A 55043-nucleotide genomic window follows, 5' to 3' on the forward strand; every position below is an offset into this window, starting at 1 on the left:
ACCTGGCCCAAGGCCGTCGAGGCCTGCCGGGCCATGGACGTCCTCGTCGGCGAGCTGGCACAGGAGTACGGGACGCGGCTGACCGCCGTGCGGACCGACATGACCCGCTGCCCGGGCCCGACCAGGCGTTACGGCGTGACGGGCGCGCCCACCGTGGTCCTCGTCAAGGAAGGCGAGGCCGTGGCGGCCCAGGACGGACCGATGACGCGCGAGGAGTTCCGGGCGTTCCTCGAAGCCCACCTCTGACCCCGCCGCACGGCCGCTGGGCCCTTTGGGGGACATGCGTCCGGTCTGGCCGAAAGTGGCATAGGTGAGATAGGTGCCTGGGGCATGTAATGGAGCCGGCAAGACGGACCATCGCTCGCGAGGTGCTGCATGTCAGAAACCGTTGCCTTTCCCCAGGACCGGACCTGTCCCTACCACCCGCCGGCGGCCTATGCGCCGCTGCGGGAGACCCGGCCGCTCTCCCGCGTCACCCTTTTCGACGGCCGCTCGGTCTGGGTGGTCACCGGGCACGCCGAGGCGCGCGCCCTGCTCTCCGACGGCCGGCTCTCCTCCGACCGCCAGAACGCCGCCTTCCCCGCCACCACCAAGCGCTTCAAGGGGCTGACGGCCCGCCGGACCGCCCTGCTCGGCGTCGACGACCCCGAGCACAACACGCAGCGCCGCATGCTGATCCCGAGTTTCTCCGTCAAGCGCATCGCCGCCCTGCGGCCGCAGATCCAGCAGACCGTGGACCGGCTGATCGACGGGATGACCGCCAAGGGTGCCCCGGCGGAACTGGTCAGCGCCTTCGCCCTGCCCGTGCCCTCCATGGTGATCTGCGCCCTGCTCGGAGTCCCCTACGAGGACCACGAGTTCTTCGAGGCGAAGTCGAGGCAGCTGCTGCGCGGACCCGAACTGTCCGACGTGGAGGAGGCCCGTCACAGCCTCGACGGCTACCTGAGGGATCTGATCGGGCGCAAGCGCACCGACCCGGGCGACGGGTTGCTGGACGAGCTCATCGCGCAGCGCCTCGAAACCGGCCAGACCGATGTCGAGGAGCTGGTCGCCCTGGCCGTGATCCTGCTCATCGCGGGGCACGAGACCACGGCGAACATGATCTCGCTCGGCACCTTCACCCTGCTCCGCCACCCGGAGCAGCTGGCCGAGCTGCGCGCGGACCCGTCGCTGATGTCGGAGGCGGTGGAGGAGCTGATGCGGTTCCTGTCGATCGCCGACGGCATGCTGAGGGTGGCGACCGAGGACATCGAGATCGGCGGTGTCACGATCGGCGCCGACGACGGGGTCGTGTTCTCCACTTCCGTCATCAACCGCGACGAGTCGGTCTTCCCGGATCCCGACTCGCTGGACTGGCACCGCCCGACCCGCCATCATCTGGCGTTCGGTTTCGGCATCCACCAGTGCCTGGGCCAGAACCTGGCCCGCGCCGAGATGGAGATCGCCCTCGGCTCCCTGTTCGCCCGGCTCCCCGGGCTGCGCCTGGCGGAGGAACCGGACCGGATCCCCTTCAAACCGGGCGACACCATCCAGGGCATGATCGAACTCCCCGTGGCATGGTGAGTGGTATGCGGATCTCCATCGACCAAGGCGTCTGCATCGGCGCCGGCCAGTGCGCGTTGACCGCGCCCGACGTGTTCACCCAGGACGACGACGGCTTCAGCGAACTGCTGCCGGGGCGCGAGGACGGCAACGGCAGCCCGCTGGTGCGCGAGGCCGCCCGGGCCTGCCCGGTCGCGGCGATCTCCGTGGAAGACGCCTGACGAAACGGCGGGGGCCGCACCCGGGTGATGGTTCCCGGGTGCGGCCCCGCGCGGTCCTACGCCAGGACCGCCACGGCCTCGCGTTCGAGTTCGGCGCAGCGGTCGACGAGTACCGCGCACGCGTCGAACAGGGCCCGGCGCTCCCCCGCGTCGGCCTCCGGCGCGGCCCCGCGCGCGAGGGCGGCGAGTTGCGACCAGTGCCGGCCGGACTCCCGGAAGAGGCCGGCCGCCTCGGACCGGCCGACCAGGTCCAGGAAGTCGGCGTACAGCGGCCGGGTGGCTCCGGGCGCCGTCCACTCCTCCTCCACGGAGGCGTACAGCCGCCGGGTGGCGGCACGGTAGGCCTCGGGCGAGGCGCCGAACCGCTTCTCCCAGCCCGCGCCGGTGTCGGTGTCACGCAGGTCCGCGGAGAGCCCGGCCATGCCGGAGAAGCCGAAGTTGACGTCGAACCGGTTGCCGAGCACCGGCCCGGTCAGGTGCGCGACCGTGGCGGCGACGGCCCCGTCGACGTCCGGGTCGGCCTCGGCCGGTCCGGTCGGTACGACCAGCTGGTGGCGGCCCGTGGGGTGGGCGCTCCAGGCGGCTCCGAACTCCTCGCGGTCGATCCGGTAGGGCGCCGCGGCCCCGTCCTCGATGAAGAGGTCGTCGCCCTCGTACCCGGCGATGACGACGGTGTACGCGTCGGCGCCCGGCATGGGGACGGCCGCTTCGTGCCAAGGCAGCGAGGAGCGGTCGACGACGCAGAACACGGGCTGCCCCTCGTCGAGCGCGGCGCGGACCCGGCCCCAGCGGGGTTTGGTGCTGCGCGTGGCGTCATAGGGGACGTGCAGCCGGCCGAGGGCGACCTGTACCCACGGCTCGGGGTGGGCCTGGGCGACGATCGTGGCGATCGGCGGGCGCTCGGGGTACTCGAAGACGAAGTACATGAAGCCGATACCGCCCGCGAGCCCCGCGACCAGCGCCTCGTCGTGGGAGTTTCCCAGCGCGTGGCGGATCAGGGAGCTCTCGCGGTGGCGTCCGGTACCGAATTCTTCGTACAAGAGCACAGTCATGCGGTCAGCGTAGCCGCGCCGGAGGGGCCGGCCGCCTGCGGGACTTCCTGTACAGTTGTCCAGGAAGTCCCGTCACTCGTCCGGAGGTAGCCGTGCACACAGTCGCTCAGGTCCTGATAGGCGCCGTCGCCGCGTTGCACGCGTACTTCCTGGTGCTGGAGATGTTCCTGTGGGAGCGACCGCCGGGGCGGGCGCTGTCCGGGTTCGACGCCGACACGGCGAAGCTGACGGCGCCGCTCGCCGCCAACCAGGGGCTTTACAACGGCTTCCTCGCCGCCGGTCTGGTCTGGGCGCTGGTCATCGGCTCGCTCGCCACGCAGGTGTTCTTCCTCGTCTGCGTGATCGTCGCGGGGCTGTACGGGGCGGCGACCGCCAACCGGCGGATCCTGCTCGCGCAGGCCCTGCCGGGCGCCGCCGCCCTCGGTGCGGCGCTGCTCGCGGCATGAGCGGGGAGGACCCGCGCACGGCCCGCACGAAGGCGAGGCTGCGCGAGTGCCTGCTCGCCGAGTGCGCGGACCGGCCACTGGGCGAAGTCAGCGTCTCGGCCGTGGCACGCCGGGCGGGAGTCGGCCGCGCCACGTTCTACCTGCACTACGAGGACCTCACCGCGCTGGCCGTGGACGCCTGTGCCGATGTCGTACGGGCGGCGGTCGACGCCCTGCACGCCTGGCAGAGCGACCCGGCGGCGCTCCCTCCGGCCGATCCGCCGGCCGCCCTGGCCGGGTTCCTCTCCGGTGCGGCGGCGCAGGGGCCGCTGTACCGGACGCTGCTCCTGCCCGGCGGCCAGGGCCCCCTCGGCGAACGCCTGTACGGGGAACTGCGCGCCCGCGCCCGCGCCGAGCGTGCGGCGGTGGGCGCCCCGCACCCCGACCTGGTCGCCTCCGCCGTCGCCGCCACCTTCACCGGCGTCCTCGCGGAGTGGCTGCACGCCCGCATCCCGGCCACCGCGGCGGAGCTGGCGGACCGGCTCTGGCGACTGCTGCTCGCCCTGCACGGAGCGGGCCGCCCGTGAAGCGGCGTGGGCCCCGCCGGAGGGCTTCCGGCGGGGCCCACGGTCAGCTCGGCTCGTGAAGCGGGGTCACCGGAGGGGGACCACCTGCTCCGCCTGCGGGCCCTTGGGGCCCTGGGTCACGTCGTACTCCACCTTCGCGCCCTCCGCCAGCTCCTTGAAGCCGGTGGTCTGGATCGCGGAGAAGTGCACGAACACGTCGGGGCCGCCGTCGTCCTGCTGGATGAACCCGAACCCCTTCTCCGAGTTGAACCACTTCACGGTGCCAGTTGCCATGGGTACTGATCCTTCTCAACGTGCCTCTCGGGCCACATACGCGGCCGTCTCGATAGTGCCCAACCGCCCCTCGCGCCACACCCCAGGCGCGGCCAACCGGGGTCGTTCGAACTTCTGGCCGCCTTGTCCGTGGAAGGGGTGAGCACTGCCCGTGACGGGGCGCCGCTCGCGCCCGGGGGCTGTGGCCCCGGCTGGTAAAATGGGCGGGAAACTTGATGCGCGGGCCGCTGACGCCCGGTGCGGACGTGTACGACGAGCCGGGGCCCGTACCGAGGGGTACGGGCCCCGGCTCGTCGCCGTCCGGGGCCGTCGGCGCGCCGCGCTCGCTCTCCTCACGGAAGGTTCTGCATGAAGAACCCGTCAGCTCACGGGCGTTTCGGCGTCAAGACCGGAGCCAAGGCCGGCGGCAAGCCGGGGGCCAAGGGCCCCGGCAAGACCCCTCGGACCCTCGGGCCGCAGGGCGAGTTCGCCATGCCCAAGACCGTCACGCCCGCGCTGGCGCCGGTGGCGGCGTTCTCGGAGCTCGGTCTGCCCGTCGAGCTGGTGGAGACGATGGCGGAGCAGGGGGTGCGCGAGCCGTTCCCGATCCAGGCCGCCACACTGCCCAACTCCCTCGTCGGCCGGGACATCCTCGGCCGCGGCCGCACGGGCTCCGGCAAGACCCTCGCCTTCGGGCTCGCCGTGCTGGCCCGTACGGCAGGGCAGCAGGCGGATCCGAAGCGTCCGCTCGCCCTGGTCCTCGTACCGACCCGGGAGCTGGCGCAGCAGGTGACCGAGGCGCTGGACCCGTACGCGAAGGCCCTGAACCTGCGGATGGCGACGGTCGTCGGCGGGCTGTCGATCGGCCGGCAGTCCGGCGCCCTGCGCACCGGCGTGGAGGTCGTGGTGGCCACCCCCGGGCGCCTCAGCGACCTCGTCGGACGGCGTGACGTCCACCTGGAGCGGGTACGGATCACGGTCCTCGACGAGGCCGATCAGATGTGCGACCTGGGGTTCATGCCGCAGGTCACGGAGATCCTGGACCAGGTGCACCACGCCGGTCAGCGGATGCTGTTCTCCGCGACCTTGGACCGCAACGTGGACCAGCTGGTGCGCCGCTACCTGAAAGACCCGGTCTCGCACTCGGTGGACCCGCAGTCCGCCTCGGTGGGGACCATGGACCATCACGTGCTGCACATCCACGCGGCGGACAAGATCTCGGCCGCGACGGAGATCGCCGCGCGCGAGGGCCGGGTGCTGATGTTCCTGGACACCAAGCACGGCGTCGACCAGTTCGTGAAGCACCTGCGGGCGATGGGCGTGCGCGCGGAGGGCCTGCACAGCGGGAAGTCGCAGCCCCAGCGCACGCGGACCCTGGGGCAGTTCAAGGACGGGCTGGTCAACGTGCTGGTCGCGACGAACGTCGCGGCCCGTGGCATCCACATCGACGACCTCGACCTCGTCGTCAACGTGGACCCCCCGGCCGACAGCAAGGACTACCTGCACCGCGGCGGCCGTACCGCCCGGGCCGGCGAGTCCGGCAAGGTCGTCACGCTCGTCACCCCGAACCAGCGGCGCGACATCGTCCGGCTGATGGCCGATGCCAAGATCCGGCCCACCATCAGCCAGGTCCGCTCCGGCGAGGCGGCCCTCAGCCGGATCACCGGTGCCAAGGCCCCGTCCGGGGTTCCCCTCTCCGGCTCGGCGCCGACCGACGCCAAGGGCCGGCCGAGCGGATCCGACCTCGGTTTCCGGGGTATCGGTACGCGCCCGGGCCGGCCCGGCAAGGGCAAGGAGTCCCGCAAGACCATCGAGGCCCGGCAGGCGGCCGAAGCGCGCCGCGCGGCGCGGGTGCGCAAGGCCAACTGACACCCGCGCGGCGCGGCCGGGTTCAGCGGCGGCGGCGCCGCGCGGCCACGATCGCCCGGGTGACCAGCGGCGGGAGCAGGTCCTTGGCCAGCTTGCGCCAGGCGGCCGGGGGCTTGCGGACGGCAGCGGGGGCCTGCGGGGCGACGGGCTCCGCCTCCTCGGCCGGGTGCAGCGGCTCCGGGGGCGCGATCGGGACCACGCCTTCGTCGCCGATCCGCACGAGCGGCAGGCCCGCCACGACGTCGACGCCGTGCCACAGGTCGCTGCGGCCCTCCAGCCAGCTCAGCAGCGCCGCCTGGTGGGGCGCCGGGTCGCCCCAGGTGGCGTAGAGCTTCGAGGCCGAGACGGCGATGACCCGCAGCCCGCCCGTGACGACGGCGGCCCACACCGCCGCCGCCACACCGGGGCAGTGGGCGGAGCGGTAGTCGTCGAAGACGACGACCGCGTCAGGGGCGGCGACCAGTCGGGAGGACTCGATGTCCTGCACGACGTGCTCGTAGAGGTGCGAGGCGTCGATGTGGATGAAGCGGCAGCTCTTGGCGCGCACCCGGTCGGCCACCACGGATGTCGGGGCCTGGATGACGGTGGGCAGCGCCTCGTGGAAGGCGAGGTAGTTCACCTCGAAGCCGCGACGGGTGAGGGTGGGGTACGAGTCGCGGACCTCGCTGAGGTTCTCGTCGTCCGGCGGGGGCGAGTCGAAGAGGTCGCAGACCGTGAACTCCTCTCCGTCCCGGAGGTATCCGGCCAGGAAGATCGCGCTCTTCCCCATGAACGCGCCGAGCTCCAGGAGATCGCCCGAGGAGGCGGCGTCACTGTTCTGCCGGGTCAGGAACCAGTCGAAGAGCACCTGGTCGTACGCCGAGAACCAACCCTTGACCTCGCTGAAAGCACGCGGGGTGGGTGGAGTGGGCTCGGCCTCCGGGGTGGTGACGGGAGCCTGTGAAAGGTGCGACACGGAGAGTCATCCTCCAGCGGAATGGCATGGTCCAACGCTGATACCCGGCCAGGTGAGCCGACCTTAAGCCCCCGAACGCACGTGTGACGAGGCTTCGGTGAGAGAGCGTCCGCAATCCGTGCCATCAGAGCGCCGATACGTACCATTCATCACGTTACGCCCGGTTCGCTCCACCGCTGCCCGGACGGCCCCCGCTCAGGCCGTCATGCGTCTGCGCAGCCGCCGGGCGGCGGCGTCGCGGACCCGGTGGGTGCGGGCCGCCGCGGCGAGCACGCCGAGCGCCTCGTGCGAGGACACCGTCTGGGCGGCGGTCCGCTGACACCAGTCGGAGGCGGCGGTGAGCTCCGCCGCGGACCAGGGCTCGCCCGCGGCGATGACTTTCAGCAGGGTCCACTCGCGCAGCCGCTGGGACGGGAAGAGCCGCCCGTGGAGCACCGCCTCCATGGCCCGGGCCCAGCCGGGGAAGCGCCCGTCGGCCAGAAGTCGCACCGCGCGCCGGTCCAGGTGCGTGACGACGGCGCTCTCGGCCATCACCGGGTCCGGGTCTCGCAGGACGACGGTGACCGCCTCGGCCTCGACCGCCTCGGCGGACGCGACCGCTTCGCAGGAGGCGACCGCTTCGGCAGTCGCGGCCGCTTCGCCGGAGGCCGCCGCGAGCGCCGCGAGGTGGCGGGCGTAGCGCCACCGCTCGGGCGGCTGCTCCGGCCCGCTCCCCTGCGCCCGGCGTATCTCGTGCTCACTGCTCCCCATGCCCCCATTCCACACGACCCCCTCGGCCGCTCGCCGCCAGGGGTACGCAGGGGCGCGAGGAGGAGCGGGGTCAGGGCAGGGGGCGCCCGGGTCAGCGCTCGAAGTCCTCGTGACCGCCGTAGCCTTGTTCGTCCGCATGGCCGGGCCCGGGCAGCGGGGCGCCGGTCTCCAGCAGCGTCTTGAGACTGGAGGCGAGGAACGGCCACGTCCGCGAGCACATGCCGATGAGGGTGCCGCCGGGCTCGAACCCCTCGTGGACGACCGTCAGTCGGACGAGCGTGTCACCGACCGGCTCGATCTCGTACGTGACCTTCGTGCGCCGTTCGCGGGCCAGCTCGGCCCGCAGCTCCTCGCCGATGCCCACCGAGGCGGCCCACTGCGGCGTGAAGGTGTGCCAGGTGTAGGAGAGCCTGCGGTTCGGTACGCAGTCGAGTACCACCTGGGCCGGGTCGCTGGTGCGGGCACCGCGTTCGACCCAGTCCATCCGCGAGCCCACCGCCCAGTCGGTCTCGAAGCTCAGGCCCCAGTAGCGGCGCGTGAGGGCGGGCTCGGTCAGGGCCTGCCAGACGCGGTCGGGGTCGGCCTGGATGTAGAGGGTGTACGTGATCGCGCTGTCGCTCATGGCCCCCATGCTGCGGGACCGCGGTGCGCGGGGCCGGGATTGCGGACGGGACGACGCCGGGGCCGTCACCAGCGGGCGCCCTCGCGGGGCAGCTCGGTGGGCGGGATCCGGGGCGGGGCCGGGAGCGAGAGCTGCTGGCGGGCCGCGTGGACGGCCGCCAGCTCCTCAAGGCCGGCCGGGCCCCAGTCGCTGAGCTCGCGGACCTGTTCCGGGGTGGCCAGCAGCCGCGCGTACGCGGGGTCGCGGTGTGCGGACACCGCCGTGAGGCGGGCCGCGGTGCGGACGTGGGCGCCCTGGTCGGCGTACCGGTAGCCGAGCGGCGCGGCCCCGGTGGTGGGTTCGGCGTTCGGGGGCGGCAGGTGAGCGGCGCCCGTGGCGCGGGCGATCAGCAGCAGGACCCGGCCGTCGGGGGCGAACAGCCATCCGGAGCGGTCCCGCACGGGCAGCCCTGCGGGCACCGGGCAGGGGCGCCAGGCGCCGCGCCCGGGCGTGCGGCGGGTCCGCAGCACACCGAGCCGGTCGAGGGCGGTGGGGGCGACCGGCCGGCCGTCCTCCAGCAGCGCCGGACCGGCGCCGGCGATCCGGGCGCGCAGGGCGGACAGGGCCCGGCGGGCGTCGCCGGCGTCCATCAGGACCACCAGGTCGGCGGGCTCGGCGAAATCGATGCCGGTGATCTCCTGGGCCGGCAGGCGCACGGCCGCGATCCGGTCGGGGGTCCAGGTGCCGCCGTCGAAGACGTAGAGGATCTCGCCGGGGAAGCGCATCTCGGGCGGGAACCCGGGGGTGCCGGCGGGGATCCAGTCGACGGCGAGCCCGCGCGGGTAGTGGCCGTCGACCCCGAGTTCCTCGCGCATCTCACGGGCGGCCGCGGCGGCCGGCGCCTCGCCCGCGTCGACGGCGCCGCCGGGCAGCAGGCGGTCGGGCCGGTAGTCGACCGTCTGCACGAGCACCCGGCCGTCGGTGTCCGTGACGAGGACGACCGCCCCCGTCCAGAGCGCGGCGCGCGAGGCCCCGTACTCGGCCGGCGTCATCCAGGTACCGGCCTGCGCGGCGGCCTGCCCGGTGGCCTGGCCGGCGTCGTCGGTCAGCTGGGGCATGGGGACTCCGTTTCGCCGTTGGGGTGACCCGTCGGCGGTGCAACAGCGCCGACCGCCCTGCGGTTACGGCGCGTGTCCGGATGCGGAAGCCACTCCGCCGCTTTGCCGCGCCGATACCTCCTTATTGCCTGATTATGTCGATCTTGCTAACTTCCGTGATGCGGACAGGCGGCCTGAAAACCGCCCGTCCGACCACGTGACCGGCCGTGGGGGGCGAAGCCGGTATGAGGAACACCGTCGCCGGAACGACCGCCGGCGGCAGAGGCGGCGAGCGGAACGGCGGTCCCGGCTCAGACCCCGACCCTGAGCGTCCGGCCTGTTGCGGCATCGATCGCCTTCCGGTTGCCCAGGGGCGAGCGCAGCGTGAGGCTCACCGGCTCCAGCCTGATGTCCGCGGTGCAGACCGCACCGGGCTTCTCCCTCGTGCGGATCGACAGTCTCACGGTGATCGTGGTGCCCGATTCGCTGCCCGTGAGCTGCCCCGTCTGGCAACCGCCCACGCTCAGCGCCGTGGTGACGGCCCGTCCGTCCTGCCCGAGGTGAACGGCACGGGTGACGGGCTGGGCCCGAGGCGCCGACCCACAGGCCTCCCACACGACGCCTGCTCGACTGGTGAAACGCCCTCCGGTCGTGGGGCCGGCGCACCATCATGGGGCCATGACCACACCAGGCCCCGCCCAGCGGCTCGCCCTCCACATACGGACCACCCTCGGGGACGGGCCGTTCCGCCCGGCCCCCGGGTGGACCCACATGGGCGCCGTGATCTGTGACGCCGGGTTCCACGCCCGCCGCACGTACCGGTCGACCATATGGCCACGGCTTCTCCGGCTGGAAGCGGCCTGGCCCGACGCCGCCACCGTCCGCGGTTTCCGCGCACGGCTCGTCACGGAGGACCTCGCGGTCGCCATGGACTTCCGGAGCCCCGGCAAGGTCGCGACGGCCCACGGCATCGCCGATCTGCTGGCCGCCGCCGGAGTCGACACCCGCGACGATCTCCACCTCTGGCTCGGCCGCCAGGCCAACCGTGCGGCCCTGCGCACGGTGAAGGGCGTGGGGCCGAAGACGGTGGACTACATCGGCAATCTCGTCGGCCGGTCCCAGGTCGCGGTGGATGTGCACCTGCGGGCCTTCGCCGCGGACGCCGGTGTCCGCGGCCTCGGCTACCAGCAGCTGCAAGCGGTGTACGAGGAGGCCGCCGCCCTTCTCGGGCACGAGCCCGGCGGACTGGAGCACGCCGTCTGGCGGTTCAAGGCGGGTCCGGCGAGGAAGGCGGCGGCTGCCGGGGCAGGTGCCGGTCAGGCGTCGGGCTCGTAGAGCGCGGTGAGTTCGGCTCCGATGCGGGCCAGTGTGCGGCGGAGCTCCGGTGGGTCCAGGACTTCGATCAGGGCGCCGAAGCCCGCGAGCTGCGCCGCCAGCGCGCGATGGGCCGGTCCGTCGATGCGGACCTCCGTCCAGCCGTCGTCGAACGGCTCGCCGACCGTGACCCGGCCGCGGAGCAGCCGTTCGAGGCGGGGCAGCGCCTCGGGGGCGACGCGGGCGCGGGCCGTGACCGCGAACATACCGCCCTCGATCACCTGCGCCCGCTCCCGCCACACCGACGCGAGGTCGAAGTCCGGAGGCCGTTCGACCGGTTCGCCCGTAGGCTCGACGGACGTGACGCGGCTGAGCCGGAAGGTCCGCAGTCCCGACTCCGTACCGGCGACGAGGTAGTCGGCCCCCGCCTTGGCGACGAGCCCGAGGGGGTCCACCACCCGCACCCCCGGGGGCTTTGCGACCCCCGCGTAACCGAGCCGGACCCGCCGCCCCTCCACCACCGCGCCCTGGAGCAGTGAGCGGTGTCCCGCCTCCGCCGTGGCCGCATTGCGGAACCAGTCCGTGGCATCGGTGATTGCCGCGCGGGCGGCGGCCTCGGCATCGGAGCGCAGCGCAGGCGGCAGGGCACGTACCAACTTGCGCAATGTGGTGCGGAGTTCGGGGGTCGCGGCGAGCGGTCCCGTGAGCAGGAACAGCGCCCGGATCTCGGCGGCGGTCAGCCCGGTGAGGTTGGTGCGCGCCCCGCCGACCAGGGACCAGCCGCCGCCCCGACCGCGTTGCGAGTAGACGGGGATCCCGGACGCGGCCAGGGCCTCCAGGTCACGGCGGGCGGTGCGCTCGGACACCTCCAGTTCGGCGGCGACCTCGGACACGGTGACGCGGCCGCGCTCCTGGAGGAACAGCAGGGTCGCCACCAGCCGATCGGCCTTCATACGCGGCAAACCCCACTTCCTCCGGAGGAGCTCCGGGAAAACCGGCCAGAAGGTGGCCACTTTAGCCGCAACGATGAACCCATGAACGAGAACACCGCACAGCTCGCGGCCCCGCAGCCCCTGCCCGCCCCCGTCTTCGACCCGCGCCCCGGCCTCTCGGCGGCCATCGCGCTCGCCGGCCGCACCCTCGCCGCCGTCCGCCCCGACCAGTACGACTTGCCCACTCCCTGCGAGGAGTTCGACGTGCGGCGGCTGTCGAGCCACCTCGTCGCCGTCCTGCGCCGGATCGCCGTGATCGGGCGGGGCGAGGACCCGTTCGGCGTTCCGTCCTTCGCCGACGAACTGCCCGACGGCGCCTGGGCCGGGGCCTGGGCGCCGGCCGCGCTGGAGGCGGAGGCCGTGTGGTCGGACGACTCCGTCCTCAGCCGGGAGTTGCGGCTGCCGATCGGCCCGAAGCCGGGAGCGGTCGGCGCGGTGATCTACACCAGCGAACTCACCGTCCACACCTGGGATCTGGCGCGGGCGACCGGTCAGCAGCCCGCATGGGACCCGGCTCTCGTCGAGCGGGTACTGGACGTCATGCGCCGGTCCCTGCCGGCCGGCCGGCGCGGCGGCCCGGTGCCCTACGGGGCGGTCGTCGCCGTGGACGAAGACGCTCCCGCCATCGACCGGCTCGTGGCGTGGGCGGGCCGCCGGCCGTGAGCCTCCGGCCGGTCGGATATCGGGTGGATCCGCCCGCGCCACCTACATAGAGTGACGGTGGAAGGCATCGCCGGCAGGAGTCGAGCAGGAGCGGATCATGCGCACGCACTACCCCCGTACGGCGCACCTGCCATGGTCCCCCGGGGCGACTGCGGACGACGTGCGGATGTCCGGGCCCGTCGCGCTGGCCGGACGGGAGGTGGTCGTCACCGAGAAGCTCGACGGGGAGAACACCACCCTCTACCGCGACGGGCTGCACGCCCGCTCCCTGGATTCGGGGCACCACCCCTCCCGCGCCTGGGTGAAGGGCCTCCAGGGCCGCATCGGCCCGCAGATACCGGCGGGCCGGCGGGTGTGCGGTGAGAACCTGTACGCCCGGCACTCCCTCCCGTACGAGGAACTGGACAGCTGGTTCTACGGGTTCTCGGTGTGGGACGGCGACCGATGCCTGGACTGGGACCGGACCGTGCGCTTCCTGCGGCGTCTGGGCGTCCCCACCCCGCGCGTGCTGTGGCGGGGCGTCTACGACGAGCGCGCGCTGCGCAAGCTGCGGATCGACACCACGCGCCAGGAGGGGTACGTCGTACGGACCGTCGACGGCTTCGCGCGGGCCGACTTCGGGCGGTGCGTGGCCAAGTGGGTGCGCGGAGGTCACGTACGGACCGACACGCACTGGATGTACGCGCCGGTGGTGCCGAACGGGCTGGGGCCGACGGCCCCCCTGTGGGCGGTCCGGTCGGGCTCCGACCCGGACCCGGCGGGGCTGCTGGGGGCGCTCGGCATGGACCCCGTCCCCGCGCCCGGCGCCGCTGAGGCCGCCGCCGACGTGGCCGCCCGGCTGGACGGGCTGGGGCGGACCGGGGAGAGCCGGCTGACCGGGGTGCTCGCCGCCGCGCTGCACGGCGTACCGCGGGCCCGGCTGGGTGCGCGGCTGGCGGCGGGGCCGCTCGGGATGCCGTCCGCTCGGCGGGTCGCGGACCTGGTCGGGCTGTACCCGGCCCTGCGCCGGCCGTTCCCGGACGCGGAGCGGCGGGCCGGTCTGGTCCGGCTGGCCGCGGCCGCCGACCTGGGCGTACTGCACGCGCTGGCCGGGGCGCTGGGGGACCCCGCGGACGGGGCGGGACGCGACTGCGCCGAGTGGTCGGCGCTGTACGCCGAGGAAGCCGGGCTGCTCGGGCCCGACCCGCTGGGACCGTTGCGCAGCGGGCTGCGGGAGGCGCTCGCCGGGCTCGGACGGCACGCGGCCGACCGGTGCTGGGCCCGGGCGCGGGAGGCGTTCGGGCAGGGCGGGGTGCACACCGCCGAGGAGGCGGTCGCCGCGACCTGGCGCCTGCGCGACGGGGCCTTCCCGCACCTCGTGCAGTTGTGCGGGCCCTCGGGCAGCGGCAAGAGCACCTACGCCGGGCGGCTGGCCGGGGTGGAGACGTACATCAGTCTTGACGATCTGCGCACCGCCCGGGGTTCCCGCTCCGACCAGCGGGCCAACGCCGACGTCCTGCGCGAGGCACTCGACCGGCTGGACGCCGCTCTGTCGGCGGCCGCGCGCTCCGGCGGGACGGTGGTGTGGGACGCCACGTCCCTGACCAAGCAGCAGCGGGGGCTGGCCGGGGCGGTCGCACGCCGCCGCGACGCGCTGGTCACGCACGCCGTGGTGTGGGTGGGGGAGGACGAACTGGTGCAGCGCAACGCCTCGCGCGCACACCCCGTACCGAAGGGGGTGCTGGCTTCGCAGCTGCGCCGGTTCAGCCCGCCCTACCCGGGGGAGGCGCACCTGACCTGGTACGTCGGCGCCGACGGCACGCTTGCGGACACGGCCGGGTCGATCGGCGAGGCGGACACCGAGGATGCCCCGGCGCAGGCGGAGGGCACCCGGGCGGATACGACGCGACGGCCGGCGGTTGCCGGGACACCGGGCGAGGACGGCTGATGCGTACCAGCGAGGAGCTCTACCACCAGGTCCGCTGGGACCCCCGCTTCGACCCGGCGCGGTTCACGCTCGGGCTGCTCCAGCGCGGGGCCGCCCCCAAGCGGGTTCCGCTGCCGTCCTTCGTGCCGGGCGGCGACATCCCCTGGCACCGGGTGCTGTTCGTGGAGGCGGACGGGGAACTCGTGTGGGACCGGGCCACCGGAGTGGACCGGATCGACGTGACGCGGGCCGGGCGGGTGCGCGACCCCCGGCTGCTGCGGGCGCCGTTCTTCAACGCCCGCGCCCCGCACGCCTGGGACCCGGCCGGCGGCGGTGGCTGGCGGCCGGTGGAGGCGCCCGGCGCCGGGGCGATGCCCGGTCCCTCGCGGGTACGGCTGCTCACCTGGAACACGCTGTGGGACCGCTACGACGCCCCGCGCATCGCGACCGCCCGGCGCCGGCCGCTGCTCCTGGCCGACCTGGAGGCCGCCGACGCGGACGTGATCGCGCTCCAGGAAGTCGAACCCGCGCTGCTCTCTACGCTGTTGGCGCTGCCGTGGGTCCGGGCCGGCTACACCCTGGGCACCGACCCGGGTGGTCCCGACGTCCCGGAGAGCGGGTTGTTGCTGCTGAGCCGCCTGCCGGTGCGCGAGGCGGCCCTGAGCGTGCTGGGCCCCCACAAGGCGGTCACCGCCGTCACCGTCGACACGGCGGGCGGCCCGCTGGTGGTGGCCGCGACGCACCTGAGCAGTGACCACTCCGAGCGCGGGGCGGACCGGCGTGCGGCGGAACTGGCGCGGCTGGCCGAAGGGTTGGGCGGCGTCGAAGCCGCGCTGGCGCTGGTCGGCGACTTCAACGACTGGCGGTCCGGGGCCGAGGGGCCGGCGGCCGCGCTCGGGCTGCGGGACGCGTGGAGCGACGTGCACGGGCCGGCGGACGACACCCCGACCTTCGACCCGGTGGCCAATCCGCTGGCCGCGGTCGGCTCGCTGTCGGGGAGGGCGGCACGGCTGGACCGGATCCTGCTGCGGTCGGCGGACGCGCGGGTGCGGCAGGCCGCGCTGCGGGGCGACTCCCCCACCGCGGACGGGCTGTTCGTCTCCGACCACTACGGGGTTCAGGCGACGGTCGAGTTCGGGACGGACGGCGCGGGCGGCTCCCTCGACGTGCCGGCGACCGCGCGGACGGCGGTGGCCTGGCTGCCGCCGCCCGATCCGGCGGTGGACGCCCTGCGGCGGGAGCACGACCCGGGTGCGGACCGGTGGCCGCCGCACGTGAACCTGCTGTTCGGCTTCGTACCGGAGTCCTCCTTCGAGGAGGCGCTGCAGCTGGTGGCGGAAGTCGCGGCGAAGACCGCGCCGTTCGCCGTCCGGCTGGCCGGGGTGCACAGCTTCGGGCACCGCGAGGACGCCACCCTGTGGCTGGATCCGGCCGCCGACGGCGACGCGGCGTGGCAGGAGTTGCGGAGGGCGCTGGCGGGACGCTTCCCCGGCTGCCGCGGGCGGGGCGCGGACGCGCGGGGGTTCACCCCGCACCTGACGCTGGGGCGCAGCGGCGATCCGCAGCGGGCCGTCCGCGAGTTCGAGGACCGGCTCCCGGACGGGGGTTCGACGGCGCGGGTGGGATCGCTCGCGGTGCTGTCGCGGCGCGGGGACGAGCCGATGCGGGTCCGGGCGACCGTGGAACTCGGGACGGGGGCGGTGCGTTGGCTCCCCGAGAGGGCGTCTTCGCCGCGGGCCGGCGGTGCCTGGCCTACGGACGCGGACGACGCGGGGCCGGACATCGCCGGGTCCGTCGCCGCCCGGGTCGAGGCGGCGCTTCCCGACGGGGTGGTGCACCTGGCGGGTTCGCGGCGCATGGGCTGCGCCCTGCCGGAGGCGGACCTGGACCTGGTGGCGGCCCTGCCGGGCGAGGTGGAACCCGAGCGGCTGCGGGAGCGGGTCGCGCGGGCGCTGCCGCAGGCCCGGCGGCTCCGGCTGGTCAAGGGGGCGCGGGTGCCGGGGCTGCGGTTCCGGGTGGGCGGGCTCGACGTGGACCTCGTGGCCGTCGGCACGGGGACGGCGGCCCCGGCGGAAGCGGTGTCCCGGCGGGCCGGGTTGGGTGAGGCGGCGGCGGTGGCGCTGAGCGCGGTGAGCGACGCCGAGGCGGTACGGGGCTTCGTGGGCGCCGAGTCCGAGGCGTTCGCGGGGCTGGCCCGCGCGGTGAAGTCCTGGGCCCGGGCCCGGGGCCTGGACTGCGCACCGTTCGGCGGGCTGCCGGGGCTGGCCTGGGCCGTGCTGTCGGCGCGCACGGTCGCGGACGCCGAGGACCTGGCCCCGGGCGCGCTGCTCCGCGAGTTCTTCGCCACCTGGGCCGCCTGGGACTGGCGCGCCCCGGTCGCCCTGACCACACCGAGGGCCCCCGACGCGGACGCCGACTCCTCTGCGGGCCCCGGCCCCGATCCGGCTGCGGGCCCCACCGCCGATGCAGACGCGGACCCCGGCCCGGACGCGGGCTCCGGGCCCGCCACAGACCCCGGCCCGGACGCGGACGCGGGCCCCGGCCCGGACCCGGAGGCGGGCTCGGGCCCAGACGCCGGTGCGGGGCCCGGGACCGGGCCCGACGTGGCTGTCGTCGTGCTCACCCCCTCCCGCCCCGTCCGGAGTTGTACCGCCCAAGTGGGCCCCGGGATGCGGGACTTGCTGGTGCGGGAGCTGTACGCGGCGTGGGAGTGGCTGGACGCCGACCCCGACCGCCTCTCCCCCGCCGACCCCACGCCGCCCCACCGGCGGCACGCGGCGTGGGCGGTGGTCACCGTACGGGGCTCCGCGCCCGGGGAGTTCGAGGAGAACCTGGGCCGGATGCGGGGCCGTCTGCGCGCCCTGCTCGACGCCCTCGCGGACGCCGGTCTGCCCGACGCCCACGCCTGGCCCCGCCCGTTCGAGCGCGGCGACACCCTGGCCCGGTACGCGATCGGCCTCGGGACCGCCCCGCCGGACGCGGCCCGGCTGGCTGCTCTCACCGGCCCGTGGTCCTCGGGTCTGCCGGGTGTCGAGGTCACCTGGGCGGAGTGCGGGGCGGTCCCCTCGCTCGCCTGACCTGCGGGACGAGGGCGCTCAGACCTCGATGACGATCTTCCCGGCCGTGTGCCCGGCCTGGCTCAGCTCGAACGCCGCCGCCAGCTCGGCGAGGGGGAAGGTCTCGGCGACCGGCACCGTCAGCAGCCCGCTGTCGGCCAGCCGGCCCAGTTCGGCGAGGTCGCTCGCGACCGGCCTGACCCACATCCACTGACCGCCCGCGCCGAGCACCGTGTGGTCGGCGATCGACGCGTGGCGCCCGCCGTCGGCGAGGACCGCCCGCGTCACGTCGAGCACGCCGCCGACGAAGTCCGCGACGACGCTCACCCCGTCGGGGGCCAGCTCGCGGACCCGGTCGGCGAGGCCCTCCCCGTACGCGACGGGCTCGCAGCCCAGCTCGCGCAGCCGGTCGTGGTTGCGCGGCGAGGCGGTGCCGATGACGCGGGCGCCGAGCGCGCGGGCGATCTGCACGCCGAGGGAGCCGACACCGCCCGACGCGCCGTGCACGAGGACGGTGTCCTCCTTGCCGGTGCCGAGGCGGGTGAGCAGCTGGTACGCGGTGAGGCCGGCCAACGGCAGCCCCGCCGCCTGCTTCCAGTCGAGCGAAGCGGGCTTCGCGGCCAGCGCCCGTACGGGCACGTTGACGAACTCGGCGAAGGTGCCGCCGTGTACGTAGTCCTTGCGGGCGTACGCGATGACCTCGTCCCCGACCGCGTACTCGGGGACGTCGATGCCGACGCGCTCGACGGTGCCGGCGACGTCCCATCCCGGGACCACCGGGTACACGACGTCCATCAGCGCGTCGAGTCCGCCCGCCATGATCTTCCAGTCGACCGGGTTGACGGAGGCGTACTTGACGCGGACGAGCACCTCGCCGGGTGCGACCTTCGGGACCGGCAGCCTGCTTTCGGCGAGTACCTCCGTACCGCCGTACGTCTCGTATGCCATGGCCCGCATCGTTTCCTCGGACATGTACCCGGCCTCTCCGTGAGCTGGTGGCTGGTGAGCTGGTGGCTGGTGCGCTCGCCTGCGTGCCGCCATCCCATCACGGGCGGCCGGGTCCGCCCCGGCAAGCCGCGCCGCCGCCGGGCCGGCGAGGGGGGCCCGCTGTCCCGTGTCCGCCGGCGCTTGTCGGCCCGCCTCCCCCCGTCACCCGGGAGGCCCGCATGTCACGTCGCCCGGTGACCGGCGTCACCGGAGGCAGCCGGGGCACAGGCGCGGCGACCTGCGTCAGACTCGCCGCCGAGGGGCTCGACGTGGCGCTCGGCCACGTCAGCGACGACGCGGCCGCCCAGACCACCTCCGGTCCGGCCCGGGCGACCGGCGCCCGGTGCGTGACGGTACGGGGTGACACGTCCACGGAGTGCGGGGTGGAGCGGCTCTTCGACCTCGCGGGTGCCGAACTCGGCGCGGCGGCCAAGGGGGCCGGCGACGCGCTGACCGTCGCCTGGCCATGGAGCTAGGCGCGGACGGGATCCGGGTCAACGCCGAGGCGCCCGGCATCATTGAAACCGACATGCACGCGGCGATGGGCGACCCCGCCCCGGCCGCCCGGGCCGCCGGGACGATCCCGCTCGGGCGGCCGGGCCTGCCGCAGGAGGTGGCGGGGGCCATCGCGTGGCTGCCGTCGCCGGGCTCCTCGTACACGACGGGGGCCGTGCTGCGGGTGTCGGTCGGGCGCTGAGCCGGGCACCGAGAACGCCAGCGGCATCGGCACTGGCAACGTCACGGCACGGCACCGCCGCGCCTCAGCCGAAGGCGGCCCGCGTCGCCGGGCCGTAGACACCGGGCGGGTCGCCCTTGATGTCGCGGTCGCTCTGGAGCTGCGCGACACCGCGCCGGGTGCGCCCGTCGTAGACACCGGTGACGGCGACGTACGTGAACCCCTGCGCGTACAGCCGCTGCTGGAGGACGCGCACCTCGGGCCCCTTGTCCCCTTGGCGTAGGGTGCCGGAGTCCTCGGCGGGCGGCGCGGTGGTGCCGGGCGGGCCGCCCCGGGGCGTGCTCCCGGGGCGGGCGCCCGGGCTGGAGACGGGTCCCGACGGCGTGGCCGTGGCCGGCGCCGGGGCGGAGGTCTTCGGCCGGTCCGGGACGGCGGGAGAGGAACCCGTTTCGGCGTCGGGGCTGCGCGCCGGGAGCACCGGCACGCTCAGACCGGGCGGCGCCTCGGCCCGCGCGGGCTCCGGGTCGGGGCCGCTGAGCAGGAACACCAGCGCGCCGGCGCCGGTGAGCGCGAGCAGGCCGAGGACGGCTGCCACCCGTGCGCCGCGTCCGCGCCGGTCCGGTACGGGGGACCCCGCCGCGGCGGGAGCGGGCGGGGGAACGGGCCGCGCCGTGCCCTCGGGCCAGGTCGGGCCGTCCGTGGCGCAGGACGGCCGGCCCGGGGCTGCGACGTAGGGGCGCACCAACAGGCCGTCGTCAGGCATGGGCCCGCTTCCGGGTGGTGGTACGGGGAACCGCAGTGCAGGCGGGCAGGGGCATGGGTGCGTCTTTCGAAGTGCGGGTCGCGCCGTGGTGCTTGATCGGGGCGCACTCTTGCCGCCCGGGACGGGTCCGGTCAAGCCCGGTGTCCGATCCGCCCGTTCCCTCCGGTCGGGGGCGGGTTCCGGACTCCGGCGCGAATCGTGTCACCCGGACGCGTGAGCGGCGCGGCTGGGCCGTCCGGGGTGCGGCATGGTGGGGGGATGCAGTCACGCCGGGCCGCCCTGCCCCTTTCCCTCCTCGCGCTCTTGGCGAGCGCCGGCTGTGTGTCGGTCGGGCCGGGTGAGCCCGCCGCGGGTCCCGCGCGCGCCCTGCCGCCCGTCGGCGCGCCGGACGCGCCTGTCGCCGTGCCCTCGTCCCGGCCGCTGCCGCTGAGCCCGTTGCCCGAGCCCACTCCCGAACCGGATTCGGCCCCCGACCCCGGGCCGGCCGCGGACCGGCAGTCGAAGGAGAAGCCCCGCGCCCGTCCCGCCCGCAGGGGCGGCGAGCGTGCCGCGAAGCCCGCCGCCCCCCGCCGGGTCCGCCCGCCCGCCGCCGCGCGCAAGCCGCTCCCGCACGGCCCGGGCGGGGAGGAAGTGTGCGCGGCGGCGCAAGGCGTCGTCCCCCCGTCCGTCGTCGACCTGTGCGTGCGCCAGTACGGCCGCTGACCGGCCCGGATTCCGGACTGGCGCTCGGGGCTTGACCCTCACACCGTGTCAGGCCGTGCACTGGAAGGCATCATGTTCACCATCGGAGACTTCGCGAAGTACGGCCGGGTGTCGGTCCGCATGCTGCGTCACTACGACGCCCTCGGGCTGCTGCGCCCGGCACGAGTCGACCCCGTCAGCGGCTACCGCTCCTACGAGGCCGGGCAGCTCGCCCGCCTCAATCGCGTCATCGCGCTCAAGGAGCTCGGCTTCAGCCTCGAAGAGGTGGGGGCGATCCTCGACGAGCGGCCGGGCGTGGCGGAGCTGCGCGGCATGCTGCGGCTGCGGCAGGCGGAACTGGAGAGCGCCTTGGCCGCAGCCGCGGCGCGGCTGGCGGAGGTCGAGACGAGGCTCCGGACCATCGAGAGCGAGGGGACCATGCCCACCGACGAGATCGTCGTGAAGAACCTGCCGCCCGTCCGGCTCGCGGAGATGACCGGCGTCGCGGCCGGGTACGCTCCGCAGGAGATCGGGCCGGTCATCGGTCCTTTGTACGAGGAGCTGTGCAGCCGTGTCGAGGCCGCCGTGGTGGTTCCGACGGGCCCGGGTCTGGCCTACTACGAGGAGGCTGCGGACACCGCGCCCGGATCCGTCCTGGTGCACGCCGGACTCCCCGTCGCAGCGGCCGTCCACGCCGAGGACCTCGGTGGTGCGGTGAGGATCGTCGAGCTGCCCGGGGTCGAGCGGGCGGCGACCGTGGTGCACCGCGGGTCGATGGACGACGTGTTGCCCACGGCCCAGGCGCTGGCCCGGTGGATCGACGCCCACGGTCACCGCTCGGCGGGGTTCGCGCGCGAGCTGAGCCTGGCCTGCCCGGAGGACCGGGAGCAGTGGGTCACCGAACTCCAGGAGCCCCTGGCCCCCTGACGCCCGCGCCCGGTGCACGCCGCGCGCGACGTCCGCAGGCGGCCGCGCAGCGGCGGGCCGAGCGGGTCGTGTGCTCGCGGGTGGTTCGCAGGCGGCGCACGGCGGTGTGCCCGTATCGGCGCCACTCGGCGCGGGGCAGGCCGGCGCGCCGGCCGCCTCCGGCGATCAGGGCGTTGACCGGGGCGTGCGGGTCGGCGGCCATGCCCTTGGCGATCAGGACCCCGACCACCAGCGGGACCAGTGCCACGGCCAGCGCCGAACCGGCGGTGGCGACCTGCTGCATGCGCGGGCGGTGCGTGCCGGGCGCGGCTTCGTACGTCATGGCGCCATTCGACCAGCGGCAGCCTGGCGGGGAATCGGCCCGGATACTCAGGCCGTTGGACGTGGGGTACTCAGACGGGGTGGTGTGCGTGGCGGAGGAACCGGGCGGGCAGGGCTTCGAGGCGGCGACCGGGGACGGCCCGGCCCCGCCGGCTGGCCCCGGGCGGGCGGCCGAGGTCCGGACGGCGTACGAGGGGCTGATGCAGATCCGGCGTCTGGTGAACGGCCCGCGGGGCGCGGCGGTTCCCGCCCCGTGGGAGATGCGCAGGATGCCGCGCGCGGTGGCCCTCGTACTGGAGGCGGCGGGCATCGAGCCGTCGGCGGTGGACCCGGACGGGGGGCGTACGCACACCGGGTACCGGGTGGCGGCCGCGCCGGAGCCCGGGCGGGTCCAGGTGTCCTGGCTCGGGCCGCCCGGAGGTGGCGCGGCGGAGGAGGAGCAGGAGCGGCTGTCGCTGTGCGGGCGGGTGCTGGAGCGGCACGGCTGGGAATGTCTGCTGTACCGCGGTCCCCGCCGCCGCCGCTTCCTGGAGGTCGAACCACCCCGCTGAGGGCCGCCCCGAGGCGGTACGGTCCCGGGCCGGACCGTACCGCCCCCCGCTCAGCGGCAGGTCACGGCGTGCCGAAGGTCAGCGTGAGCCGTGGCGTGCCTTCGTTGGCTGCGGCTTCCGAGGACCACAGCCACAGGGCGTCGGTCCCGGTGCTGGTGAGCGCCAGGTTGTAGGCGCCGCCCAGTGCGGAGGCGACCTTGGCCGCATCCAGGCCTGCGGTGTGGACGGCCGAGCCGTCCGGGATGCCCGGGAAGCCGCCGAGCGCCGGGGCGCCCAGGCCCGGGCGGTTGTCGTACGTCGTTCCGCCCTCGGTCCACGCGCCGGTGACCGGGACCACCGAGACGGTGTCGGTCGTGCCCGCGCCGCTCATGGTGCTGGTCTTCACGCTGAGCGTCGCCGACTTGAGTACCGTGCCCGCCGGCGCGGCGGGCAGGTCGAAGCGCAGGTAGCTCGCGTACAGCGAGGTTCCGCGGACGGCGAGGGATCCCGAGGCGCCGTAGTTGGTGCCGGGGGCGCCGGCGTTGGCGTAGGTGTCCTCGGCCGCAGTGAGCTGGACGACCGAGTCGGCGGGTGCGGAGGCGAGGGCGTAGTGGTGCTGGACCTGCTCCGCGCTCAGCACGTTCGGGTAGACGGCCGTCTCGTCGAGCAGGCCCGCCCAGTAGTCGCTGGTCGGGCGGTCGGGCCAGGCGTTCAGGTTGTCGCCGCCCGCGTGCCAGTAGCCGGTGAAGTCCTCGTGGGTGGTGACGCCCAGGGTGCCCTTCCGGGCGCCGTCGACGTAGAGGGCCATGCCGCCGGGGCCCTGGGTGGCTACGACGTGGTGCCACTTGTCGTCGTTGTACCGGTCGGTGCCGGCGGTGGTGATGGTGCGGGTCGCTCCGGTGTAGACGCCGTAGACGAGCCGCCCGTCATTGGTCATGTAGATGTGCTTGTCGTACCGACTGCTGCCCCGGTCCTGGTTGTTGCCGAAGCCGACGAGCTTGCCGCCCCGGGTGGTGTTGGTCTTGAACCAGGTCTCGATGGAGTAGCTGCTGCCCACGGTCTGCCGTTCGTCCCCGTACACCTGGGTGTTGGTGCCGTTGAAGCCGATCGCCGTGCTCGCGCCGGTGACCGCGCCGGGCGACTGGCGCAGCGCCGGTCCGTTCAGGTGGACGCCGCTCTGGTTGCCCGCCGTCGAGGAGTCGGCGACGAACGGCAGGGCCGACTCGTCGTATCGCCAGTACTGCTGGGCGCCGTCGGTGCGGACCGCGTTCGGGTACGCGTCGATCGAGGTGGGGATGGTGACGGACGCGGCCCCGGACGGGGCGCTGGTGTTGCCGGCCGCGTCGGACGCCGTCACGCGGTAGGTGTAGGACTGTCCGGCGAGGGCGGTGGTGTCCGTCCAGGAGGCCTGGGGTCGCTTGAAGAACAGTGAGTCCGCCGTGACCGTGCCGATCGGGGTCGCCGATCCGTTGCGGTAGATCCGGTAGGTGAGGGCGCTGTCGTCCAGGTCGAGGCTGGTGCGCCAGCGCACCTGGACTTCGCCGGGCTTGAAGCTGACGGCGCTGGTGACGGGCACGGTCGGCGCCCCGGTGTCGCCGGTCGAGGCGAAGCGGGTCAGGCTCTGCTGGTCGGCCCCGTTGACGGTGGTGAACTCGCCCCCGACCCACAGGTAGGGGACTCCGGCCTTGGAGCCCACCGTCATCACGCGCGGGCCGATGCCCTCGCCGATGCCGTCGTTGGTGTCGGGGGCCCAGCCCAGTTTGCCGACGCTGGTGGTCGGCTGGGCCAGGAGGTGGTGGCGCCGGCCGTCGGGGTACTCGCCGACGCTGGAGCAGTCGTGCGCGTGCGAGGCGCTGTAGAGCACGTTCTGGTAGGGCAGCACGGCCTGGGTGGCGCCGAGGCAGGTGTCGCGCCAGCGCTGGTTGAAGTCGCTGAGGTCGAGGGCGATACGGCCGTCGAACACGCCGCCGCCGGTGCCCTCGTTGCCGGTGTAGATGCCGGTCGCGTCGGTGGCGATGTCCTTGACCACCGAGTTGGTCTCTATGAAGCCCGGGTAGGTCTTGGTGAGGGTGCCGCTCGTCGGGTTGACGACGGCCAGGGCGTGGGTGTTCGTACCGTTGACGGTGAAGAAGTCGCCGCCGAGTACGACGTTCTTCCCGTCGGGTGTGACTTCGACGGCGCGGCCCGGCTCGTCCGCGTCGGCGGTGAAGGGCCTCAGGGCGCCGTCGCCCGCGCCGACCGCGGCGAAGCGCCTGCGGGGCTGGCCGGAGACGGTCAGGAAGTCGCCGCCGGCGTAGACGGTGTCGGCGGTGACGGCAAGGGCCCGGACGGTGGCCGCGAAGGCCGGCCGGAAGGACGTCTTCACGGTGCAGCTCGCCACGTCGACGGCGGCGATGCTGGAGACGGGTGTGCCGTTGACGGCTCCGAAGTAGCCCCCCGCGTAGAGGGTCTTCTTGTCGGGTGAGAGCGTGAGCGCGCGGACGGTAGCGGTGCCGCCGGCGACGGTGAAGTCCAGGGAGCAGGAGGTCGGGGCGCCGGTCGCGGTGTCGAGCGCCACGAAGTTGACCGCCGGCCGCTCGCTGCCGCCACCGCCCGCCGGGGGGCGTACGGCGGAGAAGGTGCCGCCGACGAAGACCGTGCCGCCGGTCTCGGCGAGGGCCCATACGACGCCGTTGGGCTGCCAGGTGGGCAGCGCGTCGGCGGTGAAGGCGACGGGCGGGGTGATGGCCGCCGCCTGCGGGGCGAGGCCGAGGCCGATGACGGTGGCGGTGCCCGCCAGGGACAGGGCGAGGGCGGTGACCGTCCCTCTGGATCTACGCATGAACCCCCCAGTTCGGTGTGCGTTCCGCCGCGCGTGCGCCGCGCGGGCCACGGCCGTACGGCCGTCCGGCCCGGCGAGCAGGCCGATGGTCGTACGTACGGGCGCACACCCTAGGGCGAATCGGTCCGCCCGGCACGGCACTTGACCCATCGGATGCGAAACGTGCCCGGGGCGCCCGCGCCGGGCGCGTTCCGGTGCACCGCGGCCGCGCCCGGCGCGTTCGTTCACCCGGGCGCACCCCGGGGAAAACCGCCCCGCGGGGGCCCGCGCCGCTCTACCGTGCCCTGAGGGCGTTCGGCACGGCACCGGAGGTGGGCGGGATGGACGACGAAGAAGACATGCGGCTGGCGAGGATGACGCCGGAGATCTCCCGCCGGACGCTCGCGATGCTGCGGGGTCTGGCCGGGATGGAGCCGCCGGAGCAGGTACCCGAGGAAGCCATGATCGTGGCCGACGCCATCCTCGCCGAACACGGCACGGACGGGCTCCGCGTCCTGGTGATGACCCTCGCCGCCTGGGCGACGGCGCAGATCGAGAACGTCGCCGAGCTGAGCCGGCGCAGCCACGAGGCGGTGCTCGACGCGATGGAGCTGGCCTGTCTGGAGGCGAGCGCCGACGACTGAGCCCCTCACCGGCCGCATGTGCGAGGTCACGGGTGGCGACCGGCAGGTCCCGCGCGGGCCCCGGCGCGGGACGTCGGCCTGATCCGTGGCCGGGCCCAGGGCGGGAATCGAGGCGTCGCACTACCCCTTGCGCCGGAGTCGGCGACACTGAGGTGACAGCACCGTTGTGGGGGGTCGTGATCGGAGGCCGTCGTGAGCACACCTTCCCCCATCCGGCTCGCCGCCGTGTTGTCCACCGAACATCGCGGGCGGCTGATGGCCCTGGCCCGAGAGGTCAATTTCCGTGAGGGCTCCCGGATCTTCGACGAGGGCGGCCGGGCGGATTCCTTCTGGATCGTGCGTTCCGGCACCGTCACCCTGCAGCTTCCCGTCCCCGGCCGCCGGGCGGCGCCTATCGAGAGCCTCGGCCCGGGTGAACTGGTGGGCTGGTCATGGCTCTTCCCCCCGTACACCTGGCAGCTCAGCGCCGAGGCGATGACCCTGGTACGGGCGTACGAATTCGACGCGCCGACGGTGCGGATGCAGATGGACGCCGACCCCGCCTACGGTTCCGCCATCGGGCATTGGGTGGGGCGCGTGCTGGCGATGCGGCTCCAGCAGACCCGCACCCGGCTCCTCGATCTGTACGCGCCCCGTCTCGCAACGACCCGCTGAACCCCTCGGAAGCAGGCGTCTTCGGCCGTTTCGCCACTGCGTGTTCGCACAGGTCAACGGACCGTCACCGCTGCGGACTGCGCTCATTCGCTCACGAACGGTGACGTGAAATCGCGGCCCGAACGAGCGTTCTGGCGCCGCATGGGCAAGACTCCCGTCCGTTATCCGGCACAACGACCCCGAGGAGTGTTCGAAATGCGGTCCATCAGCAGGAGTCTGGGACTGGCTTCCGGAGCCATGGCGCTCACCGCTCTCACCGCGCTGGCCGGGTCCGGAGCCGCCGACGCGGCGCCGGCCGGAGCCCAAACCCTCTACGCCCCGTCGGCGCTCGTGGTCAGCGTCGCCAGCGGAGAGGACCCCGCCCAGGCGACGGTGATGCGCGCGGTGACACTGGTGTGCGCTCCGCGGCCGACGGGCACCCACCCGGACCCGGCCACGGCGTGTGCCCAGCTGCGGGCGAACGGGGGCTCACCGGACGCGCTGACCGCCCCCCGAGCGAACGTGCGGTGTACGAGGGAGTGGAACCCGGTGACGGTGACGACCGACGGCGTGTGGGAGGGCCGCCGGCTGAACTACGCGCACACCTTCGCCAACCCGTGCGAGCTGCGCAGCAGTGAGGGCGTCCTGTTCCACGTGTAGGACGGCGCGCCGGATCCTGCCGGGCGGCGCCGTGCGACCGCCGCCCGGTCCGCGTCACCCCAGTTCGAGGCTGGTGACCCCGTACATGCCGGACAGGTCGAGCTCCGGCGCCGGGCCCGTGTACATGCGGGCGGTCTCGAAGGTGGGCACCAGCCCCAGTCCCGCCACCAGCCCGGCGGCCGCCGGGTTCGCGTCCGGTACGTCCACGGCGACCTGCCCGCCGGGAGCGTGCCGCGCGAGCCCCCGCAGCAGGCCCGCGGCGATGTGGGGACCGGCGGCGTACAGCGGGCCGATCCTGGCGGAGTCGCTGCCCGGGCGGACCACGCCGAGGCCCTCGACCCGTCCGTCCCGGACGGCGGCGAGGGCCGTGCGCCCGGGCAGCCCCGTCCACGCCGCGAGGAAGGAGTCCCGGGCCTCCGGGAAGAACAGCCGGTCGTAGGAGGCGAGTGCCGCGAAGGGCAGCGAGGCGGCGTCCACCACCCGCACCCCGTGGTCGTCACCGGCCGCCGGGACCCCCTCGTAGCGGACGTTGTTCCAGGCCCGGCGGAACCCGGACTTGCGGTAGTTGCCCTGCTGCTCGACCACCCCGTCCAAGCCGACGAGGCGCCCGTCGAGCCGTTCCATCCCTGCGTTCCACAGCCGTATCCCGTACCCCTGGCCGCGCACGGCGGGCCGGGCGATGTAGAAGCCGATGAACCCGAAGCCGGCGCCGTAGCGGACCGCCGAGATGCAGGCCACCGGCTCCCCGTCGAGCCGGCCGACCAGGAACCCCCCGGGGTCCGCGACCGCGAAGGCGTGACGGTCGCCGACGCCCGGGTTCCAGCCCTCCTCCTCGGCCCAGGAGCGGATGAGTTCCATGTCGCAGGCGCTCGCGCCGGTGATCTCGAAGCCCGTCATGCCCGGTGTTCTACCAGACGCCACCGGGCCCGCACAGCCCCGCCCGGCCGCCCTGGACACCCGTCAAGCCTCTCCGCTCAGCCCGCGCAGATCACGTCGTCCAACCGGATCGGCCGGCTGTCGAGCCGTACGTAGGCCGTGAAGGTGTCCGTGGAACCGCCGTCCCAGTGGGTGGTGACGGTGGCCCAGCCGACGCCGGCGTTCTGGGCGACGGTGGCCGGGCCGACCGTGATGCGGTTGGGCTTGCTCTGGGCGCAGAGCAGCACGTCGCTGTCCGGGTTGTTCCTCTGCTTCTCCCTGAGCTGCTGGGAGACACGGTGCCGGCGGTCGTGGGCGGAGGGGCCGTGGTGCCCGTAGAAACCGGTCAGAAAGCCGCTGATCTGGGCGGCGGTGTGCCGGCGGGCGAGGACGGCGATGTCGCCGAACGGGGGCGCGTCGGCCAGGGCGGGGGCGGCGGCCGTGGGGACCAGGAGGGCGGTCAGGGTGAGCAGCAGGGCGCCGGAGAGGTGAGGCGTGAGCTTCATGTCCGGTTTGTAGCTGCCCACGCGGCCCGGCCGGGCGGGACGCGGCGGGGACCTCACCCCAGTGGGGGCGGGATTCACCACTGTGGGCCTTCGGGCCGGTCCCCCTCGTCCCGCCGGGGTCCGGCGCGGACCGGGCCCGCGGAAAACGGGTTCGCGGGGCGGGGGCGGTCTGCGTAGGGTCGGCTCATGGGGAAGCCGCTCGTCGCAGTGTTCAGTGGGGCAGGGATGTCCACCGATTCCGGGATTCCGGACTACCGGGGACCACAGGGGCTGTGGCGGCGTGAGCCCGACGCCGAGAAGCTCGTCACGTACGCCTACTACATGGCCGATCCGGACGTCCGGCGGCGTTCGTGGCTGATGCGGGCCGAGATCGGCGCCCTCGGGGCCCGGCCCAACGCCGCACACCTCGCGGTGGCGGAGCTGGAGCGCGGCGGTACGCCGGTGCGGGTGGTCACCCAGAACGTGGACGGCCTGCACCAGCTCGCCGGCATGCCCGCGCGCAAGGTGTTCGAACTGCACGGCACGGCCCGGTCGGTGGTGTGCACGTCCTGTCATGCCCGGTCGGAGATGGACGAGGCACTGGCCCGGGTCGCCGCCGGGGAGCCGGATCCCGCCTGCCGGGCCTGCGGCGGGATCCTCAAGGCGGCGACGGTGATGTTCGGCGAGCGGCTGGACCCGCAGGTGCTGGGGCATGCCATGGCTGTGGCCAAGGGGTGTCAGGTGTTCATCGCCGTCGGGTCGACCCTCCAGGTGCAGCCCGCCGCCTCGCTGGCCGGGATGGCCGCCGAGGCGGGGGCCCGTCTGATCATCGTGAACGCGGAGGAGACCCCGTACGACTCCCTCGCGGACGAGGTGATCCGCGAGCCGATCGGGACGGCGCTGCCGGCGCTGCTGGCCCGGATCGGCAGCTGACCAGGGTCCCGTCCGGGCTGTGGGCGGCGTTCCCGGTCAGCCCTCGGCGTCGGCCGCGCGGCGCATCTGTGCCACGTCCAGCTTCTTCATCGTCATCATGGCGGCGGTCGCGCGCGTGGCGCGTCCGGGGTCGGGGTCGGCGATCAGGTCGTGGAGGCCGGGCGGGATCACCTGCCAGGACACCCCGAACCGGTCCTTGACCCAGCCGCAGGCCGACTCCTGGCCGCCGTTGCCGCTCAGTTCGTCGTAGTAGTAGTCCGCCTCGGCCTCGTCGGCGCAGTCGATCATGAACGAGACGGCCTCGGTGAAGGGGAACTCCGGGCCGCCGTTGAGACCGACGAACTTCTGGCCGTTGATCTCGAACTCGACGAACAGCACTTCACCGCCCGGGGGCACCGCCTCGTTCCTGCGGACGGTGCGACCGCGCTTGCCGTCCTTGAAGACGGACAGGTAGTAGTCGGCGGCTGCCTCCGCGTCGCCGTCGAACCACAGGCACGTGGTGAAGCCGGTGCTGTCGCTCATGACTGCCTCCAGGTCGGGTGCGGGACGGACCCGGTGCCGGGTGCCGTCTCACACATACAGACCGGTCCCCGGCCCGGAACTCATCGGTGGGCCGGGGACCGGTCTGCGTCCCCTCGCGAATGCACTCGTACGGGTTACAGGGCGAGCATCCGATCGACGACGCGCTCGGCCGCGTGGCCGTCGTCCAGGTCGCAGAACTCGGCCCGGAACGCCGCCCGCGCCTCGGCGTGTTCGGCGGCGACCGCGTCCGCGTTGCGCACGGCCTCGATCAGGCTCGCGGAGTCGGCGAGGAGCGGCCCGGGAGCCTTCTTCTCCAGATCGAAGGTGAAGCCGCGCAGCGTGTCGCGGTAGTGCTCCAGGTCGTACGTGAAGAGCAGGATCGGCCGGTCGGTCAGCGCGAAGTCGAAGATCGCGGACGAGTAGTCCGAGATCAGGACGTCGGCGACGAGCAGCAGGTCCGTGGTGTCGGGCCAGCGGGACACGTCGACCACGAAGCCGTCACGGGCTCCCTCTCGGACCTGCTCGTTCACCTTGTGGTGACCGCGGACGAGCAGGACGTGGTCCTCGCCGAGCTCGCGCCGGGCGGCGTCCAGGTCGATCTGCAGGTCCAGCTTGTAGCCGTTCGACCAGCCCTCGCGGTTCTCCCGCCAGGTCGGCAGGTAGAGGACGACCTTCTTGCCCTCGGGCAGGCCGAGCCGCCTGCGGACCTCGGCGACGCGCTGCTCGTCCGGGCGGACGAGGGCGTCGGTGCGCGGGCTGCCGGACTCGATGATCTCGCCGTCGTAACCGAGGGCCCGCTTGAGGACCGGGGTCGCGTACGAGCTCGGGGAGGCGAGCAGCGACCACTGGGCGGCGTCGTGCCGCAGCGCGTCCAGTGCCTCGGGGCTCGTGTAGTAGTCGTGCAGGTAGTCGTGGCCGATCTGCTTCAACGGCGTTCCGTGCCACGTCTGTACGACGATCTGCCCGGGGCGGCGCCGGAAGTGTCCCGGCACGCTGTCGTTGACCACGTAGTAGCGGGCGCGGGCCAGTACGTCCCAGGCCTCCAGGCTGTCGTACTGGACGGCGCGGGCGGTCGAGGGGACCTCGGCGCGGCCGTCGCGGACCAGCCAGACGTGGTCCAGCTTCTCGCCGCGGCGCACGAGTTCCTCGTGGATGGCGCGCGGCGAGTCGCCGGCGCCGTTCCCCTGGAAGGTCTCGTACACGACCATGTCCTTGACCGGCAGGGCGGACTGGGCCGGGTACGTGATGTCGCGGGCCACGCGCTGCGCGTACCGCGAGCGGTCGTGCGGGCTGATCAGCGGGTCGCAGTTCAGCACCAGCCGGTCGTACAGACGGGCCTCGACGCGCATGCGGCGGCCCTCGGCGGTGATGTGGTGCGGTCCGGCGAAGAGGACCGGCGGCAGGAGCTGGAGCGGCGCTCCGCGGTCGACGCCGAGCAGGCCGGCGGTGGTGCCGCCCTGGCTCACCGGGCGCAGCGTGGGCCACCAGCGGCCGTGCGGCAAGGTGGTGCGTCCGGCGTACGCCTCGGGCAGGACCGGTTCGAAGGAGGCCTCGAAGCGGTCGCCGTCACGGGTCACGGGGTAGCTGAACTCGCTCCCGTGGTGGTTGTGCAGGACCAGCTCGTACGGCTCGTCGGCGGCGTCCGCGGGGGCGTGGAAGCTCCCTGCGAGGGTGAGGGTGCCGTTCTTGGCGCTGACGGTGTCCACGAGGGGCGGCGAGGCCTGGACGGAGAGGACCAGGTGGCCCGACGTCCCGCGCTTGGCGAAGACGGCGCGGCCGGTGGCGTCGCCGGGCACCGGCAGGACCAGTCCGGTGAAGCCGCCCCGCTCGTCCAGCGTCAGGAGGTGCTCGGTGCCGTCGGCGCGGACGACGGACAGGTTCCACGCCTGCGGGCCCCACTCGCCGGGTCCGGGCAGCGGCACCTCGGCCAGCTCGGCCAGGCGCAGGGAGGCGGTGAAGGGGACGCGGCCGTTCCCGGCCGCCTCCGCCGTGTCCAGCGCGGCGGTGAGGGTGTTGCCGCTGCCGACGTGCGTCGCGCGCAGGGTTGCGCCCGCGCCGACTTCGGTGGCGAGCTCGCCGGACACCTCGACGGCGTCCCCGCCGGACGGGCGCACGTCCAGCGCCCGGGCCCGGACGACCTCGACCTTGATGGTCAGGGGGCCGGCGACGGTCGGGACGATGCGGACGTCGGGGGTGGCCCAGTAGGAGGGCGGGTTGTGGCCGCTGTCGTGGTCGCCGCCGCGCAGACGGGCGCGGTGCAGGCCGCCGGCGCCGGTGACGGCGATGGAGGTGGTCCACGTACCGTCGTTCCAGGTGCCGCCGGTCTGGAAGACCGTGGGGTCGACGACCGCGGTGAACCCGGCCCAGTCCGCGTGCCGCAGTGCGAGGTGCGGCTCGTTGACGGTGGCCATCGGGGAGGCGACCGTACGGGCGGTGACGACGCTGCGGCGGCGCTTGCCCTGCTCGCGGAAGACCAGCATCTTGCGGGAGCCCAGGCGGCTCTCCGCGCCCAGGTGGCCGGGCAGGGCGTAGCCGCGCAGGAGCAGCTTGCCGTCGCTCCAGGCGGCCTGCTCCAGGCGGCTGACGACGCGGCGTTCGCGGGGGCCGAGGGTCAGGAGCTTGGGCGGGACGGGGGCGGTGAGGAAGGGGTAGTCGGCCTGCGGGCGGGCCAGGCCCTTGACCGGCACGCTGTAGGAGTAGTCGCTCTGGTGCTTGTTGAGGGCGATGAACTCCTCGACGCGGCCCTCGCGGGCGAGGAACGCCTTGAGCCGGTCGGCGACGGTGAGGTCGGACCAGGGGCCGGTGCCGATCTCCCGGATGAGGCCGCCGACCTCCTTGACGAACGCCGCCCGGAACTCGGGGCCGCCTTCGCCGACGTACTTGTAGATGAGCGGCAGCTCTTCGCTGAGCACGTTGTGGTCGTACTCGCGCAGGTAGCGGGCGTACTTCTCGCCCGGCTTGCCCTTGAGGGCTTCGCGGACCAGGCGGATGGACGTCACGCGGTCGATGACGGACACGGGGTCCGTGGAGCGCTGGGTGATGGAGCGCTCGCCGGTCTCGCGTACCCGCCAGTGGTAGACGACGTCGCTGATCACGTCGACGCTCTTGGCGAAGTAGTGGGCCGGGATGCTGACGGGCGCGTCCTCGTAGAGGATGCCTTCGGGGTACTGGAAGCCGTGCTCGTCCCAGAAGCTGCGCCGGTAGACCTTGTTCCACGCGGTGCGGTCGGTGACCAGCGGCGCGAACTTGGAGATGTGGGTCCCCAGCCGGGTGGTGGCGAAGGGGGCGCGGTGTCCCCAGGACTGCTGCATTCCGACGGAGCGGAAGCGCAGGACGTTGCCGCCGGCGAAGTCGGAGCCCGTCTCGTCGAGGGCTTCGATCAGCTTCTGGTAGGCGTCCGTCGGCATGGTGTCGTCACTGTCGACGAAGGCGAGGTACTCGCTGCCTTCGGATATGTGACGGGCACCCGCGTTGCGGGCGGCGCCGAGTCCGGCGTTCTTCTGCCGGACCAGTCGGAACCTGCCGTCCCGCGCCGCGAAGGCCTCGCCTATCGCGGCGCTCGCGTCGGTGGAACCGTCGTCGATGAGGACTACCTCGAAGTCCTCGAAGGTCTGGGCGGCGATGGACTCCAGGCACTCGTCGAGGTAGAGCTCGACGTTGTAGACCGGTACGACGATGCTCAGGCGCGGGGGCATGGGTGGCAGGTTCTCCAGCTTTTTGCTTTGTTGATGATCAACCGATTAGAGCATCTTACTCGGTAACAGGATGATAAATTCCGCCCATTTTTGGACATACCGCCCCTGGTCGCCGGGCGGACGGCAAAGAATTCAGCCGCCCGCCACCGCGCCGTCGCGACCCTCGCGGGTCCTCCTCAGATCTCCAGCTCGCTTTCGATCTTCTTGAGCTGGTGCCGGGCCATCGCGAGGTTGGCCCGCCCCCGGTCGAGCGCGAGGTAGAGGAAGAAGCCGCCGCTGCTGCGGGCCTTCATCAGCCGGATCAGGTGGTACTGACTGCCGAGGGTGATCAGGATGTCCTCGATCTCGTCGTTGAGGCCGAGCATCTCCATCGTCCGGACCTTGGCCCGTACCACGTCCGTGTTGCCGGCCGCGGCGATCCCGAGGTCGAGGTCCTTGCCTCCGCCGACGGTACCGAGGGCCATGCCGCTGCCGTAGTCCACCAGCGCGGCGCCGAGCGCGCCTTCGATGGTGGTGGTGGCTTCCTTGAGGGCGGTCTCCACGTTGGCCATGAGTGCTGCCTTTCTCTGTCGTTCCTGCTGTCGCTGTGGGAATGGCTGTGCCGGGACGTCGTGTCGCGGTGGTCTTACGGAACTCAGGGCGACGGCGCCTCGGTCGGCATGGGCGGGGCCACCGGGCCCGCGCGCCGGCCGAGGGCGTGCTCGACGAGTTCGGTGATACGGAGGCTGGAGCGGCGGGCCTCCAGATGGAGCCGGCCCACGTTGACGCGCGGTTCGGCGATCAGGGTGAGGACGGCCGTCTCCCCGGCGGCGTAGGTCGCCACGTAGCCGTGTTCGCCGCGGACCAGCAGCTCCCGGAAGCCGCCCTGACCCGTGCAGTCGCTGAGCCGCTGGGCGACACCGAGGGCTGCCGCGGTCAGTGCCGCGACGGATTCGGCTTCGCAGGCGGCGCTGTCGTGGGCGAGGACCAGGCCGTCGGCGCTCGCGGCGAGGGCGCCGGTGAGCTGGGGGACACGGGCCCGCAGGCGCCGGAGCTCCGCGCGTATCCCGGCTTCGGTCTCGGCTGTCACCATCACCGTGTTCATCTCGGCCGGCTTCCTTTCGGGCTGCCTGCGCTCGGAGCGGTCGGCACGCAGGACCGGTCGCAGCGGGAGCCTCACAGGCTTGCCTCCAGTGCGTCGCGTAACCGGCGGAGCAGCGCCACGTCCGGGGTTTGGGTCTGGGTCATCCAGTCGGGCAGGGATGCCCCGGCGACCGGCGCCGGGGCGGGCTCGTGCGGGGTCTCGACCAGGCCGGCGGCCGCGAGCCTGCGGACGTCCAGCAGCGTGTGGAAGGCCGGGCGGCCCAGTACCCAGGCGAGGTCGGCGGGGGTGCGCACACCGTCCGCGTGCCGCAGCAGGAGGCGCTGGCGGGCGGTGACCGTCTGGCCGGGGGCGGCCGGACGGGGCACCACGGGGGCGGTGTCCAGCCGGGGGTACGGCCACACCGCGTCCAGGAGTTCCCGGCGCCGGCGGGTCTCCCGCTCGACGGCGGCGGCGGGGACGGACCGGACGGAGCCGATCCAGTGCGTGGCCCCGCGCCGGAACCTGGAGGGGCCGCTGCCCGGGGAGAGGGCGAAGAAGGCGGCGTCGAAGATCGCGGCGAGTTGGCAGATCTCCAGCTCGCCGCCCGCCAGGCCGCCGCTGTCCACGAGGAACCGGGCGACTTGGCGGCGGGCTCCGGCCTGGTCGATGGCCTCGTTCCAGCGTTCGGGGGCGAGGCCGCCGCCGGTGGTGAGCAGGACGCCGAGGCCGGGGGTCGAGGGGCTCTCGGCGTGCACGACCCGGCCGTGCTCCAGGAAGAGGGTGCCGCGGTCGCGCAGGAGGGCGCCGGTGGCACGCTCGGCGGCGAGCCGGGTGAGCAGCGGGGAGACGGCGGTGGCGGGGGTCGCTGTCGCGGCGGTCATCTGAGTACCAGTCCCTCGGCGAGGGTGCGGAGTCTGTGCCGGGCGAGGGCCAGGTTGCCGTCGGCGCGGTCGAGCCAGAGGTGGAGGAAGACGCTGCTGTCGAAGCTGGTCTCCACGAAGCGCAGGACGTGGTAGCCGGTGCGGGTGGTGACGATCAGGTCCTCCACGGGCGGGCCCGCGGCGGCGCCGGGACCGGGTTCCGCGCCGGGCGCACAGGCGGCTTCCGCTCTTGATTCCCCCGGGGCGAAGGACTCGTACTCGGCGGCCGCCCGGGCCAGCTCGGCGGTCTCGGCGGCGGTCGTCTCGTGGTCGCCCACCGGTGAGTCCCCCGCGGTACCGAGGGCCAGTCCGCTGCTCCAATCCACCAGTGCGGCGCCCCGCGCACCGGGCAGGGCCATGGCTTCGAGCAGACATTCGTCGATCCCGGGCACGCGGGCTCCCCTCCCGGCTGGACGTGCTGGGTGCACGGTCGTACGGCGCGACAGGAGGGAACTTACTCAACTTCCGCAGAGCGAAAAGGCGTTCTGGCATTTTCCGCTGGAACATGCGCGGTAGCACGTGCCAGCTTGGCCGGAACGTGTCGGCTTCTGATCACGAGGGCGAGATCAGGAGGGGCTTGCTCAGGACGCGAGCGGCAGGTCGTCGGCGAGCCGGAACGCCCCGCCCTCGCGCTGGACGTACCCCTCATGGCTGAGGGTGCGCAACAGGTGGTAGACGGTCGGCAGCGGAATCCCGGTGAGCCGCGAAAGCCGCTTGGCGGTGGCGCCGCCCTCCGCGTGCATCGCCTCCACGAGGCGCAGCGCCCGTTGCACGGAACCGATCAGGGTGGGTGCGCTGTCCTTGTGGGTGTGCTCGGTGCCCATGGTGAGTCCCCCTGCTCCGAAACGAGGCTGGTAAACCCATCAAAGTCGCTCACCGGCCACAACACCAGCTGACTCGCGTAAACCTGAGCATAAGATCAACCACCGCCCCGGGCCCGGAAAGCGGAATCTCCCTCGCAGCCGCGGGCGGCTCCCCCGCCGCGGGTGCGGACCTCGGGGTGATTGTCAGTGGGCCGCCGTACCGTTGTCGGCATGGGTAACTCAGGGGGGTCCTTGGTCGTACGGTCCGCGGCGCGACGGCTGCCGGGCCTGATGGAAGCCGCGGGTTTCACCGGTGTCGAGGCGTCGGCCCCGGCGGTGGCCGGCTGGCGGTCGGCGGAGTTCGAGGAGGCGGACCGGCGGGGTGTGGCGCGGCTGGCCCGGCTCGTGGACGCGCCGGTGGTGGCGGTGGAGTTCCTCGACAGTGACGTCGGCTTCGTCGAGGCCACCGCACCGGACGGGCACCGCTGGCGGGCGCTGCTCGATCGCGCCAAGGCCGTGGACTACGGCATACCGGTGCACGAGTTCCCCGTGCTGCCGGCGGTGTGCGCCGCCCTGGCGTGGTCGGCGGCAGCGGGACTGACCGCCGACGAGGTCGCGGTCCGCCGCGCCCTGACGGAGTCGGCGGTCTTCACCGAGCACCTCGCGCAGGACCTGTTCGCCGGTCTGGGCATTCCCCAACCGGAGGCCGCAGTCGGCTAGTTCGGTGACGCGTCGCCGCATCGCCACGGGGGCGGGCCGCGGCGGCGGTGCGCCGGACTGCGCGGGGAGGCGGGCTGCTCCCGGGGCTCCCCAGTGCGCCCTCGCGCGTGTCACGCTGCCCGTCATGGAGCGGATCGTCGAGGAGATACGCGAGGACTTGGGGCGCCGGATCGCCGTGGCGGCGGACCGGCTGACCGACCGGACGCTGGCCGAGGACCCCGCGTACGCCGCGCTGCTCGGGCGGACCGAGCTGCGCGAGGGCATCCTCCGCACGCTGGAGCAGGCCCTGGCCGGGCTGGTCCGGGCCTCCCGGGGGCTGCCGCCGGAGCCGGCCGCCGGCTGCGCGGCCGGTGCCGAGGGGGCGCAGGCGGCGGAGCGGGGTCTGCCGTTGGAGTCCTTGATGCGCGGCTACCGGCAGGCCGGGCGGCTGTTGTGGCAGGTGTTGACCGAAGCGGTGACCGCGCACGACCGGGCTGCGCTGCCGCGGCTGCTGCCGTGGGCGGCCGAGCTGTGGGAGGTGCTGGAGCGGATGTCGGACGCCGCCTCACAGGCGTACCGGGATGCCGACGCCGCGCGCGGCGACCGCGGCCGGGAGCGCCGGGCGGCACTCCTCGATGCCCTGTTGGACGGCCGGGGGACGGCCTCCGAGGCCGCGGACGCCGCCGTCCGGCTGGGGCTGCCGGAGCGCGGCCGGTTCGCGGTGATCGCGTGCGGCCCCGGCGGGTCCCCTCCCGGCCGGGCCCCCGCCCCGGTCGGCGTCGGCGCTCCGCGCGTGTGGTGGCGGGTGCGCGCCGATGGCGAGAGCGGGCTGGTGGAGCTGGGCCACCATCCGCTGGGGTCCGTACGGGAGCTGCTCGCGCCGTCCGGCTCGCGGGCCGGGGTGAGCCCGGTGGTGGGGTCCCCCGCCGAACTGGCCGGTGCCCGCAGGCTGGCGGAGCTGGCCCTGCGCACCGCCCCGACGGCGGGCGGGCCGGGCGCCGCCCTGCTGGACGAGCGGCTCCCGGCGGCGCTGGTCGCCTCCGACGCGCAGCTCGCGGGCCGGCTGCGCCGGGTGGTGCTGGGGCCGGTGCTGGAGCTCGCGCCGGAGGACCGCCGGGTGCTGCTGGAGACCCTGGGGACCTGGCTGGCCTGCCACGGCTCGACCACGTACGCCGCGCAGCGCCTGTACTGCCACCGCAACACCGTCTCGAACCGGCTGCGCCGGCTGGAGCGGCTCACCGGCCGGTCGCTCTCCGATCCGGCGCAGGTGGTGGAACTGGCGTTGGCGCACGCGGCGGTGCTCCAGCTCGCCGCCGGCTGAGCCGGGCCCGGCGGTCGGCGGGGCCTGGTGCTGTGACCGGAACGGCTCACCGCACTAGCGCACCGGCATCCCGACGCCGTCGCCTTCCCCGGCCTTCGCCGACTCCAGCAGGTACGGCACGTCGATCACCGCGACGCCGGGCGTGAACAGCAGCCTGGTCTTGAGCCGCAGCGCGTTCTGGTTGTGCAGGGGCTGCTCCCACCAGTGGCCCACCACGTATTCGGGGATGACGACCGACAGCACGTCCGTGCCGTCGGCGGCCGCCAGCTCCTGGATGTGGGCCATCACCGGGCCGACCACCTCGCGGTACGGCGAGTGCAGCACCTTGAGGCTGATCCCGGGGGCGTGGTCCGCCCAGGTTTCGCTCAGCCGCCGCATGTCGTCCTCGTCCGCGGCCACGGACACCGCCGTCAGCGTGTCGGGGTGCAGGGCCTGTGCGTAGCCGAGCGCCTTGAGCGTCGGGGCGTGTACGGAGGAGACCAGCACCAGGACGTGGTGGCGTGCGGGCTTCCGGGGATGGGCTCCGGCGGGCACGGCGACTTGCCGCGTGACGGTGTCGTAGTGCCGCCGGACGCCCTTCATGCCCAGGAACAGGACGGGCATGGCGATGCAGACCAGCCAGGCGCCGTGGGTGAACTTGGTGATGAGGACGATGACGAGGACCAGGGCGGTGAGGGTGGCGCCGACCGCGTTGATGGCGAGCCGGCGGTGGATGTGGATCCGTTCCTCCCGCGGGGTTGCCGGCGAGGCGAGTTCGCGCCGCCAGTGCCGGACCATCCCGGCCTGGGAGAGGGTGAACGAGACGAAGACGCCGATGATGTAGAGCTGGATGAGGCGGGTCAGCTGCGCGTCGAAGGCGACGATCAGGGCGATCGCGGCGAGCGCGAGCAGCACGATGCCGTTCGAGTAGACGAGCCGGTCACCCCGGTTGTACAGCTGGCGCGGCGCGTACCGGTCCCGGGCGAGGATGGAGGCGAGCATCGGGAAACCGTTGAACGCGGTGTTCGCGGCGAGGACCAGTACGCCGGCGGTGACGGCCTGGAGCAGGTAGAAGAGGACGTGCAAGTCACCGAAGGTGGCGCGGCCGATCTGGGCGAGCGCGGTGGACATCGGCGTTCCCCGGGGCAGGCCGAGCTGGGTGGGGTCGGCGGCGACGTGCACCTCGTAGACCATGGCGAGGACGGTGATGCCCATGAACATGGTCACCGCCAGGGCGCCCATCGCGGCGAGCGTGGTGGCGGCGTTGCGGCTCTTGGGTTCGCGGAAGGCGGGCACGCCGTTGCTGATGGCCTCGACGCCGGTCAGCGCCGTACATCCGGAGGCGAAGGCGCGCATCGCGAGCAGCACGAGGGCGATCCCGGTGTACGTGCCGTCCGCGGTGATCGGGAGCGTGGCCGACTCGGCCCGGATGGTGTCGCCGGTCCCGATCCGGACCGCGGCGACCGCGAACATGAGGTAGATGACGAGGACGAAGCCGTACGTGGGGACGGCGAAGACCCGCCCGGACTCCCGCACGCCGCGCAGGTTCATCAGCGTGAGCAGCACCACGAACGCGACGGACAGGGCGACTTGGTGGTCGTTGAGCGCGGGGACGGCCGAGGTGATGGCGGCGACGCCGGAGACGACGGACACGGCGACGGTCAGCACGTAGTCGACCAGCAGCGCGCTGGCGGCCGTCAGAGCGGCGCTCTGGCCGAGGTTCTCCGCGCTGACGACGTACGCGCCTCCGCCGCCGGGGTAGGCGTGGCAGGTCTGGCGGTAGGAGGCGACGACGACCACCAGCAGGAAGACGATGGCGGCAGCCGCGTACCAGGCGAGGTGGAGCAGGGCGACGCCGCCGAGGGCGAGGGTCAGCAGGATCTCCTCGGTGGCGTAGGCCACCGAGGACAGGGGGTCGCTGCAGAAGATCGGCAGGGCGAGCCGCTTGGGGAGGAGCGTCTCGCCCAGTCGCGCGGTGTCGAGTGGCTCACCGACCAGTACGCGTTTCGCATTGATACGCCTCATTCAGGCATGATCAGCCATTTTCGGCGCATTCCGTCTTCTATCGGTGTTGTGTCCCGGCTTCCGGCGGCGCGGGGTCTCGGCCGGGCGGGGGACGCGCCGAGGCCCGGCCGGCCGCGTCTGCGCCGGTACGCCGTAAGCCGACGCCGCTATGCCGCGCGCATTTTGGCCGCCGCGCTGCGGATGGCCTCACGGATGCGGAAGTAGGTGCCGCAGCGGCAGATGTTGGCTATGGCGTCGATGTCCTCGTCCGTGGGGGTGGCGGTACGCCTGAGCAGGGCCACCGCCGCCATGATCTGCCCGGGCTGGCAGAAGCCGCACTGGGAGACGTCCTGTTCGAGCCAGGCCTCCTGTACCGGGTGGAGCTCGTCCCCGTCGGCCAGCCCTTCGATGGTGGTGACCGTCTTCCCGGCGCAGGCGGAGACGGGCACGACGCACGGGCGGACGTCCGTACCGTCGAGGTGGCTGGTGCAGGCCTTGCAGACGTCCACGCCGCAGCCGTACTTCGGCCCGCGCACGCCCAGCATGTCGCGGAGCACCCACAGCAGGGGCAGATCGTCGGGCGCGTCGACGGTGACGCTCCGCCCGTTGACGGTGAAGGTGTGCGAGGGCACGGCGGGTCTCCTGAACTGGCGCGGCGGGACTAGCGCGGGTAGGGGGTGAAGTCGACGTCGAAGGAGAGCGGGAAGGAGCGCGGCTTGGAACCGGTGGCGCGGGCCCACGCGTTGGCGATGGCGCCCACCGCGGCGGGAACACCGAGCTCTCCTGCGCCGCCCGGCTCCGTACCGGTCGCCGGGAGCACGAAGACCCTTACGTCACGTGGGGTGTCACGCTGCCGCGCCCAGTGGAACTGGCTGTAACTTCCCTCCAACGGAAGGCCGTTGTCCAGGTGGAGTCCGGCGCGCAACGTGGTGGAGACCGCGTCGGTGAGGCCGCCGATCATCTGGGCCTCGACACCGCGCGGGTTCACGGGCAGGCCGACGTCGGCCACGACGACCGCCTTGGTGACCCGGACGTGCCGCGGGTCCCGGGTGTCGATCTCGACCAGGCAGGCGGTGCGGGACTTGTACTCCTCGTGGAAGGCGATGCCCTGCGCGCAGCCGGCCGGCATCGGGCGCCCCCATTCGCCCTCCTGCGCGGCCTTGTCCAGGACCGCCCGCTGGGCGTCGGTCTTGAGGAAGGCGCGTCGGAACAGGTAGGGGTCCTTGCCGGTCCGCGCGGCCAGTTCGTCGACGACGATCTCCTCGGCACCCCGGGTGTTGGCGGAGTACACCGAACGCCAGGAGCCGGTGGGGACCCCGGTGGGTATCTCGGTGAGCGTCCGGGTGGTGAGCCCGAAGTGGTACGGGGACTTGACGGTCGTGAGGAAGAGCGTCTGGGCGAGTGTGGCGTTGCCCAGGCCCGAGGGCAGGCCGGCCGCGGTGGCGGTGATGATCTCGCCGAGTCCGTGGCGGAAGTCGGTCTCGGCGGCGGCGACGCGGTGTTCGAAGCTCAGCACCTCGCCGAGGGCGTAGGTGGCGCGGATCCGGTGGTGGGTGGCGGGGCGCATCCGTCCGTGGCGGGTGTCGTCGACGCGGGTCCACATCAGCCGTACCGGGCGGCGGCAGGCCTTGGACACCCGGGCCGCTTCGAGGGCGGCGTCGAAGAACAGCCGCCGGCCGAAGGAGCCGCCGGCCTGGACGACGTGCACGGTGACCTTGTCCAGCGGCAGTCCGAGGTCGGCGGCGATGGTCTCGCGGGCCACGATCGGGGATTTCAGCCCGGACCAGATCTCGGCGCGGTCCTCGCGCACGTCGGCCACGGCGGAGTTGGTCTCCATCGGCGCGTGGCTGACGAAGGCGAAGTCGAATTCGGCGTCCACGTACGGGGTGAGCAGGGGAGGCAGGAGGGGCGGCGGGTTGGCGGCGCGCAGCCTCGTGCGGACCTCGGCGTCCGAGAGCCGGTCGGCCGGGCCGGGGCCCCAGGTGACCTGGAGTGCGGCTTTGGCGTCGAGTGCTTGGCCGAAGGTCTCGGCGACGACGGCGACCCCGGTCGGGATCGTCACCACGTGCAGGACTCCGGGCATGGCTTCGACGGCGGCGCGGTTGGCGACGGCGCGGACGCTGCCGCCGAGGGTGGGCGGGCGGCGCAGGACGCAGGGCTTGGCGCCGGGTACGTCGAGGTCGAGGGTGTACCGCTGGGCGCCGGTGACCATGGCGCGGGCGTCGATCCGCCCGGCGGGCCTGCCGACGAGGGTGTGCCGGGCCGGCGGCTTCGGGGTGGCGCCTCCGGGGACCGCGAGCGTGGGGTCGGCGGCGGCCGCGGCGAGGCTTCCGTAGTCGGCGGTGCGGCCGTCGGGCGCTCGGACGACGCCGTTCGCGGTGGTCAGGGCGGAGGGGGCGAGTCCCCAGCGGGCGGCGGCGGCCGCCACCAGCCGGGCCCGGGCGGTGGCGGCGGTCTGCCGGACCGGCCCGTACAGGGAGCGGATGGAGTTGGAGGAGCCGGTGAGCTGGTTGAACAGCAACTCTGGCCGGGCGTCCTCCAGTTCGACGCGTACGGCAGTCAGCGGGGCGTCGAGCTCCTCGGCGACGAGGACGGCGACGGCCGTGGTCAAGCCCTGGCCGACCTCCTCGCGCGGCAGGCGGAAGCGGATGGTCCCGTCCGCTTCGACGGCGAGGGCGAGCAGCGCGGAGGTGGGGGCGCCCGCCAGGATGAACAGGTCTCCGAGGTCGACGAGGTCGGCGATGGCCGGCAGCGTCGGCACCGCCGCGTCGGCGGGCTGCGGGGCGAGGGCGTCGGATGCGGCCCGGGTGACGAGGGCGAGGGTCGGCGCCGCGACGAGGTGGGTGAGGAAGGAGCGCCGGCTCCGGTCCGGGGTGGGGCTGTGTCCGGTCATGTCGTCGTGTCCCCACCCCGCGCGGATCCACCGGAGTGGGCCCCACCTGTTCGTTACCGACGCGTAGAGTAGCGATCCCGGGGCGGGGTGGGAAGTGATCGCGCAGTGCGGGGTCCTTCGTTCGAGGGGTCCCGCCGCCGGGTGATGACCGGCGCCCGGGGGCACTGGAAGCACCCCGGGGGCTCACACCCGTCGTGCGTACGCTCGACTTCGCGCGGCCGGACAGCGGTTTTCCGGCCGCAGGTGGACGATGGAAGTTGCGGAAGTCGGACATGACTGCAACAGCGAGGAGGTGTGGGGCGATGGCCACGTTCATGGACGTCCACACCGGCATGGAGGGCATCACAGCGGAGGCGCTGATGGAGGCCCACCGAGCGGACCTGGCGATCGAGGGAGAGGAAGGCGTGCACTTCAAGCAGGCTTGGGCCGACCCGGACTCGGGCACGGTGTACTGCCTGTCGGAGGCGCCGACCGCCGAGGCGGTGCAGCGCATCCATGAGCGGGCCGGGCACCCGGCGAGCGAGATCCACCCCGTGCCGCTGATGGTGTAGGCCCGCGACGGGCGACGACCGCCCTGACCGGAAACATTCGCACACACGAAGGAGGCCCCGAAGGCCTGCGGCATATGCCCTGAGCAACCCCGTTACGGATGTTGCCAAACGCCTTACAGGCCGTCCCGGCCTGTGCAACAGTCGTAACCGGTCCTTCCTTCATGGCCGTGTCGCGCCTGTATCGGAGTTCTCATGCCGTCCCACCTGTTCGCGGACCGTCCCGCGCAGCCGCCCCAGCCGGGGTCGGTGGACGCACTGATTTCGCAGACCCGGCGCCTGCGGGGCGAAGTGGACGCCGTGCGCCGCGACACCGTCGTGGACGACAGCGACGCCCAGGGCCGCTGGCAGCGCGCGCTGTGCGATCTGGCCGTCCACCACCTCGACGACCTGGGCCAGCACCTCGGCCAGCTCAAAGAGGGCCTGCCGCCCGCACCGCAGGAGCCCGTTGCGGCTCCGGCGGCGGCCCCGGAGACCACCGTCGAGGACCGCCAGACCCGGGTCGGCAGCGCCGAGTGGAACCTGCTGACCGATGAGGTGACCTGGTCCGAGGAACTCTTCCAGATCTTCGGCCGGTCACCCGAGGCCGGTGCGCTGCCCTTGGACGAACTGGGTTCCACCCTCTTCTCCGAAGACCAGCCGCTGCTCACCGCGATGGTCACCGACTGCCTGGTGGACGGCAAGCCCATAGACGGCGAGTTCCGCATCGTCCGGGCCGACGGGCGGGTGCGGACGCTGCACATGAGGGGCGAGCCGGTACTCGACTCCGACGGCTGTACGGCATCGATGTGGGCCGTGATGCGGGACGTGAGCGAACTGCGCCGCAGCCAGCGTGCGGTGCGCGAGTCCCGGGACTCTCTCCAGCGCCACCGGGAGATCGCGCAGACCGAGCACCGGCTGGCGGTCGAGCTGCAGGAAGCCGTGCTCCCCCCGTGGCGCGGCTCGCTGCGGTTCCCGCACGACAGCACCGGCACCCTGGACGTGGCCGCGCACTACATGCCCTCCGCCACCAGCGCGCTGATCGGCGGGGACTGGTACGACGCGCTCGAACTGAGCGACGGGTGCTCGCTGCTGACGGTCGGTGACCTGACCGGCCACGGCGTCACCGCCACCTCCGGGATGGCGTTGATGCTCGGCGCCCTGCGGGGGATGGCCATGGCCGGCATCGAGCCCGGCCCGCTGATGGGCTGGCTCAACCAGCTCCTGGAGAGCTCCGTCCAGCCGGCCCTCGGCTCGGCCGTCTGCTGCCGTTACGATCCCGCCCGTCGTGTGCTGTCCTGGGCGCAGGCCGGCCACCCCGCGCCGCTGCTGTTCCGTGACGGCCAGGGCCGCTCGCTCCAGCCGCCGGAGGGCGTACTGCTGGGGGCGACCTCCGGGGCGGTGTACGGCCAGGCCGAGGAACGGCTGGAAGCGGGCGACGTGGTGGTCCTGCACACGGACGGGCTGACCCCGCGCAGCATCGAGTTCAGCCGGGCGGACGGTACCGAGCGGCTGCTCGCGCTGGCACCGCGGTTCTCGACGGCGCGGTCGGCGCAGGAATGCGTACGGATCGTGACCGAGGAGTTCGGGGACAACGAGCGCGAGGACGACGCCTGCGTGCTCGTGGCCCGCATCGGCCTCTGACCACGAAGGACGGTCGACGGGGATTCACGGGCCGCGCCGCCGGGCGCGGCCTTCCCTCTGTCTCGGGGGGGCACGCCCCGGGTCACACGTGGCTCGCCGCCTTCGGGATGTCGGGGAGGGCCATCTTGATCTCCTCGCGCAGGTCCTCGATGCGCGCGTAGCCGGAGTACTGGCCGGTGAGCCGGTACATCTCGCGCAGCCGGTCCCACGTGCGGTGCGAGGAGGTCTCGTTCATCGACACCAGGGCGAGACGGGCGTAGCGGTCGGCCTGTTCCGGGTCGTCGGCGATGAAGCACGCCGAGGCCATGGAGATGTAGTCGAAGATCTGCGAGCGCTGGTGCCCCTGGGCACGCAGCCGCAGCGCCTCCTTGGCGTGGCGCTGGGCGATCGGCGCGGCCGTCGGGTCGTGGTCGGCCAGCGTGCGGAAGGCCAGCGCCTCCATCCCGTGCAGGTCGGCCTCGTCGAAGTGCTGCATCCACGAGGGCGGCGGTACGTCGCCCTTGTCCGAGACGAACAGGTCCTCGGCCTCGCCCAGGGTGCGGCGCATGGCCTGGCCCTTGCCCATGGCGGCCTGCGCCCAGGCCTCGATGGTCTGGAGCATGGCACGGGTGCGCGGCAGGGTCTCCTCGCCGGAGCCGGACTTCGCCAGCTTCATCAGGTCCAGGGCCTCGTTGGGCTTGCCCAGGTGCACCATCTGGCGGGCCGCCCGGGACAGCGCCTCGCCGGCCCTCGGCCGGTCCCCGCCCTCGCGGGCGGCGTGTGCGGCGATGACGAAGTACTTCTGCGCGGTGGGTTCGAGGCCGACGTCGTGGGACATCCAGCCGGCGAGGACCGCGAGGTTCGCGGCCACTCCCCACAGCCGGCGCTGCAGGTGGTCGGGGTGGTGGTAGGCGAGCATCCCGCCCACCTCGTTGAGCTGGCCCACGACGGCCTTGCGCTGGAGTCCGCCGCCCCTGGAGGCGTCCCAGGCGCGGAAGACCTCGACGGAGCGCTCCAGGGCATCGATCTCCTGGGAGCCGATCGGGGCCGCCTCGTAGCGGTCGTAGCCGGCCGGGTCGGCCTGATGGGCGCCGCCGCCGTAGCGGTGCGCGTCCTTGGCGGCGGCGGGGTCGGTGTGCAGCCAGTCGTACATGGCGTTGCTGAGGGCTGAGCCGGCGGTGAGCGCGGCTCCCGCGCCCATCAGACCGCGACGGTTGAGCATGAGGTCCATTCCCGTGAATTCGGTGAGGACCGCGGCTGTGCGTTCGGGCGCCCAGGGCACTCCGTCGGGGTTCTCCTGCGCCCCCTCCGGCTGCCGCTTCGCGGTGCGCCGCTGCCGTACGAACCCGAGGTCCTCGATGGTCACGACACGACCGAGCCGCTCGGTGAACAGTGCTGCCAGTACCGTGGGCACCGGTTCGCGCGGGGTCTCCCCCATGTCGATCCAGCGCCGCACCCGCGAGGTGTCGGTGGCCAGCTGGTGGTGGCCCATGGCGGCCGCCTGCCGGTTCACCATCCTCGCCAGTTCGCCCTTGGACCAGCCGGCCAGGCCGAACAGGTCGTTCAGACGGGTGTTTGGACCTTTGCTCACGTCAAGCCCCCAGGTTCTCGGCTGAGTTGACAGTAGCCCGCCGTCAGGTGCCCAGCGACTATTCGCCAGGGTTCGCCAGGGTCCGCCAGATGGTGTGCCACCCACGGCGGGGTGTCATGTAGGAATGCGCCTCCCCGACCCGGCCCCCGGCGGAACTCCCCAGGGTGAAGTACGGGATCCGGCGGGGCGGCGTACGCAACTCGTCGGCGCACGAAGGGAACCGTAAACGCCATGTACGCAGCAACGTCCTCCGTGTCCGCCCCGGTTCGGCCGCACCGCACGCTCCAGGCGGGCGGCGGCCCCTACCTCGACCCCGGCCGGCCGGCCGCCCCGGCGCAGGGCGCCGTACGGGCCCGGCGGATGCCGGGGACCGGGGCCCAGCCGCCCAGCGGAAGAATCGACCTGTCCGGACCGCAGGGCGCCCAACTGCGCACGGCACTCGCCTCGGTGCAGCGCATCTGTCCGGAGTTCGCGCCCGTACAGGTCCTGCGGCGCAGTGGCCGGTCGGTCCTCCTGGTGGGGACGACGGGGCGGATGACCGCCGTCGCGAAGGTATTACTGGACCACTCGCCCGAGTGGCGCGAGCGGTACCGGCACGAAATAGCTGCGTACCGGGCGTTCGTCCGGCACCGTCCGCCGGTCCGGGTGCCCCGGCTGATCGCCGCCGATCCGGAGAACTGCGTCCTGGTCGTCGAGCGGATGGCGGGCCGGGTGGCGGCCCTGCAGCGGCATCCGGTGGAAGCTCCGCCGCGCGCCGACGTGCGGGCGGCGCTGGGGGCGGTGTGCCGGGTGAACCAGTGGCGGCCTTCGGCCGAGCTGTTCGGGCACCCGCTGGACTACACCCGGCGGATCGCACGCGACCACCAGCTCGGGATGCTGACCGACCGCGATTTCGGCGACCTCCAGAAACTGCTGCACGGGCTCAAGCTGGCCGGGACCCCGTGGCAGTTCAACCACGGTGACGCCCTGCTGTCGAACCTGCTGCTCTCCCCTGCCGGGCCCGTACTGCTCGACTGGGAGCACGCGGGCTGGTACCTGCCCGGCTACGACCTGGCCACGCTGTGGACGGTACTGGGCGACGCCCCGGCGGCGCGCGGCCAGATCAGCCGACTGGCGCAGCAGCAGGGGCCCGCGGTCAGGGACGCGTTCCTGGTGAACCTGATGCTGATCCTGACCCGGGAGATCCGGATGTCCGAGACGGCGGTGCAGCGCTCGATGACGGCGACCGCCCCGATGCAGCCGCTGCCCGCGGGCGCCTTGTCCTCGGGTGAGGAGCAGCGGCTGCTGCTGCGCCGGCTGCACGACGACTGCGGGATGGCCCGCAGGGCGGTCCGCGCGGTGGTCGGCACCCGCTGACACGCCGTCCCCCGTACGCGAGGCCCCGTGGCTCCCACCGCCACGGGGTCTCGCTTCGGCGCGCACCGGGGCGGCGGTGTCGGATGCCTTGACATCACATGATCCTGCGAACAGGTTTCTGACTAGGCATCAGACGTGCCGGAGCCGCCGCCCCGCCCTCACTCCCCCGGAGCCCGCCATGTCCGCACGGTCCGATCACGCACGCGCTCCCTTCCCCGCCCGCCGGACGGTCCTCGCCGGCACCGGAGCCGGGGTGCTCGCCGCGACCGTACTGCCCGCCACAGCCGCGCGGGCCTCGGCCGACGCGGCCCAGGGCGGGGCCCCGCTCGGCGAGTACGACGTGGTCGTGGTCGGGTCTGGGGCGTCCGGGATGACCGCCGCGCTCACCGCCGCCAAGCGGGGGCTGAGCGTGCTGGTGGTGGAGAAGGCCCCCACGTTCGGCGGCTCGGCGGCCCGCTCCGGCGCCGGGATCTGGCTGCCGAACAACTCCGTCATCCTCGGGGCCGGGGTTCCGGACACCCCCGAGAAAGCCGCGGCGTACCTGGCGGCGGTGGTGGGTCCCGACGTACCGGCCGAGCGGCAGCGGGCGTTCCTCGCCAACGGGCCCCGGATGCTGGACTTCGTCATGGCCAACAGCCCGTTGAGGTTCCGCTTCATGGACGGCTACAGCGACTACTACCCGAACCTGCCCGGCGGTCTGCCGAACGGGCGCTCCATCGAGCCCGACCAGATCGACGGGAACGTCCTCGGCGCCGAACTCGGCCGGCTCAACCCGGCGTACATGCCGGTGCCCGCCGGGATGGTGGTGTTCAGCCAGGACTACAAGTGGCTCAACCTCGCGGCGGTCACCGCGAAGGGACTGGCGGTGTCCACCGAGTGCCTGGCGCGCGGCACGAAGGCGGCACTGCGCGGGGAGAAGCCGCTGACCATGGGGCAGGCGCTGGCCGCCGGGCTGCGGGCGGGCCTGATGCGGGCGGGGGTGCCGGTGTGGCTGAACAGCCCGCTGGTGGATCTGGTCCAGGAGGGCGGGGCGGTCACCGGGGTGGTGGTGGAGAACGAGGGCTCCCGGGGCGTCGTGCGGGCCCGCAAGGGCGTGATCATCGGATCCGGCGGCTTCGAGCACAACGCGGCGATGCGGGCGCAGTACCAGCAGCAGCCGATCGGCACCGAGTGGTCGGTGGGGGCGAAGGAGAACACGGGCGACGGCATCCGGGCGGGCCAGCGGGCGGGGGCCGCGCTCGCGCTGATGGAGGACGCCTGGTGGGGGCCGTCGATCCCGCTGCCCGGCGAGCCCTACTTCTGCCTGGCGGAGCGGACTCTTCCGGGCGGACTGATGGTGAACGCGAACGGCACCCGGTTCGTGAACGAGGCGGCTCCGTACAGCGACGTGGTGCACGTGATGTACGAGAAGGACCGGGGCGCGAGCGGCTCGCACATTCCGGCCTGGCTGATCGTGGACCAGAACTACCGCAACAGGTACCTCTTCAAGGACATCCTGCCGACGCTGGCCTTCCCCGACGCGTGGTACGAGGCGGGGGCCGCGAAGAAGGCGTGGACCTGGGACGCGCTCGCCGGGCAGATCGGGGTGCCGGCCGCGGCGCTGCGGGCGACGCTGGGCCGCTTCAACGCGCAGGCGTGGAACGGGTCCGACCCGGACTTCCACCGCGGTGACACGGCGTACGACCACTACTACACCGACCCGAACGTCCAGCCGAACTCCTGCCTGGCGCCGGTCTGGGTGCCGCCGTTCTACGCCTTCAAGATCGTGCCGGGGGATCTGGGCACGAAGGGCGGCATCGTGACGGACGCCCGGGCGCGGGCGCTGCGGGCGGACGGATCGGTGATCCGGGGCCTGTGGGCGGCGGGCAACGCCAGTGCGGCGGTGATGGGCCACAGCTACGCGGGAGCCGGCTCGACGATCGGCCCGGCGATGACGTTCGGCTACGTGGCGGCGAACGACATCGCGGACGCGTAGGCGGCGGTCCTGCGCCGAGCGGGCCTAGCCCTGCTGGAAGAGCTCGGCCGGGAGGGGCTTGAGCAGGGCGTACAGGTCATCGGTGATGGGGCGGTCCCAGCTGGCGATGGTGACCAGCACGTTGTCGCTGCGGTCGAACTGCACGCAGCTGATGCGGCCCTCGGAGAGCTTGACCTTGCGCACGATGAGGAGGTTGTCGCCCTGCATGACGGGGCAGTCCTCGACCCCGGTGACCTCGACCTCCTCGTCGTTCTCCAGGGCGTCCAGGAGCTGGGCCACCTCGAAGGGGACCTGCTTGTCGGCGAGCTCCCGGGCCGGTGAGCCCTCGGGGAGGTTGCCGATGATCATCGCGGGGCCGCGGCCGCCGAAGAGGTCGTAGCGCAGGAAGACACCCTGGCAGCTGCCGTCGGGCGCGGGGAGCAACCCGGCCCCGAGGTTGCCCGGCCAGTCCCCCGGGTCCATGGCCAGGACGTCGAAGTCCGGGCCGGCGGGTGTGGCGGCGCGGTGGCGGCGGAGGAAGGACATGCCGCCATGGTACGTGGCCGGGCGCGTTTTCCGGGCCGGGGGCCCGCTTCCGCGCCGGTGCCCCGGGGGCCGGCGGCGGTGGCGGCCTCCTACACCGGCGGGACCAGCGTGAAGTAGTGGTCGAGGCGGCCGGGGTCGCCGGTGGGGAACGGCGTCGGCCGCGACCCGGGCGTCGCGGCGCCCTCGGCGAACCAGTCGATCAGCGGTGCGGGGACCGGATCGAGCGTCGGGGTCCGGTCCGGTCCGGCCTCGGCCACGCGGCCAGGGCCGCCGGGTCGCAGGGGAGCCCGTGGGGGGGGACGGGTCCGAGGGTCGGGCGCCTCGGTGAGCCGATGCCGCAGGACGTGCGCGAGGCGGTGTACGCCGCCCGGGTGCCCTACGCGGCCGGAAACCGGCCGACCGGGGCAGGAGGGCACCCGGGGCGCCCGGCCACCGGGCTCGACCGCCCGGCGGGCGGCCTTCTCGCATGCCCGCGCCGGCGCGTCGACAGGCTAGCCGTGTGATCTCGCCCATGCGGACACGCGGCCCGCTCGCCGCGCGGATTCCGACCCCCCTTTGCTGCGGGCGAGAGCCTCCGGCGCGCCCCGGCGGCAGGGCGCCGTCACGTGCCCTCGTAGAGTCGCCGGTGCCACCACGGGAGCGGGCGTCCGGACCGGTCGCGTCCCACGGGTACCGCTGCGGGGTCGGGAAGGGTGCGACGGCAGAACTCGGCGTCCAGGGTGCGCAGTACGCGTCCGAGGGCGGACCGCGCGCCGGGCGGCAGCCCGCGGTACAGGTCGGCCAGTTGGTCGCGGACCACGGCGACGTCGTCCAGGGCGCACCCGGGGCAGGCCGGACAGGTCGAGCGTGCCGGCCGGAGCCGGTCGCCGGGGCGGTCCAGGAATGCGCGGTACAGCGCGAGCCGGACGGCGAGGCCGGGGGCGCGGCCGCGCAGCAGGTGGTGGATCAGCGCGCTCTCATCCGGTGAGAGCCGGTCCAGGGGTGGTAGTTCACGGGTCCACTCGGGTGGGCGGCGGCCGTCGAACGGCCCTCGTCGGGCGCGCAGGGCGCCGGGACGGTTACGCGGCACCGCGCTTTCGGTGGTTGATCGTCATGGTGGCCATGATGGCAGAACGGGGCCGCTGCCGCAGGGCACCGGGCGGCGGCTTCGCGCCCGGTGGCCGCGGACCGCGCGGGACGTCAGGTCAGGTCGAACTCGCCGCCCCGGGCGTCCAGGACGAACTTGCGCCACTCGTCGGGCGCGAAGATCAGCGGGGGGCTGTCCGGACGCTCGCTGTTGCGCATCGCGATGAACCCCTCCACGAAGGCGATCTGGACGTCCCCGGCTCCCCGGCTGCTCGACCGCCAGTGCGCCCCGCTGAGATCCAGATCCGGCTTTCCCCAGCCTGCGGGGGCCTGCGAAGTCATGCTCTCGGCCACGTGCGTGCTCCTCCCGGTACGTCGTCCGAGGGCCAGATTAACCACGCGGGCGGGCGCCGCACAGGCCACACCCGCCCGCCCGGCGTTCAGGACGTGGGTGGTTCGGCCCCCACCAGCCACATCGCGAAGAACTGGGCGCCGCCACCGTACGCGTGCCCGAGGGCGCGGCGGGCGTCCGCGATCTGGTGTTCCCCTGCCCGGCCGCGTACTTGGAGCGCCGCCTCGGCGAAGCGGATCATGCCGGAGGCGCCGATGGGGTTGGTCGACAGGACACCGCCGGACGGGTTGACGGGCAGGTCGCCATCGAGTTCCGTGACCCCGGCCTCGGTGAGTTTCCAGCCCTCCCCCTCCTCGGCGAAGCCCAGGTTCTCCAGCCACATCGGCTCGTACCAGGAGAACGGTACGTACATCTCCACCGCGTCGATCTCCCGGCGCGGGTCGGTGATCCCCGCCTGCCGGTACACGTCGGCCGCGCAGTCCTTGCCCGCCTGCGGGGACACGAAGTCCTTGCCGGCGAAGAGGGTCGGCTCGCTGCGCATCGCGCCGCCGTGCACCCACGCCGGCGGCCGGGGCGAACGGGCCGCGCCGGCCCGGTCGGTGAGGACCATCGCGCAGGCCCCGTCGGAGGAGGGGCAGGTCTCCGAGTACCGGATCGGGTCCCACAGCATCGGGGAGGCCTGCACCTTCTCCAGGGTGATGTCGTGCTCGTGCAGGTGGGCGTACGGGTTCTTCAGCGCGTTGCGCCGGTCCTTGTACGCGACGAGCGAACCCACCGTGTCGGGCGCGCCGGTGCGCCGCATGTACGCGCGTACGTGCGGCGCGAAGAACCCGCCCGCCCCGGCCAGCAGGGGCTGCTGGAAGGGCACCGGCAGCGAGAGGCCCCACATGGCGTTGGACTCGGACTGTTTTTCGAAGGCCAGGGTCAAGACGGTGCGGTGTACGCGGGCCGCCACCAGGTTGGCGGCGACGAGCGCGGTGGACCCGCCGACGGACCCGGCCGTGTGGACGCGGAGCATCGGCTTTCCGACCGCGCCGAGGGCGTCCGCCAGGTACAGCTCGGGCATCATCACCCCCTCGAAGAAGTCGGGGGCCTTGCCGATGACGACGGCGTCGACGTCCGCCCAGGTCAGCTCGGCGTCGGCGAGGGCGCGTACCGCTGCTTCGCGGACCAGTCCGGCGATGGACACGTCGTGGCGGGCGGCGACGTGCTTGGTCTGGCCGACGCCGACGACGGCCACGCACTCCTTCGATGTCGCGGCCTTGCTCATGCTCGGTCCCCTTCCAGGACGGCGACCAGGTTCTGCTGGAGGCAGGGGCCGGAGGTGGCGTGCGCGACGGCCCGGTCGGACTCGCGGCGGTGGATGCGTGCGGCGGCCTCGCCGATGCGGATCAGGCCTGCGGCCATGACGGGGTTGGCGGCGAGGGCCCCGCCGGACCGGTTGACGGCCACGCCCTCGTCGAGCCCGAGCGCCTTGCGGAGCACGACCTCCTGGGAGGAGAAGGGGGCGTGCAGCTCCGCCGTGTCCACCGGCGCCTCGAAGAGGCCCGCGTGTTCGGCGGCGATGCGGGTCGAGGGCGAGTCGGTGAGGTCGCGCAGTCCCAGGGCGTGCGCTTCGATCCGGTGGTCGATTCCGGTGATCCAGGCGGGCCGCTCGCACAGCCGGCGGGCGGTGTCTCCCGCCGCCAGGACGACTGCGGCGGCGCCGTCGCCGATGGGCGGGCAGTCGCCGGTGCGCAGGGGCCGGACCTGGTAGTCGCCTTGCGGGACGGCGCCGGTGAGCTGGGCGTGCGGGTTGCCGGTCCGGGCGGAGGCCCGGCTGCGGGCGCCGATGGCGGCGAGGGCGGGCTCGTCGGTCTCGCCCGCGTCGATCAGCGCCTGGGCCTGGAGGGCGGCCAGGGCGACGGAGTCGGGCCAGAGGGGGGCGAGGTAGTAGGGGTCGAGCTGGCGGGTGAGGACGTCGCGTACCGGTCCGGGGGAGGACTTCCCGTACGCGTAGACGAGCGCGGTGTCGGCCTCTCCGGTCTGGATCTTGACCCAGGCCTCGTAGAGGGCCCAGGCGCCGTCCATCTCGACGTGGGACTCGGAGATGGGCGGCCATGCGCCGACGCCGTCGAGGGTCATCGTGAAGGAGAAGGCCCTGCCTGCCAGGTAGTCGCTGGAACCGGAGCAGGTGAAGCCGATCTCGCCGGCCTTGAGACCGGTCCGGGCCAGCACTTGGTGGAGGACCGGCATGACCATCTCGACTTCGCTGAGTTCGTCGGTGCGGCGCCGGTGGTCGCTCTGTGCGAAGGCGACGACCGCGACCTCGCGGGCGTACCTGGGAGTCCTGGCCATCAGATGAGCTCCTTGTATGCGTCGTAGTCCGCGTCCGGTTCGCCGGTGGGGCGGTAGTGGTCGGGGTACCGGCCGCCTTCGGTCCACACCGGTTCGACGCGCAGGCCCATGCGGACCTGGTCGTAGGGGATGCCGCCGATCCGGCCGTGGAGGGCGAGGTCGGCGCCGTCGAGGGCGATGTGGGCGTAGACGTAGGGGACTTCGATGTCGAGGTTGCGGGCCTTGATGTTGACGACGCAGTACGTGGTGACGGTGCCGGCCGGGCCGACCTCGACCCGGTCGGTGGTGGCTACGCCACAGGTGGGGCAGGCGCCGCGCGGGGGTACGTACACCTTGTGGCAGGAAGGGCAGCGCTCGCCGACGGTCCGCCGCTCGGATAGGGCGTTGATGTACGCGGTCTGGGCGCGGCCGGGGCTGTAGGTGTAGTCGAGCCGGGCCTCGGCGACGATGCCGGTGACGGGCTCCGCGAACGCCCCGTCGTGCGGGGCGCCTTGGGGGTCCGCGGGGCCTTCGTGGGGCTCGAAGCAGGCGATGTCGGTGATCGCTCCGGTGCGCT

General features: G+C 73.6%; 55 protein-coding genes and 1 pseudogene (2 of these 56 cut by a window edge). 25 read left to right on the forward strand and 31 right to left on the reverse strand.

The annotated features are described in order from the left end of the window. From IE207_RS11720 to IE207_RS11730, 3 genes are all read left to right on the forward strand, one after another. Nucleotides 1-246, forward strand: the 3' portion of a protein-coding gene (locus IE207_RS11720) for a thioredoxin family protein (protein ID WP_190184020.1). Its footprint begins 93 nt before the window's first position; only the last 246 of its 339 coding nucleotides appear in the window; its start codon lies beyond the left edge, outside the window; it ends in the stop codon at nucleotides 244-246. 129 nt (nucleotides 247-375) lie between these two features. Next, complete coding sequence (locus IE207_RS11725) at nucleotides 376-1563, forward strand: cytochrome P450 (protein ID WP_190184021.1); 1188 nt, start codon at nucleotides 376-378, stop codon at nucleotides 1561-1563. Between the two features lie 5 nt (nucleotides 1564-1568). Then, nucleotides 1569-1763 carry a ferredoxin gene (locus tag IE207_RS11730; protein WP_190184022.1) on the forward strand — a complete coding sequence of 65 codons (195 nt, stop codon included), beginning with the start codon at nucleotides 1569-1571 and terminating at the stop codon, nucleotides 1761-1763. Between the two features lie 56 nt (nucleotides 1764-1819). Here IE207_RS11730 and IE207_RS11735 read toward each other — a convergent pair whose 3' ends face one another. Further along, complete coding sequence (locus IE207_RS11735) at nucleotides 1820-2815, reverse strand: BtrH N-terminal domain-containing protein (protein ID WP_190184023.1); 996 nt, start codon at nucleotides 2813-2815, stop codon at nucleotides 1820-1822. Between the two features lie 92 nt (nucleotides 2816-2907). Between IE207_RS11735 and IE207_RS11740 the strand changes: the two genes are divergently transcribed. Together IE207_RS11740 and IE207_RS11745 are read left to right on the forward strand one after the other, a co-directional pair. Continuing rightward, nucleotides 2908-3261, forward strand: coding sequence for a DUF1304 domain-containing protein (locus IE207_RS11740; protein ID WP_190184024.1), 354 nt, complete (start codon nucleotides 2908-2910; stop codon nucleotides 3259-3261). Further along, nucleotides 3258-3827 (forward strand): TetR/AcrR family transcriptional regulator, encoded by a 570-nt coding sequence (locus IE207_RS11745; RefSeq protein ID WP_190184025.1) that lies wholly within the window; start codon nucleotides 3258-3260, stop codon nucleotides 3825-3827. The genes IE207_RS11740 and IE207_RS11745 overlap by 4 nt, the downstream gene beginning before the upstream one ends. A gap of 66 nt (nucleotides 3828-3893) precedes the next feature. Here IE207_RS11745 and IE207_RS11750 read toward each other — a convergent pair whose 3' ends face one another. Next, the gene (locus IE207_RS11750) at nucleotides 3894-4100 is read right to left on the reverse strand and encodes a cold-shock protein (RefSeq protein WP_190184026.1); all 207 of its coding nucleotides are present in this window, start codon (nucleotides 4098-4100) and stop codon (nucleotides 3894-3896) included. Nucleotides 4101-4448: 348 nt separating this feature from the next. On the opposite strand from IE207_RS11750, the gene IE207_RS11755 reads away from it, so the two are divergent. Then, nucleotides 4449-5948: a DEAD/DEAH box helicase gene (locus IE207_RS11755; RefSeq protein ID WP_190184027.1), complete on the forward strand. Its 1500-nt coding sequence runs from the start codon at nucleotides 4449-4451 to the stop codon at nucleotides 5946-5948. A 22-nt stretch (nucleotides 5949-5970) separates the two neighbouring features. Here IE207_RS11755 and IE207_RS11760 read toward each other — a convergent pair whose 3' ends face one another. The 4 genes from IE207_RS11760 to IE207_RS11775 form a co-directional block, all read right to left on the reverse strand. Then, nucleotides 5971-6903 carry a class I SAM-dependent methyltransferase gene (locus IE207_RS11760; protein WP_190184028.1) on the reverse strand — a complete coding sequence of 311 codons (933 nt, stop codon included), beginning with the start codon at nucleotides 6901-6903 and terminating at the stop codon, nucleotides 5971-5973. Nucleotides 6904-7098: 195 nt separating this feature from the next. Then, nucleotides 7099-7653 (reverse strand): hypothetical protein, encoded by a 555-nt coding sequence (locus IE207_RS11765; protein ID WP_190184029.1) that lies wholly within the window; start codon nucleotides 7651-7653, stop codon nucleotides 7099-7101. 91 nt (nucleotides 7654-7744) lie between these two features. Continuing rightward, the gene (locus IE207_RS11770) at nucleotides 7745-8275 is read right to left on the reverse strand and encodes an SRPBCC family protein (protein WP_190184030.1); all 531 of its coding nucleotides are present in this window, start codon (nucleotides 8273-8275) and stop codon (nucleotides 7745-7747) included. Between the two features lie 65 nt (nucleotides 8276-8340). Continuing rightward, nucleotides 8341-9372, reverse strand: a complete 1032-nt coding sequence (locus IE207_RS11775) for an NUDIX domain-containing protein (protein ID WP_190184031.1) — start codon at nucleotides 9370-9372, stop codon at nucleotides 8341-8343. A gap of 363 nt (nucleotides 9373-9735) precedes the next feature. Between IE207_RS11775 and IE207_RS11780 the strand changes: the two genes are divergently transcribed. Both IE207_RS11780 and IE207_RS11785 read left to right on the forward strand, forming a co-directional pair. After that, nucleotides 9736-9915, forward strand: coding sequence for a hypothetical protein (locus IE207_RS11780; RefSeq protein WP_190184032.1), 180 nt, complete (start codon nucleotides 9736-9738; stop codon nucleotides 9913-9915). Nucleotides 9916-10029: 114 nt separating this feature from the next. Then, on the forward strand, nucleotides 10030-10686 hold the full coding sequence (locus IE207_RS11785; protein WP_190184033.1) for a DUF8548 family protein: 657 nt from the start codon (nucleotides 10030-10032) through the stop codon (nucleotides 10684-10686). On the opposite strand, the gene IE207_RS11790 is transcribed toward IE207_RS11785, so the two are convergent. Beyond that, on the reverse strand, nucleotides 10668-11618 hold the full coding sequence (locus IE207_RS11790; protein ID WP_190184234.1) for a helix-turn-helix transcriptional regulator: 951 nt from the start codon (nucleotides 11616-11618) through the stop codon (nucleotides 10668-10670). The two genes, IE207_RS11785 and IE207_RS11790, sit on opposite strands and share 19 nt — an antisense overlap. An 81-nt stretch (nucleotides 11619-11699) precedes the next feature. Here IE207_RS11790 and IE207_RS11795 point away from each other — a divergent pair, with 81 nt between their 5' ends. The 3 genes from IE207_RS11795 to IE207_RS11805 all read left to right on the forward strand — a co-directional run bounded on the left by IE207_RS11795 (nucleotide 11700) and on the right by IE207_RS11805 (nucleotide 17303). Next, nucleotides 11700-12320 (forward strand): TIGR03086 family metal-binding protein, encoded by a 621-nt coding sequence (locus IE207_RS11795; protein WP_190184034.1) that lies wholly within the window; start codon nucleotides 11700-11702, stop codon nucleotides 12318-12320. A gap of 97 nt (nucleotides 12321-12417) precedes the next feature. Then, entirely contained in the window at nucleotides 12418-14247 is a 1830-nt protein-coding gene (locus IE207_RS11800; protein WP_190184035.1) for an RNA ligase family protein, read from the forward strand. Further along, a complete protein-coding gene (locus IE207_RS11805; RefSeq protein ID WP_190184036.1) occupies nucleotides 14247-17303 on the forward strand; it encodes a poly(A) polymerase in 3057 nt (1018 codons plus the stop codon). The genes IE207_RS11800 and IE207_RS11805 overlap by 1 nt, the downstream gene beginning before the upstream one ends. Nucleotides 17304-17321: 18 nt before the next feature. Here IE207_RS11805 and IE207_RS11810 read toward each other — a convergent pair whose 3' ends face one another. Next, nucleotides 17322-18239 (reverse strand): NADP-dependent oxidoreductase, encoded by a 918-nt coding sequence (locus tag IE207_RS11810; RefSeq protein ID WP_190184235.1) that lies wholly within the window; start codon nucleotides 18237-18239, stop codon nucleotides 17322-17324. 209 nt (nucleotides 18240-18448) lie between these two features. On the opposite strand from IE207_RS11810, the pseudogene IE207_RS11815 reads away from it, so the two are divergent. After that, a pseudogene (locus tag IE207_RS11815) lies at nucleotides 18449-18966 on the forward strand (SDR family oxidoreductase). A 64-nt stretch (nucleotides 18967-19030) separates the two neighbouring features. On the opposite strand, the gene IE207_RS11820 reads toward IE207_RS11815, so the two are convergent. After that, nucleotides 19031-19708 (reverse strand): peptidoglycan-binding domain-containing protein, encoded by a 678-nt coding sequence (locus IE207_RS11820; protein WP_190184037.1) that lies wholly within the window; start codon nucleotides 19706-19708, stop codon nucleotides 19031-19033. A gap of 258 nt (nucleotides 19709-19966) precedes the next feature. Here IE207_RS11820 and IE207_RS11825 point away from each other — a divergent pair, with 258 nt between their 5' ends. Together IE207_RS11825 and IE207_RS11830 are read left to right on the forward strand one after the other, a co-directional pair. Beyond that, nucleotides 19967-20410 (forward strand): hypothetical protein, encoded by a 444-nt coding sequence (locus IE207_RS11825; protein ID WP_190184038.1) that lies wholly within the window; start codon nucleotides 19967-19969, stop codon nucleotides 20408-20410. A gap of 72 nt (nucleotides 20411-20482) precedes the next feature. Next, nucleotides 20483-21316, forward strand: a complete 834-nt coding sequence (locus IE207_RS11830) for a MerR family transcriptional regulator (RefSeq protein ID WP_190184236.1) — start codon at nucleotides 20483-20485, stop codon at nucleotides 21314-21316. Here the strand turns inward: IE207_RS11830 and IE207_RS11835 are convergent. Further along, a complete protein-coding gene (locus IE207_RS11835; RefSeq protein ID WP_190184039.1) occupies nucleotides 21285-21638 on the reverse strand; it encodes a hypothetical protein in 354 nt (117 codons plus the stop codon). The two genes, IE207_RS11830 and IE207_RS11835, sit on opposite strands and share 32 nt — an antisense overlap. Before the next feature lie 61 nt (nucleotides 21639-21699). On the opposite strand from IE207_RS11835, the gene IE207_RS11840 reads away from it, so the two are divergent. Next, complete coding sequence (locus IE207_RS11840) at nucleotides 21700-22188, forward strand: hypothetical protein (protein WP_229873653.1); 489 nt, start codon at nucleotides 21700-21702, stop codon at nucleotides 22186-22188. A 61-nt stretch (nucleotides 22189-22249) separates the two neighbouring features. Here IE207_RS11840 and IE207_RS11845 read toward each other — a convergent pair whose 3' ends face one another. Beyond that, nucleotides 22250-24988, reverse strand: coding sequence for a DNRLRE domain-containing protein (locus tag IE207_RS11845; protein WP_190184040.1), 2739 nt, complete (start codon nucleotides 24986-24988; stop codon nucleotides 22250-22252). 320 nt (nucleotides 24989-25308) lie between these two features. Between IE207_RS11845 and IE207_RS11850 the strand changes: the two genes are divergently transcribed. The 3 genes from IE207_RS11850 (at nucleotide 25309) to IE207_RS11860 (ending at nucleotide 26904) form a co-directional block, all read left to right on the forward strand. Next, the gene (locus IE207_RS11850; RefSeq protein WP_190184041.1) at nucleotides 25309-25611 is read left to right on the forward strand and encodes a hypothetical protein; all 303 of its coding nucleotides are present in this window, start codon (nucleotides 25309-25311) and stop codon (nucleotides 25609-25611) included. A gap of 192 nt (nucleotides 25612-25803) precedes the next feature. Further along, nucleotides 25804-26265, forward strand: coding sequence for a Crp/Fnr family transcriptional regulator (locus tag IE207_RS11855; RefSeq protein WP_190184042.1), 462 nt, complete (start codon nucleotides 25804-25806; stop codon nucleotides 26263-26265). Nucleotides 26266-26460: 195 nt separating this feature from the next. Then, nucleotides 26461-26904 (forward strand): subtilase-type protease inhibitor, encoded by a 444-nt coding sequence (locus IE207_RS11860; RefSeq protein ID WP_190184043.1) that lies wholly within the window; start codon nucleotides 26461-26463, stop codon nucleotides 26902-26904. Nucleotides 26905-26958: 54 nt separating this feature from the next. Here the strand turns inward: IE207_RS11860 and IE207_RS11865 are convergent, their stop codons facing one another. After that, nucleotides 26959-27801, reverse strand: a complete 843-nt coding sequence (locus IE207_RS11865; RefSeq protein WP_190184044.1) for a GNAT family N-acetyltransferase — start codon at nucleotides 27799-27801, stop codon at nucleotides 26959-26961. 77 nt (nucleotides 27802-27878) lie between these two features. Further along, nucleotides 27879-28325 carry a hypothetical protein gene (locus tag IE207_RS11870; protein WP_190184045.1) on the reverse strand — a complete coding sequence of 149 codons (447 nt, stop codon included), beginning with the start codon at nucleotides 28323-28325 and terminating at the stop codon, nucleotides 27879-27881. 186 nt (nucleotides 28326-28511) lie between these two features. On the opposite strand from IE207_RS11870, the gene IE207_RS11875 reads away from it, so the two are divergent. Next, entirely contained in the window at nucleotides 28512-29237 is a 726-nt protein-coding gene (locus IE207_RS11875) for an SIR2 family NAD-dependent protein deacylase (protein ID WP_190184046.1), read from the forward strand. A gap of 36 nt (nucleotides 29238-29273) precedes the next feature. Here IE207_RS11875 and IE207_RS11880 read toward each other — a convergent pair whose 3' ends face one another. From IE207_RS11880 to IE207_RS11910, 7 genes are all read right to left on the reverse strand, one after another. Beyond that, a complete protein-coding gene (locus tag IE207_RS11880; RefSeq protein ID WP_190184047.1) occupies nucleotides 29274-29759 on the reverse strand; it encodes a VOC family protein in 486 nt (161 codons plus the stop codon). 134 nt (nucleotides 29760-29893) lie between these two features. After that, nucleotides 29894-33454: a bifunctional glycosyltransferase/CDP-glycerol:glycerophosphate glycerophosphotransferase gene (locus IE207_RS11885; RefSeq protein ID WP_190184048.1), complete on the reverse strand. Its 3561-nt coding sequence runs from the start codon at nucleotides 33452-33454 to the stop codon at nucleotides 29894-29896. 176 nt (nucleotides 33455-33630) lie between these two features. Further along, nucleotides 33631-34005, reverse strand: coding sequence for a hypothetical protein (locus IE207_RS11890; RefSeq protein WP_190184049.1), 375 nt, complete (start codon nucleotides 34003-34005; stop codon nucleotides 33631-33633). Between the two features lie 83 nt (nucleotides 34006-34088). Continuing rightward, nucleotides 34089-34538 carry a roadblock/LC7 domain-containing protein gene (locus IE207_RS11895; RefSeq protein WP_229873654.1) on the reverse strand — a complete coding sequence of 150 codons (450 nt, stop codon included), beginning with the start codon at nucleotides 34536-34538 and terminating at the stop codon, nucleotides 34089-34091. Between the two features lie 71 nt (nucleotides 34539-34609). Beyond that, complete coding sequence (locus IE207_RS11900) at nucleotides 34610-35398, reverse strand: transcriptional regulator (RefSeq protein ID WP_190184050.1); 789 nt, start codon at nucleotides 35396-35398, stop codon at nucleotides 34610-34612. Continuing rightward, entirely contained in the window at nucleotides 35395-35829 is a 435-nt protein-coding gene (locus tag IE207_RS11905; protein WP_190184051.1) for a hypothetical protein, read from the reverse strand. The genes IE207_RS11900 and IE207_RS11905 overlap by 4 nt, the downstream gene beginning before the upstream one ends. A 189-nt stretch (nucleotides 35830-36018) precedes the next feature. Then, nucleotides 36019-36261, reverse strand: a complete 243-nt coding sequence (locus IE207_RS11910) for a helix-turn-helix domain-containing protein (protein WP_190184052.1) — start codon at nucleotides 36259-36261, stop codon at nucleotides 36019-36021. 210 nt (nucleotides 36262-36471) lie between these two features. Here IE207_RS11910 and IE207_RS11915 point away from each other — a divergent pair, with 210 nt between their 5' ends. Both IE207_RS11915 and IE207_RS11920 read left to right on the forward strand, forming a co-directional pair. Next, on the forward strand, nucleotides 36472-36960 hold the full coding sequence (locus IE207_RS11915; RefSeq protein WP_190184053.1) for a hypothetical protein: 489 nt from the start codon (nucleotides 36472-36474) through the stop codon (nucleotides 36958-36960). A gap of 124 nt (nucleotides 36961-37084) precedes the next feature. Further along, entirely contained in the window at nucleotides 37085-38260 is a 1176-nt protein-coding gene (locus tag IE207_RS11920) for a PucR family transcriptional regulator (protein WP_190184054.1), read from the forward strand. 54 nt (nucleotides 38261-38314) lie between these two features. On the opposite strand, the gene IE207_RS11925 is transcribed toward IE207_RS11920, so the two are convergent. The 3 genes from IE207_RS11925 to IE207_RS11935 all read right to left on the reverse strand — a co-directional run bounded on the left by IE207_RS11925 (nucleotide 38315) and on the right by IE207_RS11935 (nucleotide 43136). Continuing rightward, entirely contained in the window at nucleotides 38315-40264 is a 1950-nt protein-coding gene (locus tag IE207_RS11925; protein WP_190184055.1) for an APC family permease, read from the reverse strand. Nucleotides 40265-40410: 146 nt separating this feature from the next. After that, a complete protein-coding gene (locus tag IE207_RS11930) occupies nucleotides 40411-40875 on the reverse strand; it encodes a (2Fe-2S)-binding protein (protein WP_190184056.1) in 465 nt (154 codons plus the stop codon). A 29-nt stretch (nucleotides 40876-40904) separates the two neighbouring features. Further along, nucleotides 40905-43136: a xanthine dehydrogenase family protein molybdopterin-binding subunit gene (locus tag IE207_RS11935; protein ID WP_190184057.1), complete on the reverse strand. Its 2232-nt coding sequence runs from the start codon at nucleotides 43134-43136 to the stop codon at nucleotides 40905-40907. A gap of 302 nt (nucleotides 43137-43438) precedes the next feature. Here IE207_RS11935 and IE207_RS11940 point away from each other — a divergent pair, with 302 nt between their 5' ends. Both IE207_RS11940 and IE207_RS11945 read left to right on the forward strand, forming a co-directional pair. Next, entirely contained in the window at nucleotides 43439-43687 is a 249-nt protein-coding gene (locus tag IE207_RS11940) for an SCO4226 family nickel-binding protein (protein ID WP_190184058.1), read from the forward strand. Between the two features lie 192 nt (nucleotides 43688-43879). Continuing rightward, nucleotides 43880-45307 (forward strand): PP2C family protein-serine/threonine phosphatase, encoded by a 1428-nt coding sequence (locus IE207_RS11945; protein WP_190184059.1) that lies wholly within the window; start codon nucleotides 43880-43882, stop codon nucleotides 45305-45307. An 82-nt stretch (nucleotides 45308-45389) separates the two neighbouring features. Here the strand turns inward: IE207_RS11945 and IE207_RS11950 are convergent, their stop codons facing one another. After that, nucleotides 45390-46877, reverse strand: coding sequence for a DNA-binding protein NsdB (locus tag IE207_RS11950; RefSeq protein ID WP_190184060.1), 1488 nt, complete (start codon nucleotides 46875-46877; stop codon nucleotides 45390-45392). 231 nt (nucleotides 46878-47108) lie between these two features. Between IE207_RS11950 and IE207_RS11955 the strand changes: the two genes are divergently transcribed. Both IE207_RS11955 and kstD read left to right on the forward strand, forming a co-directional pair. Further along, nucleotides 47109-48233, forward strand: a complete 1125-nt coding sequence (locus IE207_RS11955; protein WP_190184061.1) for an aminoglycoside phosphotransferase family protein — start codon at nucleotides 47109-47111, stop codon at nucleotides 48231-48233. Nucleotides 48234-48411: 178 nt separating this feature from the next. Further along, the gene (gene kstD, locus IE207_RS11960) at nucleotides 48412-50208 is read left to right on the forward strand and encodes a 3-oxosteroid 1-dehydrogenase (protein ID WP_190184062.1); all 1797 of its coding nucleotides are present in this window, start codon (nucleotides 48412-48414) and stop codon (nucleotides 50206-50208) included. Nucleotides 50209-50232: 24 nt separating this feature from the next. Here kstD and IE207_RS11965 read toward each other — a convergent pair whose 3' ends face one another. The 7 genes from IE207_RS11965 to IE207_RS11995 all read right to left on the reverse strand — a co-directional run. Continuing rightward, nucleotides 50233-50733, reverse strand: coding sequence for a hypothetical protein (locus IE207_RS11965; RefSeq protein ID WP_190184063.1), 501 nt, complete (start codon nucleotides 50731-50733; stop codon nucleotides 50233-50235). An 89-nt stretch (nucleotides 50734-50822) separates the two neighbouring features. Beyond that, a complete protein-coding gene (locus tag IE207_RS11970; protein ID WP_190184064.1) occupies nucleotides 50823-50990 on the reverse strand; it encodes a hypothetical protein in 168 nt (55 codons plus the stop codon). A 344-nt stretch (nucleotides 50991-51334) separates the two neighbouring features. Further along, nucleotides 51335-51802: a hypothetical protein gene (locus tag IE207_RS11975; protein WP_190184065.1), complete on the reverse strand. Its 468-nt coding sequence runs from the start codon at nucleotides 51800-51802 to the stop codon at nucleotides 51335-51337. A 110-nt stretch (nucleotides 51803-51912) separates the two neighbouring features. After that, a complete protein-coding gene (locus IE207_RS11980) occupies nucleotides 51913-52140 on the reverse strand; it encodes a DUF397 domain-containing protein (RefSeq protein ID WP_373304701.1) in 228 nt (75 codons plus the stop codon). Between the two features lie 98 nt (nucleotides 52141-52238). Then, a complete protein-coding gene (locus IE207_RS11985; protein WP_190184067.1) occupies nucleotides 52239-53420 on the reverse strand; it encodes a thiolase family protein in 1182 nt (393 codons plus the stop codon). Further along, entirely contained in the window at nucleotides 53417-54487 is a 1071-nt protein-coding gene (locus tag IE207_RS11990) for a thiolase family protein (protein WP_190184068.1), read from the reverse strand. The genes IE207_RS11985 and IE207_RS11990 overlap by 4 nt, the downstream gene beginning before the upstream one ends. Further along, nucleotides 54487-55043, reverse strand: partial view of a Zn-ribbon domain-containing OB-fold protein gene (locus IE207_RS11995; protein WP_190184069.1) — the 3' portion only. 418 nt of this gene lie beyond the right edge of the window; only the last 557 of its 975 coding nucleotides appear in the window; its start codon lies beyond the right edge, outside the window; the stop codon is at nucleotides 54487-54489. The genes IE207_RS11990 and IE207_RS11995 overlap by 1 nt, the downstream gene beginning before the upstream one ends.

Origin of the sequence: Streptomyces cirratus, assembly GCF_014650775.1 — a bacterium.
Classification (GTDB): domain Bacteria; phylum Actinomycetota; class Actinomycetes; order Streptomycetales; family Streptomycetaceae; genus Streptomyces; species Streptomyces cirratus.

Coding starts and splice junctions, on each gene's coding strand:
- IE207_RS11755 (WP_190184027.1), top strand. CDS start 4,449: ATGAAGAACCCGTCAGCTCACGGGCGTTTCGGCGTCAAGACCGGAGCC.
- IE207_RS11800 (WP_190184035.1), top strand. CDS start 12,418: ATGCGCACGCACTACCCCCGTACGGCGCACCTGCCATGGTCCCCCGGG.
- IE207_RS11885 (WP_190184048.1), bottom strand. CDS start 33,454: ATGCCCCCGCGCCTGAGCATCGTCGTACCGGTCTACAACGTCGAGCTC.
- IE207_RS11805 (WP_190184036.1), top strand. CDS start 14,247: ATGCGTACCAGCGAGGAGCTCTACCACCAGGTCCGCTGGGACCCCCGC.
- IE207_RS11790 (WP_190184234.1), bottom strand. CDS start 11,618: ATGAAGGCCGATCGGCTGGTGGCGACCCTGCTGTTCCTCCAGGAGCGC.
- IE207_RS11935 (WP_190184057.1), bottom strand. CDS start 43,136: ATGACCGGACACAGCCCCACCCCGGACCGGAGCCGGCGCTCCTTCCTC.
- IE207_RS11850 (WP_190184041.1), top strand. CDS start 25,309: ATGGACGACGAAGAAGACATGCGGCTGGCGAGGATGACGCCGGAGATC.
- IE207_RS11725 (WP_190184021.1), top strand. CDS start 376: ATGTCAGAAACCGTTGCCTTTCCCCAGGACCGGACCTGTCCCTACCAC.
- IE207_RS11820 (WP_190184037.1), bottom strand. CDS start 19,708: ATGCCTGACGACGGCCTGTTGGTGCGCCCCTACGTCGCAGCCCCGGGC.
- IE207_RS11845 (WP_190184040.1), bottom strand. CDS start 24,988: ATGCGTAGATCCAGAGGGACGGTCACCGCCCTCGCCCTGTCCCTGGCG.
- IE207_RS11895 (WP_229873654.1), bottom strand. CDS start 34,538: ATGAACACGGTGATGGTGACAGCCGAGACCGAAGCCGGGATACGCGCG.
- IE207_RS11940 (WP_190184058.1), top strand. CDS start 43,439: ATGGCCACGTTCATGGACGTCCACACCGGCATGGAGGGCATCACAGCG.
- IE207_RS11915 (WP_190184053.1), top strand. CDS start 36,472: ATGGGTAACTCAGGGGGGTCCTTGGTCGTACGGTCCGCGGCGCGACGG.
- IE207_RS11785 (WP_190184033.1), top strand. CDS start 10,030: ATGACCACACCAGGCCCCGCCCAGCGGCTCGCCCTCCACATACGGACC.
- IE207_RS11990 (WP_190184068.1), bottom strand. CDS start 54,487: ATGGCCAGGACTCCCAGGTACGCCCGCGAGGTCGCGGTCGTCGCCTTC.
- IE207_RS11945 (WP_190184059.1), top strand. CDS start 43,880: ATGCCGTCCCACCTGTTCGCGGACCGTCCCGCGCAGCCGCCCCAGCCG.
- IE207_RS11985 (WP_190184067.1), bottom strand. CDS start 53,420: ATGAGCAAGGCCGCGACATCGAAGGAGTGCGTGGCCGTCGTCGGCGTC.
- IE207_RS11770 (WP_190184030.1), bottom strand. CDS start 8,275: ATGAGCGACAGCGCGATCACGTACACCCTCTACATCCAGGCCGACCCC.
- IE207_RS11860 (WP_190184043.1), top strand. CDS start 26,461: ATGCGGTCCATCAGCAGGAGTCTGGGACTGGCTTCCGGAGCCATGGCG.
- IE207_RS11925 (WP_190184055.1), bottom strand. CDS start 40,264: ATGAGGCGTATCAATGCGAAACGCGTACTGGTCGGTGAGCCACTCGAC.
- IE207_RS11890 (WP_190184049.1), bottom strand. CDS start 34,005: ATGGCCAACGTGGAGACCGCCCTCAAGGAAGCCACCACCACCATCGAA.
- IE207_RS11730 (WP_190184022.1), top strand. CDS start 1,569: ATGCGGATCTCCATCGACCAAGGCGTCTGCATCGGCGCCGGCCAGTGC.
- IE207_RS11900 (WP_190184050.1), bottom strand. CDS start 35,398: ATGACCGCCGCGACAGCGACCCCCGCCACCGCCGTCTCCCCGCTGCTC.
- IE207_RS11870 (WP_190184045.1), bottom strand. CDS start 28,325: ATGAAGCTCACGCCTCACCTCTCCGGCGCCCTGCTGCTCACCCTGACC.
- IE207_RS11830 (WP_190184236.1), top strand. CDS start 20,483: ATGTTCACCATCGGAGACTTCGCGAAGTACGGCCGGGTGTCGGTCCGC.
- IE207_RS11955 (WP_190184061.1), top strand. CDS start 47,109: ATGTACGCAGCAACGTCCTCCGTGTCCGCCCCGGTTCGGCCGCACCGC.
- IE207_RS11745 (WP_190184025.1), top strand. CDS start 3,258: ATGAGCGGGGAGGACCCGCGCACGGCCCGCACGAAGGCGAGGCTGCGC.
- IE207_RS11765 (WP_190184029.1), bottom strand. CDS start 7,653: ATGGGGAGCAGTGAGCACGAGATACGCCGGGCGCAGGGGAGCGGGCCG.
- kstD (WP_190184062.1), top strand. CDS start 48,412: ATGTCCGCACGGTCCGATCACGCACGCGCTCCCTTCCCCGCCCGCCGG.
- IE207_RS11910 (WP_190184052.1), bottom strand. CDS start 36,261: ATGGGCACCGAGCACACCCACAAGGACAGCGCACCCACCCTGATCGGT.
- IE207_RS11875 (WP_190184046.1), top strand. CDS start 28,512: ATGGGGAAGCCGCTCGTCGCAGTGTTCAGTGGGGCAGGGATGTCCACC.
- IE207_RS11965 (WP_190184063.1), bottom strand. CDS start 50,733: ATGTCCTTCCTCCGCCGCCACCGCGCCGCCACACCCGCCGGCCCGGAC.
- IE207_RS11810 (WP_190184235.1), bottom strand. CDS start 18,239: ATGCGGGCCATGGCATACGAGACGTACGGCGGTACGGAGGTACTCGCC.
- IE207_RS11750 (WP_190184026.1), bottom strand. CDS start 4,100: ATGGCAACTGGCACCGTGAAGTGGTTCAACTCGGAGAAGGGGTTCGGG.
- IE207_RS11735 (WP_190184023.1), bottom strand. CDS start 2,815: ATGACTGTGCTCTTGTACGAAGAATTCGGTACCGGACGCCACCGCGAG.
- IE207_RS11825 (WP_190184038.1), top strand. CDS start 19,967: ATGCAGTCACGCCGGGCCGCCCTGCCCCTTTCCCTCCTCGCGCTCTTG.
- IE207_RS11795 (WP_190184034.1), top strand. CDS start 11,700: ATGAACGAGAACACCGCACAGCTCGCGGCCCCGCAGCCCCTGCCCGCC.
- IE207_RS11835 (WP_190184039.1), bottom strand. CDS start 21,638: ATGACGTACGAAGCCGCGCCCGGCACGCACCGCCCGCGCATGCAGCAG.
- IE207_RS11865 (WP_190184044.1), bottom strand. CDS start 27,801: ATGACGGGCTTCGAGATCACCGGCGCGAGCGCCTGCGACATGGAACTC.
- IE207_RS11920 (WP_190184054.1), top strand. CDS start 37,085: ATGGAGCGGATCGTCGAGGAGATACGCGAGGACTTGGGGCGCCGGATC.
- IE207_RS11880 (WP_190184047.1), bottom strand. CDS start 29,759: ATGAGCGACAGCACCGGCTTCACCACGTGCCTGTGGTTCGACGGCGAC.
- IE207_RS11775 (WP_190184031.1), bottom strand. CDS start 9,372: ATGCCCCAGCTGACCGACGACGCCGGCCAGGCCACCGGGCAGGCCGCC.
- IE207_RS11980 (WP_373304701.1), bottom strand. CDS start 52,140: ATGACTTCGCAGGCCCCCGCAGGCTGGGGAAAGCCGGATCTGGATCTC.